This window comes from Burkholderia sp. MSh2, from assembly GCF_000731655.1.
In the GTDB taxonomy this organism is placed as follows: Bacteria; Pseudomonadota; Gammaproteobacteria; order Burkholderiales; family Burkholderiaceae; genus Burkholderia; species Burkholderia paludis.
The window spans coordinates 1-56,947 of sequence record NZ_JPGM01000062.1 but is presented as its reverse complement, the minus strand read 5'-3'; the positions used below and the strand labels follow the sequence as shown (position 1 = coordinate 56,947).

Here is a 56,947-nt window from a genome sequence, read left to right as displayed (position 1 = left end):
CGCACGCGTTTCGTCATACGCATACGGACGCGTCTCTTCCATGTAGGTGATCTGCGAGAGCTCGAGCTGCACGGCCTCCACGCCGGTGTCGGGCAAGCCGTAGTGACGCGTGATGTAGCCCCCCTTGAAGCGCCCGTTCGCGACAGCCGTATAGCCGCCATGCTCGAGCACGCGGGCGGCCAGCGCCTCCGCGAGCCCCGGCGCCGCGCTCGCGCCGCTCGACGTGCCGAAGTTGAAGTCCGGCAGGCGGCCCTCGAAAAAACGCGGCACGTGCGAGCGGATCGAATGGGCTTCCCACACGAGCACCCGGCCGTGCTCGCGCTTCAGGCGAGCGATCTCGCGTTGCAGCGCGTCGTGATACGGCAGCCAGTAGCGGTCGCGGCGACGCATGATCTCGTCGTTGCCGGGCTGCGCATTCGCCGGATACAGCGGCGCCTTGTCGAAGGTATCGACCGGCACGAGCCCCGTGGTGTCCTGCCCCGGATACAGGTTCTCGTTGTCGGGCGGACGGTTCAGGTCGACGACATAGCGCGCGTGCGACGGCACGAGGATCGACGCGCCGAGGCCGGCCGCGAACCCGTACAGCCGCTCGAGATGCCAGTCGCAATCGTCGACGAAGCGCGCGTCGGGCGTCATCGTCGCGGCGATATCGTCGGGGATGCAGGTGCCTGCATGCGGAATCGAAATCAGCAGCGGCAGCGTGCCCTGCTTCAGCGTGAATACAGCCGGTTGTTCAGTCATGTCGCATCACCGTTGGAGGTCCGCCGGCGCACGCACGTGACGTGCGCCGGTTGCGCGCGTCAGCGCAGCAGTTGCGCCAGCGCGGCGCGGTAGTCGGCATACGCGGCGGCTTCGTCGCGATGGCGGCGGCCGCTCACCACGCACTCGCCGCCCGTATAGACGTCGAGCACGGGCGTCTCGCCGTGCTCGGCGAACACGATGCCCGACAGCCACGACGCGCTGCCGTGTTCGGCGATCGCGGGATGATCGGGATCGAGCACGAGCCAGTCGGCGCGGCACCCTTCGCGCAGCGCGCCGATCCGCCGGCCGCTGGCCTGCGCACCGCCCGCGAGCGACGCGTCGAACAGGCGATCGGCGACATGCGCCTGCGTGTCGCTCGCCAGCACGTTGCGCGCGCGGTGCACGAGCCGCTGCCCGTACTCCAGCAGGCGCAGCTCGGCGCGCCAGTCGACCGACGCGTGGCTGTCGGAGCCGACGCCGATCACGCCGCCCTGCGCGAGATAGTCGACGGCCGGGAACACGCCGTCGCCGAGGTTCGCCTCGGTGGTCAGGCACAGGCCGGCAACCGCGCGACGCTTCGCGAGCGCCGCCGTTTCGGCCGCGTCGACATGCGTCGCATGCACGAGGCACCAGCGAGTATCGACGTCGAAGCGATCGAGCAGCCATTGCACCGGGCGCGCGCCGTACGCCCGCACGCAGTCGTCGACTTCGGCCGTCTGCTCGGCGATATGAATATGCACGGGCGCATCGTCGGGCAACCCGTCGAGCAGCGTGCGCAACCCGTTCTCGGACACCGCGCGCAGCGAATGCGGCGCGACCCCGTAGCGCAGCCCGCCATGCTCCGGCGCCGCGCGGCGCATCGCGTCGAGCAGTTCGAGCAGGCCGTCGGGCGTGTTGATGAAGCGGCGCTGGTCGTCGCGCGGCGGCTTGTTGCCGAAGCCGGCGAACTGGTACGACACCGGCAGCATCGTGATGCCGACGCCGGCCGAGCGCGCGGCATCGATCACACGCATGCCGAGTTCCGCGATCTGCGGATACCGCGAACCGTCCGGCGCATGATGCACGTAGTGGAATTCGCACACCGACGTATAACCGCACTTGAGCATCTCGACATACAGCCAGCGCGCGACTGCCGCGAGTGCATCGGGCGTGATCTTCAGCGCGAAGCGGTACATCAGGTCGCGCCAGCTCCAGAAGCTGTCGGCCGGATTCGCGCGGTATTCGGTGAGCCCCGCCATCGCGCGCTGGAATGCGTGCGAGTGCAGGTTCGGCATGCCGGGCAGCAGCGGTCCGGCCGCGCGTGCGACGCCTGCCGGCGCGTCGGTGTCGGGCGTGACGCCGGTCAGCGTACCGGCCGCGTCCCAGCTCAGCAGCACGTTGCGGCGCCAGCCGTCGGGCAGGTAGGCATGCTCCGCGAACAACATCGTATCGGTCATAAGGCTATCCATTCATGCGGCGAAACACGGTGGTGCCGCTGCGTACGACCTGCTCGCACAGCGGCCGGCCGATCCAGTAGGCGAGCTCCGACAGCGAGCCGACCGACCAGACGGCGAAATCGGCCTGGCGCCCCACTTCGAGCGCGCCGTGGCGATCCGCGCGGCCGAGCGCCGCGGCCGCATGGCGCGTGACGCCCTGCAGCACTTCAGGCACCGTCATGCGGAACAGCGTGCAGCCGAGGTTCAGCGTCAGCAACAGCGATTCGAGCGGCGACGTGCCGGGGTTGTGATCGGTCGCGAGCGCGATCGGCACGCCGTGCTTGCGCAGCAGCGCGATCGGCGGCAACTGCGTCTCGCGGATGAAGTAGTACGCGCCGGGCAGCAGCACGGCGACCGTACCGGCCGCCTTCATCGCCTCGATGCCGGCTTCGTCGAGAAATTCGAGGTGGTCGGCCGACAAGGCGCGATGGCGCGCGGCGAGCGCCGTGCCGCCCGCGTTCGACAACTGCTCCGCATGCAGTTTCACGGGCAGCCCGCGCCGCGCCGCGGCCTCGAACACGCGCTCGGTCTGCGCGAGCGAAAAGCCGATGCGTTCGCAGAACACGTCGACCGCGTCGACGAGGCCCTCGTCGGCCAGCGCCGGCAGCATCCGCTCGCACACTTCGTCGATATAGGCGTCGGCCCGGCCCGCATATTCGGGCGGCAGCGCGTGCGCGCCGAGGAAGGTCGTGTAGACGGTAACGGGGAAGCGCTCGCCGAGCTGGCGCGCGACGCGCAGCATCTTGCGCTCGCTCGCGAGGTCGAGCCCGTAGCCCGACTTGATCTCGATCGCGGTCACGCCTTCCGCGAGCAGCGGTTGCAGGCGCGCGGCGGCCTGCACGAACAATGTCGTCTCGTCGGCCGCGCGCGTCGCGCGCACCGTCGACACGATCCCGCCGCCCTGCCGCGCGATTTCCTCGTAGCTGACGCCCGCGAGACGCTGCGCGAATTCGTCGGCGCGCGTGCCGCCGTACACGAGATGCGTATGGCAGTCGACGAGGCCCGGCGTCACCCACGCGCCATGCAGATCCTCGCGTTGCCAGTGGGCATAGCCGTGCGGCAGCGCGGAGAACGCGCCGAGCCAGACGATCGTGCCGGTTTCGTCGACGACGATCGCCGCGTCGTCGATCGTCTCGTCGGGATGGCCGTGCGGACACAGCCTCAGGTGATGCCAGACAGTCGGTTTCATGCGTTCAGTCTCGTGCGCCGATGGCGAGCGATACGGCGAGCAGCGCGCCGCTCCCGCTCACGACGACGTCAAACGCACGCTGCGGCCCGTCGAGCCGCAGCGTGTCCATTTCCTTCAGTGCGTAGTGCGTGCCGTCGACGTCGACGCCGACCGCACCGGTCGCGCAATACAGCAGCACGGTATCGGCGCGCTCGATGCGGTGCGCGCCCGCGCGCCACACGTCGAGCGTGCCGCGCGCGGCCGAGCGGCGCGTCATCAGGTTGAAGTCGCGCGTCGCGCCTTCGTGCAGCGTCGCGTCGATCGCCGTCTCGCCCGCGAAATCCGCGCGGGACAGCGGCGCGTCGAGCACGTGGCGCGTGCCGTCCTCCGCGGCGAGCGTCATGCCCGCGCCGGACAGCAGCACGAGCGTGCGGTCGACTCCGTCGAAGCGCGAGAACGGCCCGGCCGTCCCGACGTCCGCGACGCTCACGCGCCACGCGAACGCGTCGAGCGCGGCGCCCGGCGGAAACGCGCCGATCTCGCGCGTCACGCCGCCGCCGTTTTTCCACGGCGACGCGACGAGATCCGCTGCGCGGATCAGCGCGGCGGCCGGCGTCGCGTTCGCCGGCGCCTGATCGAGCGCCGTCATGCTCAGCGGCCGAGCATCGGCAGCTTCAGGCCGGCCTCGCGGGCCGTCTGCTGCGCGAGTTCGTAGCCGGCATCCGCATGGCGCATCACGCCCGTCGCCGGATCGTTCAGCAGCACGCGACCGAGACGCTCGTGCGCTTCAGCCGTGCCGTCGGCGACGATCACGACGCCCGAGTGCTGCGAGAAGCCCATGCCGACGCCGCCGCCATGGTGGAGCGACACCCACGATGCGCCGCCTGCCGTGTTCAGCAGTGCGTTCAGCAGCGGCCAGTCGCTCACGGCATCCGAACCGTCCTTCATCGATTCCGTCTCGCGGTTCGGGCTCGCGACCGAACCCGTGTCGAGGTGGTCGCGGCCGATCACGATCGGCGCCTTCAGTTCGCCATTCTTCACCATCTCGTTGAACGCCTGGCCGAGGCGATAGCGATCCTTCACGCCCACCCAGCAGATCCGTGCCGGCAGGCCCTGGAACGCGATGCGCTCGCGTGCCATGTCGAGCCAGTTGTGCAGGTGCGGATCGTCGGGGATCAGCTCCTTCACCTTCTGGTCGGTCTTGTAGATGTCTTCCGGATCGCCCGACAGCGCGACCCAGCGGAACGGGCCCTTGCCTTCGCAGAACAGCGGGCGGATGTACGCCGGCACGAAGCCCGGGAAGTCGAATGCGTTCTCGACGCCCATTTCCAGCGCCATCTGGCGGATGTTGTTGCCGTAGTCGAGCGTGGCCGCGCCGCGCGCCTGCAGCGCCAGCATCGCGCGCACCTGGACGGCCATCGACTGCTTCGCGGCCTTCACGATGCCTTGCGGATCGACCTTTTGCGCCTCGCGCCATTGCGCGACGGTCCAGCCCTGCGGCAGGTAGCCGTTGATCGGGTCGTGCGCGCTCGTCTGGTCGGTCACGCAGTCCGGCGTGATGCCGCGCTCGACGAGTTCCGCGAACACGTCGGCCGCGTTGCCGAGCAGGCCGACCGACACCGGCTTGCCGGCGCGCTTCGCTTCCTCGATCATGGCGAGCGCCTCGTCGAGCGTCGTCGCCTTCTTGTCGACGTAGCGCGTCTTCAGGCGGAAGTCGATGCGCGTCTCGTCACATTCGACCGCGATCATCGAGAAGCCTGCCATCGTCGCGGCGAGCGGCTGCGCGCCGCCCATCCCGCCGAGGCCGCCCGTCAGGATCCAGCGGCCCGACGGATCGCCGTTGAAGTGCTGGTTCGCGACGGAGAAGAAGGTTTCATAGGTGCCCTGGACAATGCCCTGGCTGCCGATGTAGATCCAGCTGCCGGCCGTCATCTGGCCGTACATCATCAGGCCCTTGCGGTCGAGTTCGTGGAAGTGGTCCCAGTTCGCCCAGTGCGGCACGAGGTTCGAGTTCGCCAGCAGCACGCGCGGCGCGTCCTTGTGCGTGCGAAACACACCGACCGGCTTGCCCGACTGGATCAGCAGCGTCTCGTTCTCCTCGAGATCCTTCAGCGATGCGAGGATCTGGTCGTAGCATTCCCAGTTGCGCGCGGCGCGGCCGATGCCGCCGTACACGACGAGCGCATGCGGATGCTCGGCGACTTCCGGGTCGAGGTTGTTCTGGAGCATCCGGTAGGCCGCTTCGGCCAGCCAGGTCTTGCAGACTTTCTCGCTGCCGCGCGGCGCGCGGATCGTGCGTGTCGGATCGAGGCGGGGATCGATGTGTTTCGGATGGTTCATGACGACTGCTCCCGAAGGAAATTGATGATCAAATAGGAATCAGAAATGCCCGGTGAAGCGATAACGGCTGCCGGGATGCCACAGATTCGCCACCGAGGCGACGACGCCCTGCGACCAGGTGCGCCGATGTAAAACCAGACACGGTTCGACGTCGTCCATCCGCAGCTGCTCGCGCCGCTCCGGCGCCGGGGCCGCCGCTTCGATCCGGTACTCGACGCGCTGCAGCGGAGCCGCGCGCATCAGGTACTGGTTCGGCGTCGTATTCGTGAAATCCTGCTCGGCGTAATCCGGCGCGACCGCCGGATTCACCCATCGTTCTTCGAGCTGCACCGGCTCGTCGTTCTCGAAGTGCAGCACCTGCGAATGAAACAGCCTTGCGCGCACGGCCACCTGCATCTCGTCGGCTAGCGCCTCGTCGGCGCGGATCGTGTCGAGGCCGAGCACGCTGGCGTGATACGCATGCCCGCGCGCGCCGACCTCCTCCGAGATGCTGCGGATCGCCACCAGCGTCGATTCGTACTTCGGCCGCGCAACGTAGGTGCCCGCGCCTTTCATGCGCGTGAGCACCTGCTCGGCCGTCAACTCGCGCAATGCGCGGTTGACGGTCATGCGCGCGACCTTGAACTCGCGCGCCAGCTCGTTCTCGGACGGCACCTGGTCGCCCTCCTCCCACTCGCCGGCGTGGATGCGGGCCAGGATGAAATCCTTGATCTCCTGGTAGACCGGCGCGCTCATCGGCTTACTGTTCCGATGCGAACGAGAACGGCGCCACCTTCGCGAACGCACGCTCGCCGACCAGCTTCGCGATCACTGCGATGTCCGGCGCGAAGTAGTGGTCGAGTTCGTAGTGCGCGACCTTGCCGCGGATCGTTTCCATCACGGGCGCCAGCTTCGGGCTCGTGTGGTGCGGCGCGCGCAGGTCGACGCCCTGCGCGGCGGCCAGGAGTTCGATCGCGAGGATGTGCTTCGTGTTGTCCGCGATGTCGGCGAGCTTGCGCGCGGCGAACGTCGCCATCGACACGTGATCTTCCTGGTTCGCCGAGGTCGGCAGCGAGTCGACCGACGCCGGGTGCGCGAGCGTCTTGTTTTCCGACGCCAGCGCGGCGGCCGTCACGTGCGCGATCATGAAACCCGAGTTCACGCCGCCGTCCTTCACGAGGAACGGGGGCAGGCCCGACAGCGTCGCGTCGATCAGCAGTGCGATGCGGCGCTCGGCCAGCGCGCCGATTTCCGACGCGGCGAGCGCAAGGTTGTCGGCCGCGAACGCGACGGGCTCGGCGTGGAAGTTGCCGCCCGACAGCACTTCGCCGGTGTCCGGGAAGATCAGCGGGTTGTCCGACACGGCGTTCGCTTCCACCAGCAGCACGTCGGCCGCATGGCGCATCTGGTCCAGGCACGCACCCATCACCTGCGGCTGGCAGCGCAGGCTGTACGGGTCCTGCACCTTGTCGCAGTCGCGGTGCGACTGGTTGATCGGCGAACCTTCGAGCAGGTCGCGATACGACGCGGCCGCGTCGATCTGGCCCTGGTGGCCGCGCAGTTCGTGGATGCGTGCGTCGAACGGCTTCACCGAGCCGGCCGCCGCGTCGACCGACAGCGCACCGGCGACGAGCGCGGTACGGTACAGGTCTTCGATCGCGAACATGTTGTCGAGGGCCAGCGCGGTCGATGCCTGCGTGCCGTTCAGCAGCGCGAGGCCTTCCTTCGCCTGCAGCGTGAGCGGCGCGAGGCCGGCGACGCGCAGGCCGTCGAGCGCGCTCGCGCGTTCGCCGCGGATGAACACTTCACCGACGCCGAGCAGCACGGCCGACATGTGCGCGAGCGGCGCGAGGTCGCCCGAAGCGCCGACCGAGCCCTTCACCGGAATCAGCGGCAGCACGTCCGCGTTGAACAGCGTGATCAGCGCGTCCATCACCTCGCGGCGGATGCCCGAGTGGCCGCGGCCGAGGCTCGACAGCTTCAGCGCCATCAGCAGACGCACCGACGAACGCGCCATCGGCTCGCCGACGCCGACCGCGTGCGACAGCACCAGGTTCTTCTGCAGCAGTTCGAGCTGGTCGTGCGGGATGTGCGTGCTGGCCAGGCGGCCGAAGCCCGTGTTGATGCCGTAGGCCGGCTCGCCCTTCGCGGCGATGTCGGCGACGGCCTTCGCGCCGGCGTCGATCTTCGCGAAGCTGGCCGGATCGAGCGTCAGTTGCACGGATTCGCGTGCGATCCGGCGCAGTTGCGGGAGGGTCAGGTGGCCGGGGGTCAACGTAATCATGTGAGCAATCCTGTCTAGACAAGTTCGGGATGGATTGCAGTGTAGCCACCGAAACTTGTCTAGACAACCCGTTTTCGCCGATTTCGACTCGGGAGTTTCCCTGATGCCCGGAACAGCCCGCCGGGCCCGCGCGCCGGCCTCTTTCATTAACATACGTTGCAATAATTTTGTTTACGGCAACATATGAATCATCATTCGCCACGGAGACCCGCGATGCCCTTCCCGCCACGATCCGCCGCCCGGTTCGGCCGCCCCCTGCTCGTCGCCGCATGCGCACTCGCGTGCGGCGCCGCGCTCGCCGTCGAGCCGCTCTCGGGCACGCTCGAGACAATCCGGCAGCACAACCTGATCTCGATCGGCCATCGCGAAACGTCGGTGCCGTTCTCCTATGTCGATGCAAACGGCAAGGTGATCGGCTTCTCGCAGGATCTGTGCGACCGCGTGATCGCCGCGGTGAAGGCACGCACCGGCAAGCCCGACCTGCAGGTGCGCTTCATCCCCGTCACGTCGCAGAACCGCATCCCGCTCGTGCAGAACGGCACAGTCGATCTCGAATGCGGCGTGACCACCAACCTCGCCGCGCGCCACGCGCAGGTCGCGTTCTCGACCACCTTCTTCGTCGCGACGACGCGCCTGCTCGCACGCACGTCGTCGGGCATCCGCGACTTCCCGGACCTCGCCGGCAAGACGGTCGTGACGAACCAGGGCACGACGTCGGAACGCCTGCTGCGCAAGATGAACGAGGAGAGGAAGATGAACATGCAGATCATCAGCGCGAAGGACTACGGCGAAGGGCGCCTCACGCTCGAATCGGGCCGCGCGGCCGCGTACATGATGGACGACGTGCTGCTCGCGGGCGTGCGCCAGCTCGCCGCGAAGCCGGCCGACTGGCGGATCGTCGGCACGCCGCAGTCGTCGGAGGCCTACGGGTTCATGCTGCGCAAGGACGATCCGCAGTTCAAGGCGCTCGTCGACGGCGTGCTCGCACAGTTGATGAAGAGCGGCGACATCGACGTTCTGTACGACAAGTGGTTCATGAAGCCGGTGCCGCCGAAAGGGCTGTCGTTCGACTTCCCGATGAGCGACGTGATCCGCGCACGCTATGCGGCGCCGAACGATGCGCCGCTCGAGTGAGCGCCGCGCACTGAAGTCTGCTTACGCACGCGACCACGCGACGCACGCGGCGTAGCCGGGCGCCGCGTCGAGCCACGACGCGTCGAACGCCGCGACGCCGGCGGCGGGCTCGGCCGGCTCGACGATCGTCGTCGCCGGCGTCGCCGCATCGCGCGGCGGCACGACCGCGAAGGCGCGCAGTCCGCCGACGATGCCCGTGCCGAGCGCCTTGAGCAGCGCCTCCTTCGCGGTCCACACCCGGATGAATTCGCTCGCGCGCATCGCGAGCGGCAGACTGTCGAGATACGCGACTTCGGCGGCCCCGCAGACTTCACGCGTCAGCGCATGCCAGTCGGCCGCCCGGTTGCAGCCCTCGATATCGACGCCGACGCGGCCCGCCGGCGCCCACGCGAGCAGCGCATGATCGCCTGCGTGCGACACGTTGAAGTCGAGCGATGAACGATGCGCGCGATCCAGCGACGGCCGCCCCGATGCGTCGATCGCGATCGCAACCGCATTCGGCGCGACACCCAGGGCCGTACCGAGCACGTCGCGCAGCGCGGCGCGCGTCGTGGCGCTGCGCACCGCATCCTCGTGCCGAATGAAGCGCGCGGCCCGTGCGCGTTCGCCGTCGCTGAGCGCCGCATAGGCGGGCGACGCAAGCGGCACGCGCCAGTCGAAGTCGACCCGCGCGATCCGCACGCCGGCGCGGGACGCCGCGGGCGGCACGTCGAGCGTCTGCATGCGCCACGCGCGAGGGGCGGTGGGCGGGATGGCGGAATCGGACGGAATGGACATCGGCACGCGGCAGCCTGGGCTGTGAAAGGAAACGTCCGATGTTAATCGATCGCAGCGGTCCGCAGCCGGTACGATCCGTGCCGGCAAGCGAATCGGCGCGGCGCGCCCGCGCGACGGATCATCCGTTCGCCGCCACGCCCGGCACGCCACCGCCCGTCGTACGTCCGCGCGACGACGGGTGAAGTGCATGCACGACACCCGGCGCATCGCCGGGCAGCACGCCGTGCTGCAGCCAATACAGCGCGACAGGCCACAAAGCGTCGGTAAAGCGGCTGTGAAAAAAAGCGAAATGCCCGATCGCGTCGACGCCGATGTCGGCCGGCGCGATCCGCAGATGCGTGACGTGGCTGCCCGTGTAATAGCCGACCAGCCGCTCGATCGCGTCGACCGTGCCGAACGCGTCGTCGTCGAGGCCGATCGCGAGCATCGGCGCCGACAGTCCCGCGAAGCGCGCAGGCAACGCCGAGCGGCCCACGGCCCCGGCGTCGAGCACGCGGCCGAGATAGCCGTCCTCGAAACGCGCCTGCGAGCGCGCCCACGACAGCGCGATGCCACGCGGCGTGTCCTCCATCCAGCCGAGCCGCTTCGCGGGAACGTAGCCGAACACGGCCGCGAGCACGGGCATCAAGACATGCCACTTCCACCACATGCGCCGCCGCTCGGCCGGCAGGTAGTCGCGCCAGTACGCATACTGCGCACCGACGGTCACCGCATGCCGCACGTGCACGTTCGACGCCGCGAGCCCGAGCACGCAGCCGCCGATACTGTGCGCGACGACGTCGAGCGGCTGGCCCGGAAACGTATCGCGTGCGTATTGCAGCGCGGCTTCGCAATCGAGTTGCCCCCAGTCGAGCCAGTTCGCGCGCAGCTTCGCGAGATGCGGCGGGCGCGACCCGCCGATGCCGCGATAGTCGTAGACGAGCACGTCGCGCCCCTGCGCGAACAGCCAGGCCGCGAAGCGAAAGTAGTAGTCGCACCGCACCGACGTCGCGCAATTGATGACCGTCACGGGTCGCGCGGTAGTGCCGCCGCGATGGCGCCACACGTGGCCGCGCAATGCGTAGCCGTCGGCCGCGTGCAGCGTCACGGGTTCGGGCGGCAACGCGTCCGCCGTGCGACTGCCCTGCGCCGCCCCGTTTCGTTCGCTCGAAATCGTCATCCTGTCTCCTGTCGACCCGAGTTGGCACTTCAGTGCTTGCTCCGGTCCCATGCTTCGCGGTCCACTCGAGTTGGCACTTCAGCGCTTGCTCCGGTCCCATGCTGCGCGGTCTACCCGAGCTGACGCCTTAGCGCTTGCTCGAGTCCCATGGTGCGCGGTCAACCAGATTTGGCGCTTCAGTGCTTGCCCCGATCCCACGCTTCGCGGTCACCCAGAGTTGGCGCTTGAGCGCCGCCCCGGGCCCCATGCTCCCCGGTCGTGCCGAACGAATGCATCAGCCTCGGCTCCGGCCCCGCACATCGCCACCCGCCCCCGCACGCATCGCGCCCGCCTCCATTGAACTTGACGCATGCCATGTTCTCAACCAATCTTGCTGCTCCATTCGCATGAGTCACGCGCATGTCAACGCCGCTCGTCCGTCTCCCTTCGCTCGATCTGGTCCGCGGTTTCGTCGCCGTCGGCCGCCGCATGAGCATCACGCTGGCCGCGCAGGACCTGTGCGTCACGCAATCGGCGGTCAGCCGGCAGGTGCACGCACTCGAGGCGCATCTCGGCGTCGCGTTGCTGCAGCGCGGCTACCGGAAGATCGCGTTCACGCCGGAAGGCGAGCGGCTGTTCCGCGTCGCGGATGCGGCGCTGCATGGCCTGCAGGACACGGTCGCCTCGCTCGCCGCCGCGCGCGAGCGCCAGCCCGTCACGATCACCGCCAGCATCGGCGTCACCGCGCTGTGGCTGCTGCCGCGGCTCGGGCGGCTGCAGGCGCGCCTGCCGGAGATCGACCTGCGCGTCGCCGCGAACGACAAGGTACTCGATTTGCGCGCCGAAGGCATCGATCTCGGCATCCGCTATTGCCCGCGCGAGCGCGCGCCGGCCGGCGCGCTGCGCCTGTTCGACGAGATCGTCGTACCGGTCGCGCATCCGGCGCTCGCCGCGCGGCCGGTCACGAGCGAGGCCACCATCGCCGACCACGTGCTGCTCGAGTTCGACGGGCCGCCGCAACCGCAATTGCAGTGGCGCGCGCACCTGCATGCGGCCGGGCTCGGCGACACGCGCCCGAAGGGCGTATTGCGCTTCAACCAGTACGACCAGGTGATCCAGGCCGCGATCGCGGGTCAGGGCGTCGCGCTCGGCCGGCTTGCGCTCGTCGCGCCGATGCTCGCGGACGGACGCCTCGCGGTGCTCGGGCCGCACACGCAGGCGCTGTCGGATGCGTACGGCTACTGGCTGTTCCAGCACGATCCGGCCCCGCGCCGCGAAGTCGCCGACGTCCGCGACTGGATCCTCGCCGAAGCGACCGAATGCGATACCGCGATGCGCGCGCACGACAGGGCGCCGGCGTAATCGGGCACCGGTGCCCCGCCTCGCCGCGACCGCGGCCGGACGGATGCCGCCGGCAACGCCGTGCGCCCCTCGTCGCATTCCCTGCACGCATGCCAACCTGACCGAATGATCGCTTGAGCGGCAACGGGCCCGATCGTCTAATCGGATCGAGCGCGGCCGTTTCGCCGCGCGCCTTCATCCGGAGACATGCATGACCCCGATCGAGCAGGAAGTCCGTCGCCGCTGGCTGCCGGTGCTGGCCGGCGGCCTGATCATGGGTGCCGCGCTCGGCATCCGTCACGTGCAGGGCCTGTTCCTCGCGCCCGTGTCGCTCGACCACGGCTGGTCGCGTGAAGCATTCGGGCTCGCGCTGGCGCTGCAGAACCTGATCTGGGGCGTCGCGCAGCCGTTCACGGGGATGGTCGCCGACCGCTTCGGCTCACTGCGCGTGATCGCCACGGGCATGCTGCTGTATGCGGCCGGGCTCGTCACGATGGCGCATGCGGCCTCGACCGGCATGTTCACGGTCGGCGCCGGGCTCGTGATCGGCATCGCGCTGTCGGGCTCGGCGTTTGCGTCGATCTACGGTGCGCTGAGCCGCCTGTTTCCGCCCGACCGGCGCGGCTGGGCACTCGGCGTCGCAGGCGCGATCGGCGGGCTTGGCCAGTTCTGCATGGTGCCCGTCGCGCAGGAACTGATCGGCGGCATCGGCTGGCAACAGGCGTTCATCGCGCTGGCGCTCGTCGCGGCGCTGCTCGCGCCGCTCGCCGTGCTGCTGCGCGACCGGCCCGCGCAGGCGGCGACGGCCGCCGGTCCCGACCAGTCGATCCGCGAAGCGGTGCGCGAGGCGTTCGCGCATCGCGGCTTCTGGCTGCTGAACGCCGGCTTCTTCGCGTGCGGCTTCCAGCTCGCGTTCATCGCGACCCACCTGCCGGCCTACCTGCTCGACCACGGATTGCCGGCGCGCCACGCGAGCGTCGCGCTCGCGCTGATCGCACTGACCAATGTGGCCGGCACCTATGCGTGCGGCCATCTCGGCGGGCTGCTGCGCCGCAAGTACGTGCTGTCCGGGCTATACCTCGTGCGCGCGCTCGCGATGGCCGCGTTCGTCGCGGCGCCGCTGTCGCCCGCGAGCGTCTACGTATTCGCGGCCGTGATCGGATTCACCTGGCTCGGCACCGTGCCGTTGACGAACGGCGTGATCTCGCAGGTGTTCGGCGTGCGCTACATCGCCACGCTGTTCGGCTTCGTGTTCTTCGGGCACCAGCTCGGCAGCTTCTTCGGCGTCTGGCTCGGGGCGGTCGTGTATGACGCGATGCACTCCTACATGCCGCTGTGGCTCGGCTCGATCGCGCTCGGCGTGATCGCGGCGCTGCTGCACCTGCCGATCGACGACGCGCGTATCGCGCGGCCCGCGGCGGGCAACGCGGCATGGGCATGATCCGCGCGGCGCTGGCCGCCGGCACGCTCGCGTTCGTCGCGTGGTGCGGTGCGGCCTACTTCGATTCGGGCGTGGCGTACGCGCTGCTCGAACACGTCGCGCTCTGCAACTGACGCGCGCCCCGCCTCGCGTTCAGCGACGCTTCGGCAACGCGGCCAGCGCGTCGAGCGCACGGGCGCGCGCGGCCGCATGCTCGACGAGCGGTTCCGGGTAGTCGACGCCGAGCCTGATGCCGGCCGCGTCGAGCGTCAGCGGCGCCGCTTCCCACGGCGCGTGGATCGACGCGGCGTCGAGCGCCGCGAGTTCAGGCACCCAGCGCCGCACGTATGCGCCGTCCGGGTCGAACTTCCGGCCCTGCGCGACCGGATTGAAGATGCGGAAATACGGCGCGGCATCGGCGCCGCAACCGGCCACCCATTGCCAGCTCGCCGCGTTGTTCGCGGGGTCGGCATCGACCAGCGTGTCCCAGAACCATGCTTCGCCCGCGCGCCAGTCGATCAGCAGATGCTTGATCAGGAACGACGCGACGACCATCCGCACCCGGTTGTGCATCCAGCCGGTCGTCCACAGCTCGCGCAGGCCCGCGTCGACGAGCGGATAGCCGGTCAGCCCGCGCTGCCAGGCCCGCAGCGCGGCGGGATCGTCGCGCCACGGCATCGTATCGAACTGCGCGCGGAAATTGTCGGTCGCGAGCGCCGGGAAGTGATACAGCAACGCGTAGCTGAATTCGCGCCAGCCGAGCTCGCTCAGGAACTTGTCGGCGCCCGCCGCGCACGCGGCCCCGCCCGCCTGCGCGGCGCCCTGGGCCGCGTGCCACACCTGTCGCGGCGACAGGTTGCCGAAGCGCAGGAACGGCGACAGCCCGCTCGTCGCGGGCAGGTCGGGACGGTCGCGCGCATCCGCGTAGCCGGCGAGCGACGTCGTCAGGAACGCGTCGAGCCGCGCATGCGCGCCGGCTTCGTCGGGCGCGGGCCATGCGTCGCGCAGGCCGCCTGCCCAGTCCGGCACGGGCGGACGCAACGACAGCGCATCGAGCGCCAGCGCGCGGTCGCGCACGGCTTGCGGCCACGGATGAAACCCGATCCGCTCGGGTTCCGGCAGCGGCGCGGCGACCGTGCGATCGCGACGCGCCGCGCGCCAGTAGGCGGTGAACACCTGGTACGGCGCGCCGCTGCCCGTCAGCACTTCCCACGGCTCGTTCAGCAGGCTGCCGTTGCTGCTTTCGACAGTCACGCCGCCGGCCTTGAGCGACGCCTTCAGCGCCGCATCCGCGTCGCGCTGCGGCTGCGCATAGCGGCGGTTCCAGTACACGGCCGCCGCGCCCGTATCGTGCACGACGCGCTCGATTTCTTGCCGCGCGTCGCCGCGCAACAGCAGCAGGCGCCCGCCATGACGGCCGAGCGCGGCGTCGAGCCCGGCCAGCGACCCGTGCAGCCACCAGCGCGCCGCGCCGCCGGGCGCCCGCCCCGCGCCGTCGCCCGTGTCGTCGACGAACACGCACACGAGCGGCCGGCCCGACGCCACCGCGCGCGTCAGCGCGGGCTGATCGGTCACGCGCAGATCGTCGCGGAACCAGACGATCGCGGGAGCAACGGACGGCTTGACGGGCACGGGCACCTCGATGATGAAAGCGGGACGGGATGCGTATTGTCGCGGCTGTGCCGCGCCGTGTCGACGTTCGATGCGACAGCGCCGACGACGGCCGGCCACGGCGCACATTCCGCGCCGCGCCGCACGGTGAAGCGCCTTGCTGCATTTCGGCGATTCCTCGCCCTGTGCACGGGCCTACGCTCGATCCCGTGTGCGCAACACGGCCCGGGCCGGCCGATGTCGATGTCGATGCCGATGACGGCACTCGCCGCGTGACGACGGCGCGGCGCGCGTGTGCGCCGCCGTCGCGTCAATCGAGCCGGAACGCCGCTTCGAAACGCTCGGCAAACGCGTCGAATTCGGCTTCCGGCAGATGGTTGATGCCGCCCGCGCGCTTGCGCCCGCCGCCGGTCGGAAATCCGCGGCAGAATTCGTCGGCGCCGAGCGGCCGGCCGTCCGGCACACGCACGCTGACGACAAGTCCACCGTCCGCGCGCGGCGACAGCACCGCGAGCGCCGCATGCGGCGCGTTGCGCATCCGCTCGTTCGCGAGCATCCCCGTCGCGCGTCGCGCCCACGGATGATCGGGCATCCGGACCAGCGTCGCCCCCGGCACCTCGCGCAGCGGCGCGAGCGCGCACGCGCGCGCCATGTCGTCGCGGTAGCCGTCGCGCAGCGCGGCGAACACGTCGGTCCCGCGCACGAAATCGAGCGGATCGACGCACGGCAGCATCGCGTCGGCCAGCGCGGCCGGATCGAAATGCAGATCGCCGACGCACTCGCCGTACGCGTTGTAGTTCAGGTAGAGGCCGAGTTCGGCGAGCGTGCAACGCTCAACCTCGTCGATTCCATGCGCGCGCGCAAGCGCGTCGCCGAGCGCCGGCAGTTCGTCGCCGAAAGCCGCGACGATGGCCCAGCGCACATGCCGGCCGCCGAGATAACGGTTCACGAGCGCGCTCGTGCAGACGTCGGCCGCCGTGTCGATATGCGCGTCGAAACGCGGATCGTCGGGCAGTTCGCCCGCGAAGTGATGGTCGAAATAGCGGATCGTCGCGCCGTCGCGCAGCAGCCGCGCACACGCAGCGCGATTCTGGTCGTGCGACACGTCGAGCACCGTGACGAGGTCGCCCGCGCACGCATCGATGCGCTCGAGCAGCTTGATGTCGCGCTTCACGCCGGTGACGAGCGTGCCGTGCCCGCCCTCCGCGAGCCGCAGTTGTTGTAGCGCACACAGGCCGTCCGCGTCGCCGTTGAACGCGTAGAAACGCCGCACCTGTCGTTTGTCCTGCATGATCCGTTGCTCCGTCTTCAAGCCATGAAATCGCCGTCGTGCGCGTCACCGCGTTCGCGTCGTCCGATGCGGTGCACGGCGCGACCCGCGTGCGATCGTCGCCGGTCGGCGGCTTCGCGACGCCGATGGTCGACGCGACCGGCGCGACGGCCGGCGCGTCCTGCGCCCCGTACTCCGCGGCCGCCGCCGGAAAGCACCCGCGTCGGCACGCCCCGCATCCGGCACATGCAGATACTGTTCGCAAGGATGCCGTTCACGTCGGGTCCGCGCGCCAGGTATTTTGCCGCAACCGCGAGCGCCCTTCGATACTGCATCGCCGCCGGTCAACGTCGATCGCGCGCACCTCGCCGTCGGCTGGCCACCGGCAGGAGTCGCCAGAACGGATGTTCGGGTCGCCGCCTGCCGACAGGCATGGCGCCCCATCACCGGCCGACAACACGTTCACGTGCGGCCGGTAGCCCGCGGCCCGGTTCGCGAATAGCGTCGACGCCTGCTCGACACATTGCGCGGCGCGCGTGAGGTCGCCCTGCGACACGAGCGGCACCGATGCGCGCTACCGTCAGTCATGCCGGCGTTTCTGCGTACCTGCCAACGAGCATCAAGCACCCCGGGCTTGGCATGCGTCCATCTCATGTCATATGTCATCTGATATCAATATCCGATCACCGAACCACCAGGCATTTATCATTTTCGCCGAAGCATTCTGGTAAACCCGCGACGTTTCCGTTGTCATTCAGGCGTACCATGTTATACGACGACGTACTACATGAACGTGCCCCGGCGCCGACACGAGCTACCGCCTCGTCCGCCGCCGCCCGACCGGAGACACCGTTGAACCCGCCCTCGCCCGCCCTGCCCGGACGCGACCCGCTCGCATCCGCGGTCTCGAAAGTGAAATGGCACGTGCTGCCGCTCGTGCTGGTCATGTTCATCGCCAACTACATCGACCGTGTGAACGTCGGCTTCGTGGATCGCCACCTCGAGGCGTCGATCGGCATCGGCGCGGCCGCATACGGGCTCGGCGCCGGGCTGTTTTTCGTCGGCTACGCACTGTTCGAGGTGCCGTCGAACCTGCTGATGCAGCGCTATGGCGCCCGCGTGTGGCTCGCGCGGATCATGGCGACGTGGGGCATCGTCGCGGCCGCGATGGCGTTCGTGTGGAACGACACGTCGTTCTACGCACTGCGATTCCTGCTCGGCGCGGCCGAGGCCGGCTTCTTTCCCGGCGTCGTGCTGTACCTGTCGCAATGGCTGCCGCCACAGGAACGCGGCAAGGCGATGGCGATCTTCCTCGGCGGCTCCGCGTTCGCGTCGGTCCTGTCCGGGCCCGTCACCGGCGCGCTGCTGTCGATCCGCGGCTTCGGCCTCGAAGGCTGGCAATGGATGTTCCTGATCGAGGGGCTGTTCTCGGTCGCGCTGTGCGGCGCAAGCTGGCTGCTGCTGAAATCGCACATCCGCGAAGCGACCTGGCTCACGGCCGACGAGCGCGCGGCGCTCGAAGCCGCGCTCGATGCCGAACGCACGGCGCGCGACATGCGCTCGCACGTGCCGGTGCGCACCACCGCGCTGCTGCGCGATCCGCAAATCGGGCTGTTCTGCTTCCTGTACTTCTCGATCCAGCTGACGATCTACGCGGCCACGTTCTGGCTGCCGACGATCATCCGCAAGATGGGCGGCCTCACCGATTTCCAGGTCGGCCTCTACAACACGATTCCATGGATGATCGCGATCGGCGCGATGTACGGCTTCGCCGTGCTGTCGTCGAAGTGGAAGCACCCGCAGCGCTGGCTCGCGTTCGCGCTCGTACTCGCCGCGTGCGGGCTGTTCGCGTCGACGTCGCACGATCCGGTCTGGTCGTTCGCGTCGATCTGCTTCGCCGCGCTCGGCTTCAAGGCCGCGTCGTCGCTGTTCTGGCCGATTCCGCAAGGCTATCTCGACACCCGCGTGGCCGCGGGCGTGATCGCGCTGATCAACTCGGTCGGCAACCTGGGCGGCTTCGTCGCGCCGACGGCCTTCGGCTATCTGAAGCAACATACGGGTTCGATCACGGGCGGGCTGTATGCGCTCGCGATCGCTTCGCTCGTGGCCGCGGTCGCCGCGCTGTTCGCGCGCACGCACCGGCGCGGCGATCCCCCGCGCGGCCGGCCGGCCGATCCCTCCTTAACGAACGCTTCGATGCTCCGCCATGCCGAACACTGACCGCCTGACCGTCGTCGTCTCGAATGCCGCCGACGGCGATCTCGCCACGTTCTCCCTCACCGGCGACGGCGCGCTCGCGCCGCTCGCCCGCTACCCGGCCGCCGACGTCGCGATGCCGATCGCCGTACAGGCCGACCGCACGCGGCTCTACGTCGCGACGCGCGGCGAACAGCCGACGATCGTCGCGTTCCGCGTCGCGCCGGCCACCGGCGCGCTCGTGCGCATCGGCGCAACCGCGATCGACGCGAGCCACGCATACCTGTCGCTCGATCGCAGCAGCCGCTGGCTGCTCGGCGCATCGTACGGCGGCAATACGCTGAGCCTCTACGACGCCGCGCGCGTGCGCGACGGCGACGGCGAGCCGCTGCAGGTCATCGCCGGCATCGCGAATGCGCACTCGGTGATCGTGTCGCCGGACAACCGGTTCGCCTACGTCAGCTCGCTCGGCTCGGACCGCGTGTTCAGCTTCGCGCTCGTCGAGGACGCCGCCGGCCTGCGCGCGCGCGAACACGGCGAAACCCGCGTGCCGGCCGGTTTCGGTCCCCGCCACCTGCAGTTCGCACGCGACGGCCGCGAGCTCGTCGTCGTCAGCGAATTCCAGGCCACGCTCGCGACGTTCGCGCGCGACCGCGAGACCGGCCGGCTCGGCGACGCTCACGTGAGCGCGCGCCACCCGGCCGTCGCCGAACTCGCGCAGGGCCATGCGCGGCCGCCCGCCCCCGCCGAACCGTCCGTCTGGGCGGCCGACCTGCACCTGACGCCCGACGAGCGCTTCGGCTACGTCAGCGAACGTACGTCGAGCCAGCTCCTCTGCTACCGCCGCACCGCCGACGGCGCGTTCGAACCCGCGCACACGACGCCCACCGAAACCCAGCCGCGCGGGTTCGCGATCGACCCGTCGGGGCGCTGGCTCGTCGCGTGCGGCGAACAGTCGGCGTACGTATCGGTGTATGCGATCGCGCCGGACGACGGCACGCTGTCGCTGCATGCGCGCGCGCCGGGCGGGCGCGGTGCGAACTGGATCTCGATCGTCTGACGACGCGACGCGTGCGCCCCTTCCGGCAGGCCCGCAACGCGGGCCGGCACCCGTTCGCGCTCAGCGTCGCTCGCTCGGCGCGGCGCCGGTCCAGCGCTTGAACGCGCGCGTGAAATTGGCGCGGTCCGTATAGCCGACACGCGCCGCGATCTCGTCGACCGGCAGGCGCGTCCCCTCGAGCAGCCGCAGCGCGTCGCGCAGCCGGATCTCGTCGAGCAGCGCCGAATAGGTCGCGCCGTACTCGGCGAGCTTGCGCTTGAGGGTGCGCGCCGAAACATGCAGTTCGCGCGCAACGTCGTCGACCGACGGATAGCCGCCCTCGCCGCAGATCAGCAGGTTGCGCACGCGCTCGACGACGCTTTCCGCGTAGCCGAGCCGCGCGAGCTCGGCTTCGCACTGCTGCACGATCATCTGCGCGGTGTGCGCGTTCGCGGTACCGATCGGTTCGTCGAGCAACGCGGCGTCGCAGCGGATACGGTTCGCGCTCGCGTCGAAATGGCAGCGCGGCAGCCGCGCGCGATATTGCTCGAACCAAGGCGGCTCGGGCCACGCGAAGTGGAGTTCCGCGCGCGACTGCAGCGTGCGGCCGGGCACCGGATACAGCAGCGAATTGAACAGGATCGCGGTCTCGACCAGGAAATTCTCGACCGCGAACTGGCGCAGCCGGCCGAGCGGAAACGCTTCGAGCACGTCGATGTCGACGATCCCGTCGAGCTGCGCAAGGCGCACCGAGAAAAACGGCACGCGCGTCGGCAGGTAGCGGATGCCGAGCGCGATCGCCTCGCCGAGCGTCGCGCAGCTCATCAGCCCGAAACCGATCAGTCCCGCTTTCGTCAGGCTGCTGCGCAGCCCGATCTCGATCGCGATCGACGGGTCGCGCGTCGCGTCGATCAGGTTGAACACGATCGCCGCCTGCTGCAGCGGCGTGATGCGCGCGTCGGGCTGCGCGAGGCGATCGCGCTCGACGCCCGAGCCGGCAAGAATGCGGCCGCCGTCGATGCCGCGCTCCTCGGCCAGCATCAGCATGAACAGCGCATACGCGGACGACACCGTCGCCTTGTTCAACTGGCGCGCGGCATCCGGAACGGACAGGACCATGCGGCGGACTCCGGGGCGGTTTCGGCGGATTGTAGCGTCGCCGGCACGCCATGACACCGGGACAGGACTCTAGCCGCGCCGGCGGGCCAGCATGGCCCGAAATGACACCATCATTGACACCGGCGGCCCTCGCATGCGGTCCGGCGCGCGCCTATGCTTGTCACATCGGCATTGCGCCCCACCCTTTCCGCAGGAATTACGGTCGATGAGCCAACCCGCCCGCACCGCCTTTCGCCACGACGCGGACAAGGTCGCGTATGTCCGCCGCGAGGTCAACGCCGCGAGCGACGCGATCCGCGCGCGCTTCCCGCTGCTCGACAACCAGAACCTCGTCGGCGCGACCGTGATGGCCGTCTCGGTGAGTGCGATGGTCGCGATCGCCTGGCTGTATGCGCGCGGCGCGATCGCGTGGTACGTCGCGCTGCCGCTCGCCGCCTTCGTCACGTCGCTGATCCACGAGCTGGAGCACGACCTGATTCACCTGATGTACTTCAAGAAGACGCCGTGGGCCTATCACCTGATGATGGCGCTGTGCTGGCTCACACGGCCCGGCACGATCAACCCGTGGACGCGGCGGCGCATGCATCTGCACCATCACAAGGTGTCGGGCGGCGAATCGGATCTCGAGGAATTCGGCATCACCAACGGCGAACGCTGGGGCGTGAAACGGCTGCTGATGATCGCGGACGGGATGCTCGCCGTCGCGCTGCGGCCGGTCGCGATGCGCCGCAAGGTGAAGCAGTACGTAGCCGCACAGCCGGTGCAGGATCCGGCCGAGCGGCTGCAATTGCGGGTCGAGCAGGTGTCGTCGTACATGCCGGTCGGTCACGTGTACTACGTGCTGTGGCATGCGTTCATCGTCTATCACGCCGCGCTGTTCGCACTGCATGCGTTCGGCTACGCGGTAGCGGTGCCCGCCGGGCTCGGGCGCGTCATGAACGTCGTCGATTTTCTCGCGGTGGTCTGGCTCGGGCCGAACTTCGTGCGCAGCTTCTGCATCAACTTCGTCAGCTCGAACATGCACTATTTCGGCGACATCGATTCGCGCAACGTGATCCAGCAGACGCAGGTGCTGAACGTGTGGTGGATGCTGCCGTTCCAGCTGTTCTGCTTCAATTTCGGCAGCACGCACGCGATCCATCACTTCGTGGTCCGCGACCCGTTCTACATCCGGCAACTGACCGCTCGCACCGCACATGCGGCGCTGCGCGAAGTCGGCGTGCGCTTCAACGACGTCGGTACGTTCGCCCGCGCGAATCGCTGGGGCGGCTACCGTCCGCCGCGCGCGGCGCGCCACGCGCCGGCCGACGCGTAACCCGCGCCGTCAATCGCCGATCGGCGGCATCGGCCCCTGCCCGCGGATCCACGACCAGTTCGCCAGTTCGGCCATTTCCTTGTCGCCGCGGCTGTCGCCGTACGCGAACAGTTGCCGCGGCGGCCGGTCGCCCCACCACCCGCGCAACCGCACGACCTTCTGCGGCCCCCAGCAGTTCTCGCCGTCGAGCCGCCCCGCGAAGGTGCCGCGCTCGAACGCGAGCCGGGTCGCCAGCACCGCATCGAAGCCGGCCGTCTTCGCCCACTTTTCCAGATACAGCGACGGCGACGCGCTGACCAGCACGACTTCGTGCCCGCGCGCCTGATGCTCGCGAATGCGTTCGAGCATGTCCGCGCGCACGAAACGCGGCAGGCAGGTGTCGACGAACGCGCGCGCCTGCGCATCGAGCGCATCCTCGCGAATCGGCCCGAACGCGAACGACGCGAACCGCGCTTTCGCGTCGCCGCGCGACAGCAGCCCGGCCTTCATCGCGACGATCCACGGCAGGGCGCGCAGCCCGGCCCATGCGAAGCGCGGCGTGCCGACCGCAAAGCGGACGAAATGGCGAAAGCTGTCGGTAGTCGTGATGGTGCCGTCGAAATCGAATGCGGCGACGATGCGGTCAGTCATGGAGAATCGGCGGGAAAGCGATGAGATGCCCGGGAAGATAACAGACTCGCGCCGGCGTACGTGAAATGCCGCGACGCCGCACGGCCCGCGCAGCGCATGCGCGCGCCGGGGCGTGCGCATGCGTGCCGTTCGTTCAGCGCTGCGGGCGGGCGGCCAGCATCGCCGGCAACACGACGTTCATCAGGTGATCGGCGCGCGACATCAGGTCGGTCACGCGTTCGTCGAGCCCGCGCAGTTGCGCCGGCTGCATCCGGATCTGCTGAAGCGCCTGCCCGACGATGTTGCGCCGGTCGAACAGCGTGCGCTCGACGCCCGCATCGTCCGGCGCGCGCACGACGTCCGCCACCGCACTCAACGCCGCGAGCACGACCACGAGGTTTTCCTCCGCGTGGCGAACCTGCGCGGCGAGTTCCTCGGTGCGGCGCGGAAAGAAGCCGAGCGACTGCTTCAGCGCGCCAAGTGCCGCACGGTAGTCGACATGCCCCGACGCCGCGCCGCCGAACCAGCGCTCGAACATGCCGGCCTTGCGCGTCGCCTGCGCGAGCATGCCGGCCATCAGGTCGGCCGCGCCGAGCTCGTTGAATTCGCGCGTCGTCGTCGCGACCGCTTCGACGAGATTGCCGGCTGTCTCCAGCGCGCCGTCGCCGATCGTCGCGACCGTCGCGAGCTTGAGCGGCACCAGTTGCCGGATGTGCCGCTCGATGCGCGGCGCGTAGTCGGGATAGAGCGTCGGAAAGCCCGCCTGCGCGGCACGGAAGCACGCGTCGAGCTGCGGATGGTTCGATTCACCGAACAGCGCGCGGCCGACCGCATCGGCCGGCGCCGCGCGCACGGCCGGGCCGGGCGCCGGCCCGAGGTCGAGCGCCTGCGGCGCCGGCCGGCCCGGCGCGCGCGCAGCCGGCGTCGCGGCCGCGGGCGGCGCGCCGAACGCAAGACGCCCGGGCGTGCGCTCGGGCGTCGTATCGAACTCGAGCCGCTTGGGCTCGTCGGACGGATTCGTCATCGCTGCTTCCGGCCCGGCGCGGCGGTACCCCGCCGGCCGGGCTGCCGCCAGTCAGACCGCGCCGCCGTACGCGCGCACGAAGTCGCCCAGGCCGCGGTTGTAGCCGGCGCCGACCGCCTTGAACATGAAGTGACCGTCGCGGCGATAGAAGCTGCCGACCTGCACCGACGTCTCCATCGAGAAGTCTTCCTCGAGCGCGTACTTCGCGATCACCGTCCCCGACACCTCGTCGGCGATCTGGATGTAGCTGTGGCGAACCTGCCCGAAATTCTGGCGGCGCGCTTCGGCCTGGTCGATCGTCACGACCACCGAGATCTCCTCGACGTCGGCCGCGAGCTTCGTCATGTCGATGAAGATCACCTCGTCGTCGCCGTCGCCGCTGCCGGTGCGGTTGTCGCCGCTGTGCACGACACCCATGCACTTCGATGCGGGCATCCCGCGCTTCGGAAAATCGTCGCCCGGCTGGATGAAGGTGTCGTTCCGGTCCATCGTGCGCACTTCGCTGTTGTAGAACACGAAGTGCTGATCCGAGATCAGCTTCGGATTGCTCTGCGCGTCGTATTTGCACAGGAACACCGACACGTCCAGATCGAAATCCGTACCCGTGTCCGTCGAGTTCGCGTCCCAACCGAGACCGATGCGGAACTTCTGCGTGCCGGGCGCTTCCTTCGACAGGTTGACGCGACCGCCCTTCGACAAATTGATCATCTGAACCTCTCCTGCTGGAACCGCCGTTGCGCCGGCGGCAATGCCGGGCCGCCGTGTGCGGCCCGCGTTGATGGTCGCCGCGCCGCGCGCGGCGCGCGTCACTTGCTCGCCACCGCGCCCCGGTCTTCCTTGCGCTGCACGACGATCGACGACCACACGGCCGCCGCGATCGTCGCCGCGCCGATCAGGCCCGTGACGACCTCGGGCACCTCGAACTTCACGCCGAGGAACATGATCGTCGCGAGCGCGCCGATCGCCCAGAACGCCCCGTGTTCGAGATAGCGGTATTGCGCGAGCGTGCCCTTCTTCAGCAGCACGAGCGTCATCTCCCGGATGTAGGCCGCGCCGACGCCGAGGCCCAGCGCGATCAGGAAGATGTTGTTCGACAACGCGAATGCGCCGATCACGCCGTCGAAGCTGAACGACGAATCGAGCACCTCGAGATACATGAAACCCGCGACGCCTTCGCGCACCACGCGCGTGCCCGTCTCTTCCCCGCCGATCAGGTCGCCGATGCCGTGCGCGATCACGAAGCTGATCACGCCGAACGCGCCCGCGAGCAGGAAGCCGACCTGTTCCGCCGACGGCACGTAGAACGACGCGATGATGACGATCGCGAGCGTCAGCGCCACTTCAAGCGCGGTGATCCGGCCGAGATGCCGCATCGGGCCTTCGAGAAAGCCGATCCAGTGCTCGTCCTTGCCGGTGTCGAGCATGAACTTGAAGAACACCATCAGCAGGAACGCGCCGCCGAACGCCGACACCTGGTGATGCGCGGAGGTCAGGATCGCCGCGTACTTGTCCGGCGACTCGATCGCGAGCGTCAGCGCATCCCACATGCCGATGTGGCCGATCACCGCGACGATCAGCAGCGGGAACACGAGCCGCATGCCGAACACCGCGACCGGCAGGCCGAACACCATGAAGCGGTTGCGCCACTTTTCCGACCAGTTCTTGAGCACCGATGCGTTGACGACCGCGTTGTCGAGCGACAGCGAGATTTCGAGTACGCACAGGACCGCGACGATCAGCATGTCCTTCACGCCGCCGAGTAGATAGGCCGCGACCAGCGCGAGCACCGTGAGCGACAGCGGGATCTTGAAATCTTTCAACATGATGGGGGTAATCGAGTTCCGGAGAGAAGGCTTGCGGGCTGCGCTTACTTCGCGCGCACCCAGTTGCAGAATTCCTGCGTGATCAGCTGTTCATAGATTTGCTCGTCGCTGACGTCGAGCGATTCGAGATGCAGGAAGCCGACGTTCGGCATCTCTTCGGCGACTTCCGCGAGAAAGTCGAATTCGCTCGGATCGCCGACGCCGACGAGCGACCAGTACAGCGGGAAATGCTGCGACTCGGCCAGCAACTGGCGTACGCGCTTGCGGTCGTTCTTCGGGTTCTGGCCGTCGGTGACGAACAACACCCAGGCGGGCAGATGGCCGTTCACGGGCGCGGCGGGGGCCGGCGCGGGCGTTTCGTCCGCGCCGCCGAACAGCCGGCTCAGGAAGCCGCGCTTCTCTTCGCGCTGCGGCGCCGGCTCCGGCGCGCGGAAGAAGAAGTCGACGATGTCGTTCATCACCGGCGCGTACTGCGTGCCGCCCCACTTGTCGATCCGCGCGTTGAGCACGTGGTCGGAGATGTACGAGCCGTAGTTGTCCGGCGTCGCGGTCGGCAGGCGATCGTAGCCTTCGGTGAAGGTCCACGTGTCGACTTCGCCGTTGTCGTCGAACTTCAGCGCGATGCCGAGGATCCGGTCGTGCGTGTCCTGGATCACGCCGGACTGGTAGAGCGGCTTCGCGGAGCCCGAAATGTCGAGCGCCGCGCCGACGCGCACGACGGGCGGCTTCAGGATCTGGCGTTTTTCGAGGACGATCGCGACCTTCGCCGCGCGTTTCTCAAGCGTAATCATGCGGTGTTCTCTCAGTTGTGCTTCGGAGCGAATCGGGTGATCAGGTCCTGTTCGAGCTGGCGCAGGCGCGGCGCGTCCTGCTCGCGCTGGCGCTTGCCGTCGGCAATGATCTGCGTGACGTCGTCGAATGCGCCGAACAGCTGCTGCTGCGCGTATTCGAACGTGTCGGTGGAAATCACCGGACGCTGGCCGAGCTTCGCGACTTCCTGCGCGTTCTGGCGGTTCAGGTCGGCCTGCGCGCGGATCGCCTCGTCGGCCGCGTCGTAGGTCGCGTTCGCGAGCGCCGCTGCGCGCTTCGTGCCGAGCTGCTCGAGGTAGAGCGCGAACGCGTTGGTCCACGCGGGAATCAGCACGGTCTTGATCGTCATGAACTTCGACGTGAGCGTGCGTTTCTGGTCCTGCTCCATCCGGATCTGCGGCGCGAGCTGCTTCGACATCAGCATCGCGCGGTCGAGGTCGTCGAGCTTGCTTTCGAGCGCGTCGACCGTGCGCTTGACGTCGAGCAGGCGTTGCGCGGCGAACGCGTCCTCCACCGGCTGCCGGCCGGCCTCGAGATGCGCGCGCAGCGTCGCGAGCGCCGCTTCGCCTTGCGCTTTCGACTTCACCAGCTCCTGGTGCAGCGCGTAGTTGTCGTTGTACATCCGCTCGAGTTCGTCGATGCCGGCTTTCTGGCGCTGCGCATGGCTCTCGAGCTCGACGACGAGCGTGTCCATCCGCTTGCTCACCGACTCGTATTGCGACAGCAGCTTCTCCTTGGTCGAACGGAACATCCGGGTGACCTGCGTGAGCAGCCCGCCCTTGTCGGCGCCGCGCGGGTCGAGCCCTTTCGCGGTCGCGATCAGCGCGTTGAGCTTGTCGCCGAACTGGTCGGCGTCCGATGCGCGCACGCTCGCGAGAATCTGCTGGGAGAAAGCGGCGATCCGTGTGCCCTGCGTCGCGCCGAGCTGATCGATCTCGTCGACGGTGATCAGGCGCGCGTGCTCGGTCGGCGGTGCCGCCGGCACGACGACGCGAGCGGCAGCGGCAGGCACGGCGACGGGTGATGAAGACGGGGTGGAAGGACGATCGCTGACCGCATCGGAATTCTTGTCGTCGAATAGCGGCTTCATGTGGCTACCACGTTTCCTTTTCTGCTTCTTGCTGCGTGTTGTCGTGCGCGCGAGACGCGCATCCGAGATTGCCCCCGTGCTCTCTCACGGACGGCAGACGGACAATAAATGGCCCGGACGCATCGCGTCAAGAGAATGAATTCTTTCACTTTCCATTCATTTTGTAATGTGCGGTGCGAACGCGATGTCCAGCCGACGCCGCTCGCGCCGCTTCCGGCGTGGCGCGAGCCGGCTCCGGACACGCCGAAACTTACACACCGACCGATGCGAAAGAAAATTGAAACCGTGCGATTTTGCGCCTTCCGGATGACACTCAAGCGCTGGCAGGACGCCTGCGATCGCCGCTCGCGCGCTATCGGTTCGGCACGCGGCGCACCCGGAGCCCGGGCAGGATGAACGGCACGGCACGGTCGCGAATCTCGAACGCCCAGCGCCCTTCGATATCGACGAAAGTCGCGCTGAAATGCCGTTCGTCGACCCACGTGAGATCGTCGAGATGGCATGACGCGTACATCGCGCCGACCGTGTGTTGCGCGCGCACTTTCAGCGGCGCCTTCGACACGAGCGTGAACGTAACGGCTTCCTCGAACGGGCAGTCGTAGTCGGTCACGAGCAGATACCCCGCCGGCGTCTCGAACTGGCGCAGCAGCACATAGCCGGAAACGGCGAACCCGCACCGCATGCCGTCGACGAGCACATGCGTGCGCGGCGGCCATGACGCGTAGGGGCCGTCATGTGTCTCGAGCACGAACCGATCGATCGGCTTCATCGCCGCGCCGCCGCCGTGCCGCTATTGTCTTGTCCGCTGCATCGCCGCGTCAGTGCGAGGCCTTCCGGTACAGCGCGACGTACCCCGCGAGCATCAGCAGCAGCGACCCGCTGACGCGGTTCAGCCACTTCTCCCCCGCCGCTTTCCACACGCGCACCGAATGCACGCCGAGCAGCGCGTAGCCGGTCATCCCGATCACGTCGACCACGACGATCGTCGCCGCGAGGATCGCGTATTGCGGCGCGATCGCGTGCGACCGGTCGACGAACTGCGGCAGCAGTGCGGACATGAACAGGTAGTACTTCGGGTTGCTCATCGCGACGAAAAAGCTCTTCAGGAAGGCCGTCCGGCGATCGGGCGTCGCGGGCACGCACGCCGCCTGCCCGACCGGGGCGCCCCCGCTCGACATCAGCATCCGGACGCCGACGTACGCGAGCCACGCCGCCCCGAGCAGCTTCAGCGTCACGAACGCCGTTTCCGACGCTTCGAGCAGCACGCCGAGGCCGAATCCGACCAGCGCGACGAGCAAGACGTCGGCGGTCACGGCGCCGAGCATGCCGACCAGCGCGTGACGCAATCCGTACCGCGAGCCGTTGCTCATCGCGAGCAGCACCGTCGGGCCGGGGGTCGCGACACCGACGGACAGGATCAGGGCAAAGGCGAGCAAGGCGGAGAGCGACATGACGTAGGCGTTCCTTCTGGCGAGGGCGTGCGGACGAATGGCATCGTCGCGACCGGCCGCGCGGGCCTCGGGCCGGCGCGCCTGTTTGATGCGACGAATGCGGACAGCCCATGATCGCACGCTCGCCCCGATGTCCGCTCGACCTTCTTGCGACGCCAGTCGCGACCGGCGATCCTGGCGCGGCTTCGTTGCACCCGCTCGGCCACGCGAGCGGCTCCGGCGCGCCGCCCTGCCCGGCATCGCGCCGGAACGATGCGGCAACTCCCGCTCGCCGCCACCTTATGTCCAATTTATCGAACGAAATCCCAAATAGTGGGAAATAACAGTCTTTAAACGACAATGATTCTCGTTTACGCTAGACTCCGCCGCTCGATAAAAACATGCCCGCGACAGAGCGGGCGCGTCACCCCGCCCGGATTCCAATTTGCCGCCCTGGGACGGATCACCGATCACATCCGATTTGCGTCCCATGTCGACACTTTCGTTACCCGTCCGGCGTCTCACGCCGATTGCATTCGGCATTGCGCTCGTCTGCGCACTTCCCGCCGCCGCGCTTGCCCAGCAGGCTGCCTCCACCGCCGCCGGCGCATCGCCGGATGCGACCGTGCTGCCGTCGATCAACGTGACCGGCGCCGCCGAGCCGCTGCCCGGCGATCTCGCGCCGACCTATGCGGGCGGCCAGGTCGCGCGCGGCGCCGATTACGGCGTGCTCGGCCAGCAGAAGGCGAGCGACGTGCCGTTCAGCATGACCACCTACACCTCGAAACTGATCGAGGATCAGCAGGCGCGCACGCTCGCCGACGTGCTCGACAACGATCCGGCCGTGCGCAGCGGGTCCGGGTACGGCAACTTCTCGCAGGTGTTCATCATCCGCGGCTTCCAGCTCGCCGGCGACGACGTGTCGCTGAACGGCCTGTACGGCGTCACGCCGCGACAGCTCGTCCAAACCGACGCGATCGAGCGCGTCGACGTGCTCAAGGGTGCGAATGCGTTCCTGAGCGGCGCATCGCCGAACGGCTCGGCGGTCGGCGGCGGCGTGAACCTGCAGTTGAAGCGTGCGGACGACAAGCCGCTCACGCGCGTCACCGTCGACGGCGCCACGTCCGGTTCGATCGGCACGCACGTCGACATCGGCCGCCGCTTCGGCAGCGAAGGCCAGTTCGGCGTGCGCGTGAACCAGTCGATCAGCGGCGGCGACACGGCCATCGACGGCGAGCGCCGCCGCAGCAGCGTGACCGCCGTATCGCTCGACTGGCGCGGCGACAAGCTGCGCCTGTACGGCGACTTCCTGTATCAGCGGCAGCGGATCGACGACGGGCGCCCTGTCGTGCTGATCAGCGGCAACCAGTTGCCGTCCGTGCCGTCCGCGACGCACAACTACGCGCAGCCGTGGAGCTTCAGCGAGCTCGAGGACACGGTCGGGATCGTGCGCGCCGAATACGATTTCCTGCCCGCGTGGACGGCCTACGTGTCGGCCGGCGCCCGGCACACGAACGAGCACGGCGACTACTACACGCCGACCTACTCGTCGTCCGGCACGACCGGCTCGCGCCTGAGCGTGCCGCACAAGGAAGATGCGCAATCGGCCGAAGCCGGCGTGCGCGGCCGCTTCACGACCGGCCCCGTGTCGCACTTCGTCACGGCCGGCGCGTCGTTCATCCGCATCGACAGCCAGTCGGCCTACACGATGTCGAGCGCGTTCCCGACCACGCTCTACGATCCGGCGCCGGTCGCCTACCCGCCGACCGCCGACACCGGCGGCGACATGAGCGACCCGGGCACGGTCACCAAGACCTGGCTGCGCAGCGTCGCGGTGTCCGACACGCTCGGCTTCCTCGACGATCGCGTGCTGTTCACGATCGGCGCGCGCCGCCAGTCGATCTCGGTCGACAACTTCGACTACACGGGCGCGGTCACGACGACCTATAGCGACGCGATCACGACGCCGGTATTCGGCCTCGTCGTGAAGCCGTGGCGCAACGTGTCGATCTTCGCGAACCGCAGCGAGGCGCTCGCCCAGGGCGAGATTGCGCCGAACACGGCGCGCAACGCGGGCCAGGCGCTGTCCCCGTTCCGGTCGAAACAATACGAAGCAGGGATCCGCTACGACACCGACAAGTACGGTGCGTCGCTCGCGGTGTTCCAGATCGAGAAGCCGATGGCGTACACCGATCCGACGTCGCAACTGTTCGGCGCCGACGGCACGCAGCGGCACCGCGGCGTCGAGACGGCGGTGTACGGCGAACCGTGGAAAGGCGTGCGGCTGATCGCGGGCGCGACGTACATCAACGCGACGCTGCAGAACACGGAAGGCGGCGCGAATGACGGCAACCGGCCGATCGGCGTGCCGTCGTTCATGCTCAACGCAGGCGCCGAATACGACGTGCCGATGCTGCGCGGCGTCACGCTGACCGCGCGCTGGATCCACACGGGGCCGCAGTACCTCGACGTCGCGAACACGATGTCGATCCAGGCATGGGACCGCTTCGATCTCGGTGCGCGCTATGCGACGGAAGTGTTCGGCAAGAAGACGACGTTCCGCGCGACCGTGCGCAACGTCACGAACAAGTCGTACTGGTCGTCGACGACCGGCGGCTACCTGACGCAGGGCGATCCGCGGTCGGTGTGGCTGTCGATGACGACGGATTTCTGACGGGCTCCAAAGAGAGTGGCGGGTTGCCGCCAGAGTTTGCTATACTCTCGGTCTTCCGGAGAGATGGATGAGTGGTTTAAGTCGCACGCCTGGAAAGCGTGTATAGGTTAATCGCCTATCGGGGGTTCGAATCCCCCTCTCTCCGCCAGAATTGATGAGAAAGCCCCGCAAGGTCGATGATCTGCGGGGCTTTTTGTTTTTCAGCCCATCATGCGGAAATGCTCCACCGGCGCCGAATCTTGTTGCCGCTCTCGCTCGCCATGAAATTCCAGCATGACCGACCGCGGTTGGCTGCCGCACTCGTCTGCGGCGGCTCGCGGCCGCAGGCAATCGCTCGACACACCTATCCGGATCGCCGACAATTCGCCCATCGCTCACTGAACGAACAGCCGCCTAAGCGCTCGCAGGCGCCTTGACGCGACAGGATCCGACCGACCATGGTGCGCCCCCCGGATTTCATGCTCCGCCTTCGTGAGGCGCTGATCGCCTCCTGGGACAGACGAACCGCGTATCGGGAGATCGAACAGGCGGGAAATCCTGCGTTGGGCCAGTGCTACCCCACCTCCCGCACGGTGCAGCACTACTACCCCGATACCGAAATCGTCAAAGGGAGTGTCTGGACCGGAACAGCGGTGGAAGTCCATTTCTGGAACGGGCTTCGTATCGGCGACGACTGGTACCACATCGATCTCAGCTGGCAGCAGTTCCCGACCGGTTCGATCGTTCGGGAGTTCTCGATCCTCGAACGTCACGAACTGAACGATAGCGAAGCGACCACGCAACGCTGCGCGTTGTTGTTGAAACGGGTCGACGACTATCTGCACGCGCACGGCCATGATTCCCCATTCCAGCCAGCCTGACGGAATATGCGACGCTGGCGGTTCCATGCGCTATTGAGGACGACAGCCATGCCGCAGGCGTGGCTTCCAGTTAGGCGAGCCCATACATCGCCATGTACCAGATGCGCTCGGCGATGGTGGACAAGGATGCCGATTCGTTCGCTTCGCACATCGACTTTCCGTCGCTTCGTGAAAACCTGCGCGCCCAGCTCATGACCATGATGCATGCGAAGCTGGCGAATTCGCCCGACGTGAGCAGGAATCCATTCGCCGGGCTAGGCATGATGATGGCGATGGGTTTCGTGAATCAGTTCATCGACACGATGGTTACGCCGGCAGGCGTCATGACCATGATGGCTCAAGGAACAGCCAAACCCGCACGCGCCGGGGCCCCCCGCAGTGCCGGCTGCCACATCGTCAGTCGAACCGCCGGCAGCAGTTCATGCGGATACCGGCAACGACGCGGCGCCATCCGTATCAAACGGGACGCCCAAGGCCGACTATTCGGTACGCTACAAGAACTGGTCGACTGTCCACGCAACCGCACGAGAAGGAACGGACGACTCGGTGACGTTCGTGTTCAAGCGCGACGGGCTCTGGTCCTGGAAGCTGACCGGCGTCAATCTGCCGATCGACAAATTCGCCACGGACTGATTGCCGGGCGTGTGGAATCCCGAACGCCGCACGCTAAAGATATGCATTGATCTGACGATATACGAGGTTTCGGCTCCGCGAGTCAGATCCATGCGATTCAGTCCACGCTTCGTCATGATGGCTGGCGCCGTGACAATGCTGTCGGCATGCGCGACGACGCCTTCAGTCCCGACGATCAGCACCACCGTCGCCGTCACATCGCCTCCGCCGTCGCAGCAAGCACTGCGCGACGGCGGGTCCGCAACCGGCCTGTCCGTCATCGGTCAGCCGGCACTGCCGTTCCGCACGCTCCTGTCCGTTCGCGAATGCACTGCCGGCCGATGCGCGGCGGGCATTGCCAGGCCGACGCTCGCGATCACCGTTCAACGCGTGTCCGACGGACAGGCGTCGATACGCTTCACGGTTACGGGGGAGATCGGCAGCAGCCAGACGCTGAAATCGCATATCGACCGCTCGACGTCGGAAGTGACCATGTCGATCGCGCCGGGCGTGACGCCGATCACCGATCAATTTGCCGTTGACCGCGTAGCGACAATCAAGGTCGGCGAATTTCGACACGTGGCACTGCCGCATGGCATGCGTGCCTATGTCTGCGTCGCCATCCCCATCGCAAACGGCGTGACGGATGGAAGCTGCGACTTCAGCCGCGTGCAAACGACCAAGGGCGCCGAACTCGGGATCGCCGCGCTCTGACCCGCCCCTCGGTGCCGTGCCCCGCTCTTCTGCCCGGCGCTCCCGAACGGCGCCCGTCTCGCGTCACGGGTGCCGAATGTAATCCACCAGCGCCCGCGTATACTCATCCGGCTGCCGATCGAGCAAGCTCACCGCGATCGCCACCGCGAACCCCGCCGGCACGCCGAACACGCCCGAGCTGATCGGCTCGATCCCGAACCACGTGCGCCCCGAGAATCCCGTCAGCTGCGTGAAGTACGGATAAGTCGACACGATGTAGTACACGCACACCGCCAGCCCCGCCACCATCCCGGCGATCGCGCCGCGCGTCGTCGTGCGCTTCCAGAACACGCCGAGCACCAGCACCGGAAAGAAACTCGATGCTGCCAGCGAAAACGCGGCGCCGACGAGAAACAGGATCTTCCCCGTATTGAGCGACGCGACATACGACGCGAACAGCGCGACGCCGAGCAGCAGCACCTTCGAGATCGTCACGCGCCGCTGGCTCGATGCGTCGGGCGCAACCATGCAGTAATAGACGTCGTGCGACAGCGCATTCGCGATCGTCAGCAGCAGTCCGTCCGCCGTAGACAGCGCGGCCGCAAGGGCGCCGGCCGCGATCAATCCTGAAACCACATAGGGCAACCCCGCGATCTCCGGTGCGGCCAGCACGACCATGTCCGGCTGCATCTGGATTTCCGACCAGTGCACGATGCCGTCGCGAATCACCTCGACGACGCTGATCAGGTCGGGTTCGAAGTGATGCCATTGCGTGACCCATGCCGGCAATTCGGCAAACGGCCGCCCGACGAGGTTCGCGAGGATCTCGTACTTGATCAGCACCGCGAGCACCGGCACGCTCAGATAGAACAGCGCGATGAAGAACAGCGTCCAGCCCACCGAGCGCCGCGCCGATGCGACCGACGTGGTCGTGTTGTAGCGCGTCAGGATGTGCGGCAGGCTCGCGGTGCCGAGCGACAGGCATAGCAGCAGTGCGAGGAAATTCCGCTCGCGCGGCTTCCGCTCGTCGTCGTTCGCCGCAGGAAACGGCTCGTGCATCGGCACGGGCGGCTCGGCACGCGCCAGCAGGTCGTCGCGCGCCTGCATCCATGCGACGCGCGCCGCCGCCGGATCGCGCGGGAAGTCGGCCAGCTCGCGTTCGCGCTGGCTGATCTCGCGCAGCGGCCCGTTGTGGCGGCGCAAATCGGCAAGCTGCTCGGCGAGATGGCGGCGCGCGTCCGCATACGACGACGGCAGCCGGTCGAGCCGCGTCTGGATATCCGCGGCCTGCCGGCGGTACGCGTCGCGCACCTGCTGCTCGCCGGCCGCGTCGCGCACCTGCGCCTCGCGCGCCGCGACGCGCTCCATCAGCTTGCCGTATCCGAACTGCGGCACGGGGCCGAGCCCGTTCTTCATCGCGATCAGCGACACCGGAATCAGGATCGCGCTGATCAGGATGATGTACTGCGCGACCTGCGTCCACGTCACCGCACGCATCCCGCCGAGAAACGAGCACACGAGTATGCCCGCGAGCCCGCAGAAGATCCCAATCGCGAAATCGACGCCAATGAAGCGCGTCGCGATCAGGCCGATCCCCTGGATCTGCGCGACCAGATACACGAACGAACACAGGATCGCCGCGCCGGCCGCGAGCGCACGCACGGCCGTGCTCGAAAAACGCGTCCCGAGAAAATCGGGAATCGTGTAGCGCGCGAGCTTGCGGACATACGGTGCGAGCAGGAACGCGACGAGACAGAATCCGCCCGTCCAGCCCATCAGGTACGCCAGCGCGTCGTAGCCGGTCGCGTAGAGCGACCCGGCCAGCCCGATGAACGACGCGGCCGACAACCAGTCGGCCGCCGTCGCCATCCCGTTGAACGCGGACGGCACGCGCCGCCCGGCCACGTAGTACTCGACGAGATCGGACGTACGCGACAGCAGCCCGATCACCGCGTACACGGCGATCGGCACGAACAGGAACACGTATCCGATCCATACGCCGGAGCCGGTTGCGCGCTCGATCCGCCACATCAGCAGCACGAACCCGAGAAACCCCAGCGTGTAGAGCGCGTATGCGCGAATCAGTCGATGCGTGAGCATGACTCAGCGCCCGCCGCGTGCGTTGCCGGCCAGCGCCGCATGATCGTCGTACGCGCGGCGCAACGCACGGTCCGCGCGCTGCATCAGCCCGATGTAGACGACGATCAGCACGAGGTACACGAGAATCGCGCCCTGCGCGCCGACATAGAACGGCAGACTGAATCCGGCAAAGCGGATCCCCGCGAGCGCGGGCGCGAAGAACGGCACGACGAACGACACCGCGAAGCCGATCGCCATCAGCACCGCGATCAGCGCGACGTTGAAACGCCAGTAGCGCGCATGGGCGCGCGCGAGCGGTTCGGGAACGGGTGGCGGCGCGGCACGCGCGGAACGGGTCGGAGCGGTCATGCCGTTATGTAGCAAAAAGCCCCTGCGCGGGCAATCGGGATTGCCGCGCAGGGGCGCATGCGCATGACGCGCAACCGGTGCGATCAGCGTACTTCGGCGAGCTGGTCGAGGATGGCCGGATTCTCGAGCGTGGACGTGTCCTGCGTGATCGCCTCGCCCTTCGCGAGCGAGCGCAGCAGGCGCCGCATGATCTTGCCCGAACGCGTCTTCGGCAGGTTGTCGCCGAAACGGATGTCCTTCGGCTTCGCGATCGGCCCGATCTGCTTGCCGACCCAGTCGCGCAGTTCCTTCGCGAGCGTAGCCGCCTCCTCGCCCTCCGGACGCGAACGCTTCAGCACGACGAACGCGACGACCGCTTCGCCGGTCGTATCGTCGGGACGGCCGACCACGGCCGCCTCGGCCACGAGTTCGTGCGCGACCAGCGCCGATTCGATCTCCATCGTGCCGAGCCGGTGGCCCGACACGTTCAGCACGTCGTCGATCCGGCCCATGATCGTGAAGTAGCCGGTGTCCTTGTCGCGCACCGTGCCGTCGCCGGCAAGATACAGCCGGCCGCCGAGTTCCTCGGGGTAGTAGCTCTTCTTGAAGCGTTCCGGGTCGCCCCAGATCGTACGGATCATCGCGGGCCACGGGCGCTTGACGACGAGGATGCCGCCCTGCCCGTTCGGGACGTCCTGGCCGGTCTCGTCGACCACCGCGGCCATGATGCCCGGCAGCGGCAGCGTGCACGAACCGGGTACGGTCGGCGTCGCGCCCGGCAGCGGCGTGATCATGTGGCCGCCGGTTTCGGTCTGCCACCACGTATCGACGATCGGGCAGCGCTCCTGGCCGACGTGCTTGTGGTACCACATCCACGCTTCCGGATTGATCGGCTCGCCGACGGTGCCGATGATGCGCAGGCTCGACAGGTCATGGCTCTTCGGGTGCACCTTGTCGTCGGCCTCCGCCGCCTTGATCAGCGAACGGATCGCGGTGGGCGCGGTATAGAACACGGTGACCTTGTGATCGCCGATCATCTTCCAGAAACGGCCGGCGTCCGGGTAGGTCGGCACGCCTTCGAACACGACCTGCGTGCCGCCGCATGCGAGCGGCCCATAGGTGATGTACGTGTGGCCCGTGACCCAGCCGATGTCGGCCGTGCACCAGAACACGTCGTCGGGTTTCCAGTCGAAGGTCCACTTCATCGTCTGCGCGGCCCACAGCAGGTAGCCGCCCGTGCTGTGCTGCACGCCCTTCGGCTTGCCGGTCGAACCCGACGTATAGAGGATGAACAGCGGATGCTCGGCGCCGACCCATTCCGGTTCGCAGTGCTCGGACTCGCCGTCGACGAGCTCGTGCATCCACAGGTCGCGCTCCGCATGCCAGTCGACCTTGCCGCCGGTGCGGCGATACACGATCACGCTCTTCACCGCGTCGCAGCCGCCCAGCGCGAGCGCCTCGTCGGCGATGCTCTTGAGCGGCAGCGTCTTGCCGCCGCGGGCCTGCTCGTCGGCCGTGATCAGCGCGACCGCGCCGACGTCGACCAGCCGCTCGTTCAGCGACTTCGCGGAGAAGCCGCCGAACACGACCGAGTGCGTCGCGCCGATGCGCGCGCAGGCCTGCATCGCGACGATCCCTTCGATCGACATCGGGATGTAGATGACGACACGGTCGCCCTTGCCGATCCCGCGCTTCTTCAGCGCGTTCGCGAAGCGCGACACGCGCGCCAGCAGATCCGCATAGGTGACGCGCGTGACGGAGCCGTCGTCGGCCTCGAAGATCACCGCGACGCGCTCGCCGTTGCCGGCTTCGACGTGACGGTCGAGACAGTTGTACGACGCGTTCAGCTCGCCGTCGTCGAACCACTTGTAGAACGGCGCGTTGCTCTCGTCGAGCACCGTCGAGAACGGCTTGTGCCACGTCAGGCCTTCGCGCGCGAGACGCGCCCAGAAGCCTTCGTAGTCGCGCTCGGCCTCGGCGACGAGCGCACGATAGGCCGGCATGCCGGAAATGGTCGCCGCCTTCTCGAGCGCCGCGGGCGGCGCAAACTGACGGGTTTCGTGAAGAACCGATTCAATCGCAGACATCGACTACCCCTTGGTGAACATGAATCCTCTGCATGGCGGCGCGATCGTGCACGCCGCGCGTCTTGGCCGGCGCATGCGCGCCGCTGTCTCCCACCACCCGCGCGCGGCCAGTCAGGCTGCGCGCGATGCTGCACCGCACCACGTCGCGCGACCATCAGCGCGCGATCCGGCGGTTTCCACGATAAGCGCTCGAACTTACCCGTCACTTACGCGGCATTGTCGTCCGGTTCGCCGTTCGCCGGTTGGCACGCGAGGCGGCGGCGCCTGACGGTCGGCTTTACGCTGTTACGACCGCGACCCTACAATCCTAACTGAACTCGCCTTCCGGATTCCAGCTTGAATCGCTACGCCCTCTTCCTCATCCTGTCGATGCTGTTCGTCGGCAGCAACGTCGGTATCGGCAAATCCATCGTTGCATTCGTCCCCGTCGCGATCCTCGCCACGCTGCGCTTCGTGATCGCGATCGCCGTGCTGTGGCCGCTGTTCCGCCCCGTGAAGATGCGGGCGGTCAAGCGCGGGGAATGGCTGAACCTGTTCCTGCAGGCGTTCTTCGGCACCTTCATGTTCACGCTGCTGATGCTCAACGGCGTGCAGCGCACGAGCGCGGTCGCGGCCGGCGTCATCACGAGCACGATCCCGGCGATCGTCGCGCTGTTCGCGTGGCTGATCCTGCGTGAAAAACCGAACGGCCGTGCGCTCGTGTCGATCGCGCTCGCGATCGCCGGGGTCGTGACGATCAACCTCGCCAACGGCAATGCGGCCGCGCACGGCGATGCGTCGGGTTCGCTGGCCGGCAACCTGCTGATCCTCGGCGCGGTGTGCTGCGAATCGATCTACGTGATCCTGTCGCGCCGGCTCACGCAGACGCTCGCACCGATCGACATTTGCGCATACACCCACCTGTTCGGCCTGTTCCTGATGCTGCCGCTCGGCGCGACGGCGCTGTGGCGCTTCGATTACGCGAGCGTGCCGGCCGGCACCTGGGCGCTCGTCGTCTGGTACGGGCTGTCGGCCAGCATCTTCTCGTTCTGGCTGTGGATGAAAGGCATCCGGCACGTGCCTGGCAGCCTCGCCGGCGTGTTCAGCGCCGTGCTGCCGATCGCGGCCGCCGCGTACGGCATCGTGTTCCTCGGCGAGCGCCCGACGCTCGCGCACGGCATCGCGCTCGCCTGCGTCGTCACCGGCATCGTTCTCGCGAGCCTGCGCGTGAAACGCGTGCCGGCCGCCACCTCCTGATCCGTCCCCGGCAGTCCCGGCGCGTCGCTGCAGTCGCGCCGGTCGACGCGTTACAATAGCGCGCCTTTTCAAGATTACCCCCGATACCTGCGCACAGCGCCCGTACCTCCAACATGTCCGCCCCGCATCTGCCCGGCCGTCCCGTCCGTCGTCCGCTTCGCCCGCTTCCCGCGCTGATTTTCATGAGCCGCTGGCTCCAGGTTCCGCTGTACCTCGGCCTGATCGTCGCGCAGGCCGTCTACGTGTTCCTGTTCCTGAAGGAAGTCTGGCACCTGCTGTCGCATGCGACGGATCTCGACGAAATCAGCGTGATGCTCGCGGTGCTCGGCCTGATCGACGTGGTGATGATCTCGAACCTGCTGATCATGGTGATCATCGGCGGCTACGAAACATTCGTGTCGCGCCTCGGCATCGAGGGCCACCCCGACGAGCCCGAATGGCTCGACCACGTGAACGCGGGCGTGCTGAAGGTCAAGCTGTCGATGGCGCTGATCAGCATTTCGTCGATCCACCTGCTGAAGACGTTCATCAATCCGGACCAGCACACGATGCACGCGATCATGTGGCAGGTGATCATCCACGTGTCGTTCCTCGTGTCGGCGCTCGTGATGGCGTGGGTCGACCGCCTGACGACCCACACGCACCCGGCCCATTTCCACGAGACGCACGCGCCCGCGCCGGCCGCGTCCCGCCAGCCGGCCGAAACAGCCGTCAACGCATAAAAGCATTCCCCACAGTCCCCACAGAGTCTCAGCCATGACCGTCATCAAACAGGAAGACCTGATCCAGAGCATCGCGGATTCGCTGCAGTACATCAGCTACTACCATCCGCTCGACTACATCCAGGCCCTCGGCCGCGCGTACGAGCTGGAAGAAAGCCCGGCCGCGAAGGATGCGATCGCGCAGATCCTCACGAACAGCCGCATGTGCGCGGAAGGCCGTCGCCCGATCTGCCAGGACACCGGCATCGTCACGATCTTCGTGAAGGTCGGCATGGACGTGCGCTGGGACGGCGCGACGATGGGCCTCACCGACATGATCAACGAAGGCGTGCGCCGCGGTTACACGCACCCGGACAACGTGCTGCGCGCATCGATCGTCAACCCGCCGGAAGGCGCCCGCAAGAACACGAAGGACAACACGCCGGCCGTGATCCACTACGAGATCGTGCCGGGCGACAAGGTCGACGTGCAGGTCGCGGCGAAGGGCGGCGGCTCGGAGAACAAGTCGAAGTTCGTGATGCTGAACCCGTCCGATTCGATCGTCGACTGGGTGCTGAAGACGGTCCCGACGATGGGCGCCGGCTGGTGCCCGCCCGGCATGCTCGGAATCGGCATCGGCGGCACCGCCGAGAAGGCGATGCTGATGGCGAAGGAATCGCTGATGGAGCCGATCGACATCCAGGAAATCATCGCGCGCGGCCCGAAGGACTGGGTCGAGGAACTGCGCGTCGAGCTGCACGAGAAGGTCAACGCGCTGGGCATCGGCGCACAGGGCCTCGGCGGCCTGGCCACCGTGCTCGACGTGAAGATCATGGCCGCGCCGACGCACGCCGCGTCGAAGCCGGTCGCGCTGATCCCGAACTGCGCGGCCACCCGCCACGCGCACTTCGTGCTCGACGGCTCGGGCCCGGCGAAGCTTGAAGCGCCGTCGCTCGACGCCTGGCCGAAGGTCCAGTGGGAACCGAACACGGAAACCAGCAAGCGTGTCGACCTGAACACGCTGACGCCGGAAGAAGTCGCAAGCTGGGCGCCGGGCCAGACGCTGCTGCTGTCCGGCAAGATGCTCACCGGCCGCGACGCCGCGCACAAGCGCATCGCCGACATGCTCGCGAAGGGCGAGAAGCTGCCGGTCGACTTCACGAACCGCGTGATCTACTACGTCGGCCCGGTCGATCCGGTGCGTGACGAAGTCGTCGGCCCGGCAGGCCCGACGACGGCCACGCGCATGGACAAGTTCACCGAGACGATGCTCGCGCAAACGGGCCTGATCTCGATGGTCGGCAAGGCCGAGCGCGGCCCGGTCGCGATCGAGGCAATCAAGAAGCACAAGGCGGCCTACCTGATGGCGGTCGGCGGCGCGGCGTACCTCGTGTCGAAGGCGATCCGCGGCGCGAAGGTGCTCGCGTTCGAAGACCTCGGCATGGAAGCGATCTACGAGTTCGACGTGCAGGACATGCCGGTGACGGTTGCCGTCGATTCGTCGGGCACGTCGGTACACCAGACCGGTCCGAAGGAGTGGCAGGCGAAGATCGGCAAGATCCCGGTCGCGGCCGCTTAAGCGCGATCGAACGAAAGGCCGGACGGGAGTCCGGCCTTTTTACTTCTCATTCTCATTATTAAGTACGGCCGGTTATTCGAGGCTGATTCTCATTACACGCAAAAGTCAGGCCCGACAAGGCTTTGACGCTTGGCAATTCGCGCTCGAGCGATTATCTTTCGGGTTCTGATGCCCCACTGAACAAGGAAAAGCCATGCAAGGCGACAAGAAAGTCATCGAATATCTGAACGCCCAACTCAAGAATGAACTCACGGCGATCAACCAGTACTTCCTGCATGCCCGCATGTACAAACACTGGGGTCTCGAGAAGCTCGGCAAGCACGAGTACGACGAGTCGATCGGCGAAATGAAGCACGCCGACTGGCTGATCGAGCGCGTGTTCATGCTCGACGGCCTGCCGAACCTGCAGGATCTCCACAAGCTGCTCGTCGGCGAGGAAACCGAAGAGATCCTGAAGTGCGACCTGAAGCTCGAGCAGATCTCGCAGTCCACCTGCAAGGAAGCGATCGCTTACTGCGAATCGGTGCGCGACTACGTCTCGCGCGAGATCTTCGAAAAGATCCTCGACGACACCGAGGAACACATCGACTGGCTGGAAACGCAGATCGACCTGATCGGCAAGGTCGGCCTGCAGAACTACCAGCAGACGATGATGGGCTCGCCGGAGTAAGTCCGCCCTTTCCTGCCATCACCCGCCGCCCGCTCATGTCGACGTCTTCCGCTATCGCAGCGACGGCCACGGCCGCCGCGCCCATCGGCATCTTCGATTCCGGGCTGGGCGGCCTGTCGGTGCTGCGCGCCGCGCGCGCGCAACTGCCCGACGAATCGTTCGTCTACGTGGCCGATTCGCATCACGCGCCGTATGGTCCGCGCGACGAGGCGTTCATTACGGAGCGCACGCTGGCCATCGGCGAGTGGCTCGCCCGCGAAGGGGCGAAGGCGCTCGTCATTGCTTGCAATACCGCCACCGCGCGGGCGATCGCAGCGATCCGCGAACGCCTGCCGATGCCGCTCGTCGGCGTCGAGCCGGGCATCAAGCCGGCCGCCGCCGTTTCCGCGAGCGGCATCGCGGGGGTCCTCGCCACGCAGTCCACGCTGAACAGCCCGCGCTTCCAGGCGCTGCTCGAGCGCTACGGCGCCGGCCGCCGCTTCATCTGCCAGCCCGGTCACGGGCTCGTCGAAGCGATCGAGCGCGGCGACACGAATTCTCCCGCGTTGCGCGCGCTGCTCGACAGCTACCTGCAGCCGATGCTCGACGACGGCGCCGATACGCTGGTACTCGGCTGCACCCACTACCCGTTCTTCACGGACACGATTCGTGATCTGGTGGGCGACCGTCTGACGATCGTCGACACCAGCGACGCCATTGCCCGCCAGCTCATGCGGGTGCTCGACGAGCACCGCCTGCGCGCACCGGCCAGCACGCACGCGGCGCCGCCGCGCTTCTGCTCGACCGGCGACGGCCTGCCATTGCAGGCGCTTGCCTCGACGCTGCTCGGCCTCGATGCCCCGGTCGAATCCGTCACCATTTCCTCGCCGAACGCGCACGCCCGCGCAGCCGCCTGACACGGGCCGTCACGCCCTGGCCCGCGTGCCGCCCCCCTTCCCCGTCGTTTCAAGGGTCTGATGACCTAAAAAAAAGCCGGACGCCGGCTTGTCAACACCAGCAAAATTAATGATAATAATTCGCATTAACGTTAGCTATCGCAACTCATCATGATCGTCTGCGTGTGCAAGTCTGTTTCCGATCGCAAGATTCGTGCGTCCCTCGCAGAGGGCGTCGGCTCTTTCGATGAACTCCAGTTCGAGCTTGGCGTGGCCACGTGCTGCGGCAAGTGCGAGGAGTCCGTACGCGACCTCATGGCCGAGCAAGGCGTCTGCGCGAGCCGCTGCGGTGTCGAGCATCATGCTCACCCGATTCCGGTCACGTTCTACGAACGCAAGGCTGCCTGACCGGCACCGAGTGTGCGCGTGCGGCCCAGGCCGCATTTTTTGTTTCGACCGTCAGCAAGCCACCATCTACGCGAGCCAGCGGCTTACCTGCCAAGGAGCCTGTCATGGAATTGCTGATCGGTTTTGTCACCACTATTTGCATCTCGCTGCTGATCTTCCGCAAGTGATGCCGATTCACCCGCCGCGCCTCGGGTGCGACATCGTTCTTTCAAGCTAACATGCAGGCTTCGCATTCCGCTCCTGCCGGCATCATGCCGGCTGCACCACGTATGAATCCCCGTGTGATCGTCGTCGCGGTCGGTGTGCTCGCCGCACACGCGATCATGCTGACTGCCGCCTGGCTCCATCGCAACGCACCGCCGCCGAAGGAGATCGAGGTTCAGTCGATCACCGCGCAACTCATTCCGCCCGCGCCTGCCGCGCAGCCGGTCGCGGTCCAGTCGGCGGCACGGCAGCCCGCGCCGCCCAAGCCGGCGCCGCACGTGAAGCCGAAGGTCGAGCCGAAGCCGGTGCGGCAAGCGGTCAAGCCGACACCTCAGCCGGTCGCGCAAGCGCCCTCGCCGACGCCTGCGCCGGCCCCCGCCGATCCCACGCCGGCGCCCGCCGCGCCCGCGCCGGCTGCGCCCGCGGCTCCCGGCCCGGCGCGCGAGACGATGCAGGTCAGCGCACCGAAGAACGTGGCGGCGCTCACCTGCAATTTCGTGAAGCCCACCTATCCGCCGATGTCCCGTCGTCGCGGTGAAACGGGCACCGCGTATGTTCACTTCATCATCGGCGTGACCGGCAAGATCGAAAGCGTCCAGCTCCAGAAGAGCAGCGGTTACCCGCGTCTCGACGAAGCCGCGCTCGAGGCGACGCGCACCAGCACCTGCCCGCCGTACATCGAGAACGGCCAGGCGATCCGCGCTGCCCATACGCTACCCTTCAACTTCACGCTTGACGATTAACCCGTCACATTCGGTAGATTCAAAGGAAATAAGAAAATGCAAAGCTACGGTATCGCGCACGTCTGGGCGCAAGGTGATTTCGTCACACGCGCCATCGCGATCGCGCTGCTCGTGATGTCGGTCCTGTCGTGGATCGTGATCGTCGTCAAGGGCTGGAACGTGATTCGCCTGAACCGCCTCACGAAGAATGCCGAGCGGGCGTTCTGGCATTCGGACGATTTCGACGACGGCATCAAGAAGCTCGGGCTCGCCGCCTCGACGCCGAACGACAACCCGTTCCTCGCGCTCGCGCTGTCGGGCAAGGAGGCCGCCGATCACCACCACCAGACGCAACCGCATCTGCACGACCGCATGGACGTGTCGGACTGGGTCACGCGCTGCCTGAAGGACACGATGGACGAAGGCATCTCGCGCATGCAGAGCGGCCTCGCGATCCTCGCATCGATCGGCAGCACGGCGCCGTTCGTCGGCCTGTTCGGTACGGTCTGGGGGATCTACCACGCACTGCTCGTGATCGGCGCAACCGGCCAGACGTCGATCGACCAGGTCGCGGGCCCGGTCGGCGAATCGCTGATCATGACGGCCTTCGGCCTGTTCGTCGCAATCCCGGCCGTGCTCGGCTACAACGCACTGACGCGCGCGAACAAGGGCATCGTCAGCAAGCTGCGTCGCTTCGCACACGGCCTGCACGCGTACTTCGTGACGGGCGCGAGCCTCGCATCGTCGTCGACGCGCGATGGCCTGCGTCTCGCGACGCGCGCCAGCTGAGGCGGGGTGAACCATGGCAATGAACACCGGTTTCAGCGACGATGACGACGATGCAGTGATGAGCGAGATCAACATGACGCCGCTCGTCGACGTCATGCTCGTACTCCTGATCATTTTCCTCGTGACGATCCCGGCAATGCAGCATGCGGTGAAGATCGACCTGCCGCATGCAAGCAGCCAGCCCGTCGAGGAGAAGCCGCAGACGGTCGACGTCGCCATCGAGGGCGACGGCACGATCCTGTGGAACGACCAGAAGGTCACGCGCGAACAGATGCAGACGCGCATCGCGGAAGCGGCGCAACGCACGCCGCAGCCGGAACTCCATCTGCGCGCGGATCGCAAGGTCGCCTACGAGCACGTTGCCGAAGTGATGTCGGATGCGCAGGCCGGCGGCCTGACGAAGCTCGGCTTCGTGACGGAGCCCGCGGCGAAAGCGAAGTAACGCACACGCAAGCAGTGCGGGGCCGGCAGCGCCTCGCCGGCCGCACCTCGCCGGCCGCACCCAAAGTAAAAGGCCTTCATCGCCAGATGAAGGCCTTTTTTCATGCGCACGCGGGCGCCTTCGGGCGGCGGGCTCTTTGGCGGTATCGGTTGCGCCTCGAGCAACGCAAATGCGACTCTGCCGTGGTCTGCACGGACTGCGCGTTCTGCCCTATCTGGCTCACAATATATGCGGCCACCTGATTTCGCTCAGAACTTCCTTCACGAAATGGGATTTCAATATAGGCCCGTGCGCCCGCGCATTCAAGGGTCCAGCGATTGAAACTTGCGATTGCAGACGACGCTTCAATGACAAAACAAATTTGCCTCGTCGCGCGCGCCGTGTTCAGGTCGCCGAAGCATCGGCCGCCGCTTCCTTCTTCGCACGCTCAGGGCACCCCGGCTCCTTGTAGGCGCCGTGATCGAGCTTCTCGACCAGATAGTCGACGAATGCACGCACCGCGGGCGGCATCCCCTGCCGCGACACGAACACCGCATACAGCTGCGGCACCGGCAGCGTCCAGCCCGGCATCACGGGCGACAGTTGCCCCGCGCGCAATGCGTTGCCGTACATCATCTCCGGAAGCGCCGCGATGCCCAGGCCGTCGAGCACCGCTTCGCGGATCGTCATCAGGTCGGCCGTCACGAGCCGCGGGTCGTGCTCGTGCACATGACGCGTACCGTCCGGCGCGATCAGGTTGAACACATGCCGCCCGTCGACGCTCGGCGTATCGAGCGTCTCGAATCCGGTCAGGTCGTCCGGCAACAGCGGCGGCGCATTCTGGCTCAGCAGGCTCGGTGCGCCGACCAGCATCTGCTCGGTGCGCCACAGCGGCCGCACGACGATGTTGGCATTCTGCGGCGGCTCCGAACGCACGCGCAGTGCAACATCGACCGAATCCTCGAACAGGTCGATCACGCGATTCGTGACGCGAACGTGCACCTTCACCTCGGGATAGCGGCGCAGGAATTCGGGCAGGATGCGCGACAGCATCGTCTGCGACAGCGTCACCGGCACGCTGACGCGCACCGAGCCGCGCGGCGATGCGCGCAACTGCTGCACCGCATTCATCGCGGCCTGTGCCTCGGCGAGCATCGCCTGGCAATGCTGGTAGAACAGCTCCCCCGCCTCCGTCAGCGCGAGCTTGCGCGTCGAGCGCTGCAGCAGCCGCACGCCGAGCGCCGCCTCGAGCTCGGTCAGGCGCCGCGACAGACGCGATTTCGAGATGCCCAGCACGCGCTCCGCGGCCGAGAAACCGCCATGTTCGACGACCTGCGAGAAGTACATGAGGTCGTTCAGGTTGTGTGCATCGATATTCATCTCATCGTTCCAATTTCAGAACAATCCATTGCGAACCGCCGCAAATCGGCCGGTAAAACGCCCAATATAATAGCGCCATGTTTCAAAAATAACGCTATTCCGCTCATTTCGAGGGCTTCCGCATGACGACCGCTCGCTCGCTTGACCGCACCTACCCCGCGCTTCGCACGACCGAAGGCGGCGGCTTCGTGGTTCACCGTCCGTTCCCGACCCGCCTGCTGATGGATTTCGATCCGTTCCTGCTGCTCGACGAGATGGGTCCCGTCGACTACGCACCCGGCGAAGCCAAGGGCGCCCCCGACCATCCGCATCGCGGCTTCGAAACCGTCACCTACGCACTCGACGGGCGCTTCCGTCATCGCGACTCGTCCGGCCATGCCGGCACGCTCGGCCCGGGTGACGTGCAATGGATGACGGCGGGCGCCGGCGTCGTACACAGCGAGATGCCGGATCCGGAATTCGCGCGGACGGGCGGCCGCTCGCACGGCTTCCAGCTGTGGGTCAACCTGCCGCGCCGCGACAAACTGATCGCTCCCCGCTACCAGGAGATCCCGGCCAGCGGCATCCCGACCGCAACGTCGCCGGACGGCCGCGCACGCGTGCGCGTCATCGCCGGCGAAGCGTTCGGCGTCCGGTCCGCGATCGAGACGCGCACACCGATCCTCTACCAGCATTTCACGCTGGAGCCGGGTGCAACGGTCGCTCAGCCCGTGCCGGCCGGGTATCGCGTGTTTGCCTATCCGATCGACGGAACGGGCCTCTACGGGCCCGGCAGGCAGGCTGTCGACGCACGGCACATGATCGTCTACGGCGACGACGGCGACACGGTCACGTTCGCCGCAGGCGATATGCCGCTCGATGTGCTGCTGATCGGCGGCGTGCCGCTCAACGAGCCGATCGTCCGCTACGGCCCGTTCGTGATGAACACCGAGGAGGAGATCCGGCAGGCTGTCGTCGACTACCAGACGGGCCGCATGGGCCGGATCGAAGCATGATGCCCGGCGGGGGCGGCAGGATCCGCGAAACGGATGGTTTTGCGTCACAATGACTTCTTGAACCATGCGGCTCCGCGCCGCCAGAAGGAACCCGTCCCCTTGAACTTCGAACATCTGATCCAGATCAACTCCGACGATCCGGCCGTGCCGAACCTCACTCGCGACCAGCTCTGGGAAGGCCTCGTGCTGCGTGCCGAACAGCCGCAACTGTTCGTGATCGGCCTCGACAGCTGTGTCGTCCATGAGCGCACGGACACGACGCTCGAACGAGAACTGCACTACGGCCACGCGACCGTGCGCGACCACGTCACGTTCACGCCGAACCAGCAGGTCCGCTACGACATCCGCGCGGCGGACGGCGAGATCGGCGGCTCGCTGACGATGACGATCGAGGAGCGCGACGATCACCAGCTGTTCCTGCGGTTCGAATACCGCACGACGCTGACCGTCTCGGACGACAGCGAAGAAGCGCGGCAGACGCACGGGATCGTCAAGGAAGCGTACCGCACGTCGGATATCGATACGGTCCGCCTGATTCGCGAATACACGCAGGGCCGCAAGGACCCCGATCCGCTGCACTGACCCCGGTGGCGGCCCCCCCCGGCCGCCCATTCGAATCAAGCTATCAATATTGCAAAACCGATTGATAAAGAGTTTTTGTAAATGGGAATAATTATCATTTAGAATTCATTCCATCGTATCGACAGTCACCGATCAAACGAATGACCGACACCATGCGCCCGACCACGCTGACCTTGCGCCGCCCGACCGGCACCGCAGCCAGCAGCCGTCAGAAGACGGCAGCGGTCACCACGCCGGCGAAGCCCGCCGGCAACCGCGATGCAGGCACGCGAGTCGTCAGCAGCGATGCGCTGCTGCAAGGCCAAAGCCATGTGAGCATCGCGCATAACGGAGAAACGTATCAGTTGCGCGCCACCCGGCTCGGCAAACTGATCCTGACGAAGTAACGACAGAGTATTGTGGGGACCACCTCCCTGAGAGGTGTTGGGCAGTAGCCAGCGTAACGGCTTGCACGCGAGATCTAGACCCCTTCGTGCAAACACACTCAAGCAGCCGTTGCAGCAAGCCAAGCCATTTTTTTGGTTCTCGCACAAGGAAGAAAAAGAGCGGCACGTCGAAAGACGTGCCGCTCTTTTGTTTGGTCGGCCAACGCACGACGAGGCATGCCGCATGCGCTTGTTCGTTACGGCATCGATGCCTGACCGCCGAAGCGGCATGCAGGCGGCTTCAGAAACCCCAGAACATCAACCACCAGGCGCTGTCGACGACGGCAAGCCCGACGGCGAACCACGCGAACGCCACGAACCGGCGCGACAAGGCTGCGTAGCGCCCTGTCACTTTCCACGCGAGCCACGCACTCCATGCGTTGGCGCCGACCAGAATCGCGATGCGCACGTCGGCCGCCCAGCCGAGCGGCACATGCTCGGCACGCAGCAGCGACAGCGTCGTGGCCGACAGGCCGAGGAACACACCCGCGCCTGCGATCGGGATCAGCGCCTGCGCGAGATGATGCAGCCGCGTGCGGTCGAACCGGCCGAGCATCAGCGTGGCGCCCGCCAGCAGCACCAGCAGCGCCGTGCCGTACACGAGCCCCGTGCCGACGATGTAGCTGACGATCAGCCCGCCGTCGAGCCAGGAGAACACGTCGTTGCGATCCGGATAGTGCGTGAGCAGGAACCACGGCGCGTTGGTTTCGAGCGGCCACGTGATGTCTCGATCGATCAGCCAGCCTGCGAGCCATTGCTTGATCTGAACGAACCACGGGCTGACGGTCCAGTGAAACGCACCGATCGCGACGCCGAGCAGGCCGTACAGGATCAACGCGGTGTCCCACGGGTTCGTCTGCTGCGCGCCGAGGTTCACGACCTCGTCGGATGGCGAGCGCAACGACAGCGAGATCGCATCGCGATGCCCGCTGCAGCGGCCGCACATATGGCACGCCGCCGCGCCCTTCATGCTGCGCAACGGGACGAGCGGCGCGCAGTTGATCGGAATCACGCGATGGCCGTGCTCACCGTTCTTGTACGAGCGGCGCCACGCATCCTCGTCGACCTTGTAGCGCATCGGCGCAAGCCGCGCGAGGAGTCCGAATACGCCGTTGACCGGACACAGGTACTTGCACCACACGCGCTTCTCGCGGCCGTACAGCACGCCGATCACGATGGCGCCGACGGTCGACCCGCCGAGCACGAACAGCACCGCGAGCGGATACTGGTACACGCTCACCATTTGCCCGTAGATCGTCGTGAGCCCGAACGCGACGAACGGCCAGCCGCCCCACCGCATCCAGCGCGGGATCGGACCGCCGCGGCCGAACTTGCTCGCGAATTCGGTAAGCGCGCCTTCCGGGCACAGCACGCCGCACCAGACGCGGCCGAGCATCACCATCGACAGCAGTACGAACGGCCACCAGATGCCCCAGAACGTGAATTGCGCGATCAGCGTGAGGTTGCTCCACAGGTGTGCGGAGTCGTCCGGCAGCGGCAACACCGCCGGCACGATGATCAGGAACGCATAGACGGCGACGACGGCCCACTGGATGCCGCGGATCAGCGCGCCGTGGCGCTGCATCCACTGGCCGGCCTGCGCAAGCCAGCCCGGCTTGGCCGCGGCGGCGACGCTCATGCCGCGCGACCTGCGGCAACGGCCGGACCACGGCTCGCGCGCTTCAGCAACACCCAGACGACGGCCCAGTACACCGCGTAAGCGACCAGGTTGGTCAGTGCCGGGTGCGCGCGATAGCCGGTCAGCGTGGCGACGAGCGAGCCGAACGTGCCCGAATCGTCGAGGATCGCGGACGTGTCCCACACCTGCGAAATGCCGAGCGGCAGGATTTCCTTGTCGATCAGCTTGTCGACGCCGGTCTGGAACAGTCCCGCGCCGAGAAACAGCAGCATCACTTCGGTGACGCGGAAGAAATGCCGCCACGAGAAGAACTTGCCGCCGAGCTGCAGCAGATAGAACGTGAAGAACGCGAGGCCGAGACCGATCAGGACCGCGAGCATCTGCTGGCCGTCGACATGGCCCGACTGGCCGAACCCGAGGCCATACAGGAAGATCACCGTCTCGCTGCCTTCGCGCGCGATCGCGAGCGCGACCAGCACCGCGACGCCCCACCAGTTCGAATCGCGCGTGCTCTGCTGCAGCGATTGCTCCATGTCACGCTTCAGCGTGCGGCCATGCCGGCGCATCCACAGCACCATCTGCACGATCAGCACGCATGCGATCAGCACCATGGCCGTCTGGAAGTAGTCCTGCGCATCGCCGGACAACACTTCGGTGAAGCCGACCAGCGCGGCGCCGAGGCCGACGGCCATCAGCAGGCCGGCGCCGACACCGGCCCAGAGAAAGGGCAGGCCGCGGCGCGCATCGTCGTCGCCGTTTTTCAGCCATGCATAGAGAATGCCGACGACGAGCAGCGCTTCGACGCTCTCCCGCCAGACGATGAACAAGATCTGACCCATCGATACCTCCTGACGCGCGTTGCACGGGACAGGTGTGCCCGCGCGCAGATAAAACGCACTACTTCGCGACGATCACGCCCTGCGCCTGCTGGTGGAAATCGTCGAAAAACTTGTATTCGCCCGGCGACAGCGGCGCGACGACCACGAACGAATCGGCGCCCGGCGCGAGCACCTTCTCCTTGCGCAACTGCACGCTCTCGAATTCGGCGGCACCCTTGCCGGTATTCTTGATCTCGATCTTGAAGCGCTGGCCGGCCGGCACTTCGATGCGGGCGGGATTCAGCTTGCCGTCCGTCATCTCGAGCTTGAACGTCGGCAGATCGGCGGCGTACGCCGCGCCCGCGAGCCACATCGCAGCGGCTGCGGCAACGATTTTCTGGGGAATATTCATTCTGGGTTCTCTACGCCGACGGCGCGCCGAAGCGCGCCGTCCGTCATGCCACCGATCAGTAACCGCCCTTCTTGCCGATCCCGGCGAACGGGAAGTCGTACTCGAGGGTAACGGGCTTGAACCACGGGCCTACGCCCGTTTCCTTGTCGATGTGGCGGCCGAACGCCATATGGCCCGTCTGCATCGGCGGCTTGACGACCATCGTCAGGTGGTACTTGCCCGGGCCGTTCAGCTTCACGTTGTCGCCGTAATGCGGACCGTCGCTTGCCACCATGGCCATCAGGTCGCCTTCCGCCTTCCATTTCGCGTCACCCTGCTTCGTCAGCTTGTAGGTGACCTGCAGGTACGGCATCCAGTCGCCTTCCGCGAAACCCGTCGGGTTGTTCTTGACCGCGTGGATGTCGGCCTCGAGGTGGACGTCGGAATCCGACGCCTTGCGCATCATCCCTTCCGGATCCATCGTGATCGGCTGCAGGTACACCGCGCCGATCTCCATGCCACCCTGGATCTGCTGCTTGCCGATCGGATATTCGGCGGCCGTGGCCGACATCGCGGCCAGCGCCGCCGCTACCGCAACCGTCGTGCGGATGAACGAAGAACCCAACATGGACACTCCTTGTTATTTGATCTGGAACCATGCGAACGGCCCGTCGGGCCGATCCGCCGAATACACTAACGCGATGAAGAACGCTAATGCGAATAATTCTCAATAATTGCGGAGTTTAGCACCGATCCTGTTCCGGAACAAACCGGAACGGCCGTAAACCCCTGATACGACAAGGCTTACCGCCGGGACGCCGACAGGTTTCGGTGACGTTCGGAAAGGATTTACCGGCCGCCGTTGACGTGGTCGCCGACGTTCGCGCCGAATACACGCTCACGCAGCAGCGCAAGCTGGTCGCGCGTCGCGGCAGCCTTCTCGAACTCGAGGTTCTTCGCGTAGTCGGCCATCTGCTTCTCGAGCCGCTTGATTTCCTTGGCGAGTTGCTTCTCCGACATGTCCTCGAATTTCGCGCGCTGCTGCGCCTCCTTCAGCTCCGCGCGCGCCTCGTCGGCGCTGTAGACCCCGTCGATGATGTCCTTGATGCGCTTCACGACGCCGCGCGGCGTGATGCCCATCTGCTCGTTGTGGGCCACCTGCTTCGCGCGGCGCCGCTCGGTCTCGCCGATCGCGCGCTTCATCGACTCGGTCATGTTGTCCGCATAGAGGATCGCCTTGCCGTTCACGTTGCGCGCAGCCCGGCCGATCGTCTGGATCAGCGAGCGCTCGGCGCGCAGGAAGCCTTCCTTGTCCGCATCGAGGATCGCGACCAGCGACACCTCGGGAATGTCCAGGCCCTCGCGCAGCAGGTTGATCCCGACCAGCACGTCGAACGTGCCGAGCCGCAGGTCGCGGATGATCTCGACGCGCTCGACCGTGTCGATGTCGCTGTGCAGGTAACGCACCTTGACGCCGTGATCGGCGAGGAATTCGGTGAGCTGCTCGGCCATGCGCTTCGTCAGCACGGTGATCAGCACGCGCTCCTCGGCCTTCACGCGCTCGTTGATCTCGGCCAGCACGTCGTCGACCTGCGTGCTCGCCGGCCGCACTTCGATTTCCGGATCGACGAGCCCGGTCGGCCGCACGACCTGCTCGGCGATCTGCCCGGTCACGCGCTGCTCGTAGTCGGCCGGCGTGGCCGACACGAACACGACCTGGCGCATCTTGCGCTCGAACTCGGGAAACTTCAGCGGCCGGTTGTCGAGCGCCGACGGCAGGCGGAATCCGTAATTGACGAGGTTTTCCTTGCGCGCGCGGTCGCCGTTGTACATGCCGTTCAGCTGGCCGATCAGCACGTGCGATTCGTCCAGCAGCATCAGCGCATCGGGCGGCAGGTAGTCGACGAGCGTCGGCGGCGGGTCGCCGGGCTCCGCCCCCGAAAAATGCCGCGAGTAGTTCTCGATGCCCTTGCAGAAGCCGAGCTCCTGCAGCATCTCGAGATCGAAACGCGTGCGCTGCTCGAGGCGCTGCGCCTCGACGAGCTTGCCGTCGCGGTGGAAGAACTCGAGGCGTTCGCGCAATTCGTCCTTGATCGTCTCGACCGCGCGCATCACGGTGTCGCGCGGCGTCACGTAGTGCGACGACGGATAGACGGTGAAGCGCGGGATCTTCTGCCGCACGCGCCCCGTCAGCGGATCGAACAACTGCAATGTCTCGACCTCGTCGTCGAACAGTTCGACACGCACGGCCATTTCCGCGTGCTCGGCCGGAAAGATGTCGATCGTGTCGCCGCGCACGCGGAACGTGCCCCGCTGGAAATCCTGCTCGTTGCGCGTGTACTGCATCGCGATCAGCCGCGCGATCACGTCGCGCTGGCCGAGCTTGTCGCCGGTGCGCAGCGTCAGGATCATCTGATGGTATTCGGACGGATTGCCGATACCGTAGATCGCCGACACCGTCGCGACGATCACCACGTCGCGACGCTCCATCAGGCTCTTGGTCGCCGACAGGCGCATCTGTTCGATGTGCTCGTTGATCGACGAGTCCTTCTCGATGAACAGGTCGCGCTGCGGCACGTACGCTTCAGGCTGGTAATAATCGTAGTACGAGACGAAATACTCGACCGCGTTGCGCGGGAAGAACTCGCGAAACTCGGCATAGAGCTGCGCGGCGAGCGTCTTGTTCGGCGCGAACACGATTGCCGGGCGGCCGAGCCGCGCGATCGTGTTCGCCATCGTGAAGGTCTTGCCCGAGCCCGTCACGCCGAGCAGCGTCTGGAACGAGAGGCCGTCCTCGACCCCTTCGACGAGCGTCTCGATGGCGGTCGGCTGGTCACCGGCGGGCGGATACGGCTGGTACAGCTGGAACGGCGACCCTTCGAAGGTGACGAATTTGGATTCGTCGAGCGCGTCGCCGGTTTCGGCATGATGTTCGGACATGGAATGCGGCCGGAGCAAGGGCAAAGAAAGCATTCTAGCGCTTCGCGGCCCCGTGAACTGCTGTCGGCTCCTGACGCGCGGCGGCCGTCCGGAATCGCGATTCGCCGCCGATTCGCCCGCCCCCGCCAGCGTGAATTCGCTACAATGTCAGGCTGCTGCGCTTTCCGGCGTCGCGCCATCGGCGCGCGGTCCGCTGCCTCCGTCCCGCCGGCTGAAAGCCTGACCCTCTTTTCACTACTGCCGAATCATCATGTCGCTCTTCTCCGATGTCCAGCTTGCCCCCCGCGACCCGATCCTGGGCCTGAACGAAGCCTTCAACGCCGATGCGCGTCCGACCAAGGTCAACCTCGGCGTCGGCGTGTACACGAACGAAGAAGGCAAGATCCCGCTGCTGCGCGCGGTTCGCGATGCGGAGAAGGCGCGCGTCGAGGCCGGCCTGCCGCGCGGCTACCTGCCGATCGACGGGATCGCCGCCTACGATGCATCCGTGCAAAAGCTGCTGCTCGGCAACGACTCGCCGCTGATCGCTGCGGGCCGCGTGGTCACGGCCCAGGCACTGGGCGGCACGGGCGCACTGAAGATCGGCGCCGATTTCCTGCGCACCGTGAACCCGAACGTGAAGGTCGCGATCAGCGATCCGAGCTGGGAAAACCACCGCGCGCTGTTCGAGGCGGCCGGCTTCGAGGTCGTCTCGTACCCGTACTACGACGCTGCCACCAACGGCGTGAACTTCGACGGCATGCTGTCGGCGCTGAACGGCTACGAGGCGGGCACGATCGTCGTGCTGCACGCCTGCTGCCACAACCCGACCGGCGTGGACCTGACCGAAGCGCAATGGCAACAGGTCGTGGAAGTCGTGAAGGCCCGCAACCTCGTGCCGTTCCTCGACATCGCCTACCAGGGCTTCGGCGAGGACATCGAGGCCGATGCCGCCGCCGTACGCCTGTTCGCCGCGGCCGACCTGAACGCATTCGTGTCGTCGTCGTTCTCGAAGTCGTTCTCGCTGTATGGCGAGCGCGTCGGTGCGCTGTCGATCATCACGTCGAGCAAGGACGAGGCCACGCGCGTGCTGTCGCAACTGAAGCGCGTGATCCGCACGAACTACTCGAACCCGCCGACGCATGGCGGCGCCGTGGTCGCGGCCGTGCTCGCATCGCCGGAACTCCACGCTTCGTGGGTGCAGGAACTCGGTGAAATGCGTGACCGCATCCGCGCCATGCGCAACGGCCTCGTCGAGCGCCTGAAGGCAAGCGGCGTCGATCGCGATTTCAGCTTCATCAACGCGCAGCGCGGGATGTTCTCGTATTCGGGCCTGACCTCGGCGCAAGTCGATCGCCTGCGCGACGAATTCGGCATCTATGCGGTCGGCACGGGCCGGATCTGCGTCGCAGCGCTGAACACGCGCAACCTCGACGCAGTCGCCAATGCAGTCGCGGCCGTCCTGAAGTAAGACAGCGCCAGCGGGCGGCGGCCGTCATCGGCCCCGCCCTGCCGAAATGAAAAACGCGCTCCACGGAGCGCGTTTTTCATGGCGATTTGCCGGCGGGCGTCCAGGCCGCCCGCCTCCGCATCGCTCACTGCATGAACCAGCCGTGGCTGACGACGAACGACTGGCCCGTGAGCGCGGCGCTCGGGAATGCCGACAGGAACAGCACCGTCTGCGCGACGTCCTGCACCGTCGTGAAC

Annotated in this window: 54 protein-coding genes, 1 tRNA gene and 1 pseudogene (1 of these 56 cut by a window edge); 25 read left to right on the top strand and 31 right to left on the bottom strand. The window is 67.2% G+C overall.

Going from position 1 to position 56,947, the window contains the following annotated elements:
- The 7 genes in view from hutG to hutH are tightly spaced (at most 59 nt apart) and all read right to left on the bottom strand, a layout consistent with a single transcriptional unit that may run on beyond the window.
- Positions 1-741, bottom strand: partial view of an N-formylglutamate deformylase gene (gene hutG / locus GQ57_RS30690; protein WP_034199825.1) — the 5' portion only. 57 nt of this gene lie to the left of the window's left edge; the window shows 741 of its 798 coding nt (coding positions 1-741); the start codon lies at positions 739-741; the stop codon falls past the left edge of the window.
- A gap of 59 nt (positions 742-800) precedes the next feature.
- Positions 801-2,177, bottom strand: a complete 1,377-nt coding sequence (locus GQ57_RS30685; protein WP_034199824.1) for a formimidoylglutamate deiminase — start codon at positions 2,175-2,177, stop codon at positions 801-803.
- Positions 2,178-2,181: 4 nt separating this feature from the next.
- The gene (hutI, locus tag GQ57_RS30680; protein WP_034199823.1) at positions 2,182-3,405 is read right to left on the bottom strand and encodes an imidazolonepropionase; all 1,224 of its coding nucleotides are present in this window, start codon (positions 3,403-3,405) and stop codon (positions 2,182-2,184) included.
- Between the two features lie 4 nt (positions 3,406-3,409).
- Positions 3,410-4,033 (bottom strand): HutD/Ves family protein, encoded by a 624-nt coding sequence (locus tag GQ57_RS30675; protein ID WP_034199822.1) that lies wholly within the window; start codon positions 4,031-4,033, stop codon positions 3,410-3,412.
- 2 nt (positions 4,034-4,035) lie between these two features.
- Positions 4,036-5,724, bottom strand: a complete 1,689-nt coding sequence (gene hutU / locus GQ57_RS30670) for a urocanate hydratase (protein WP_031401997.1) — start codon at positions 5,722-5,724, stop codon at positions 4,036-4,038.
- Positions 5,725-5,763: 39 nt separating this feature from the next.
- Positions 5,764-6,459, bottom strand: coding sequence for a histidine utilization repressor (gene hutC / locus GQ57_RS30665; RefSeq protein ID WP_031401996.1), 696 nt, complete (start codon positions 6,457-6,459; stop codon positions 5,764-5,766).
- 4 nt (positions 6,460-6,463) lie between these two features.
- Positions 6,464-7,987 (bottom strand): histidine ammonia-lyase, encoded by a 1,524-nt coding sequence (gene hutH, locus GQ57_RS30660; RefSeq protein WP_031401995.1) that lies wholly within the window; start codon positions 7,985-7,987, stop codon positions 6,464-6,466.
- A gap of 213 nt (positions 7,988-8,200) precedes the next feature.
- On the opposite strand from hutH, the gene GQ57_RS30655 reads away from it, so the two are divergent.
- Complete coding sequence (locus GQ57_RS30655; protein WP_034199821.1) at positions 8,201-9,121, top strand: glutamate/aspartate ABC transporter substrate-binding protein; 921 nt, start codon at positions 8,201-8,203, stop codon at positions 9,119-9,121.
- A 21-nt stretch (positions 9,122-9,142) separates the two neighbouring features.
- Here GQ57_RS30655 and GQ57_RS30650 read toward each other — a convergent pair whose 3' ends face one another.
- A complete protein-coding gene (locus GQ57_RS30650) occupies positions 9,143-9,898 on the bottom strand; it encodes a 4'-phosphopantetheinyl transferase family protein (protein ID WP_034199820.1) in 756 nt (251 codons plus the stop codon).
- Between the two features lie 118 nt (positions 9,899-10,016).
- Positions 10,017-11,057: an alpha/beta hydrolase family protein gene (locus GQ57_RS30645; RefSeq protein WP_034199819.1), complete on the bottom strand. Its 1,041-nt coding sequence runs from the start codon at positions 11,055-11,057 to the stop codon at positions 10,017-10,019.
- Between the two features lie 399 nt (positions 11,058-11,456).
- Here GQ57_RS30645 and GQ57_RS30640 point away from each other — a divergent pair, with 399 nt between their 5' ends.
- The 3 genes from GQ57_RS30640 to GQ57_RS44180 all read left to right on the top strand — a co-directional run bounded on the left by GQ57_RS30640 (position 11,457) and on the right by GQ57_RS44180 (position 13,931).
- Positions 11,457-12,398: a LysR substrate-binding domain-containing protein gene (locus GQ57_RS30640; protein ID WP_034199818.1), complete on the top strand. Its 942-nt coding sequence runs from the start codon at positions 11,457-11,459 to the stop codon at positions 12,396-12,398.
- A 190-nt stretch (positions 12,399-12,588) separates the two neighbouring features.
- The gene (locus GQ57_RS30635; RefSeq protein ID WP_034199817.1) at positions 12,589-13,818 is read left to right on the top strand and encodes an MFS transporter; all 1,230 of its coding nucleotides are present in this window, start codon (positions 12,589-12,591) and stop codon (positions 13,816-13,818) included.
- Positions 13,809-13,931, top strand: coding sequence for a hypothetical protein (locus GQ57_RS44180; RefSeq protein ID WP_031401989.1), 123 nt, complete (start codon positions 13,809-13,811; stop codon positions 13,929-13,931). Before GQ57_RS30635 ends, GQ57_RS44180 begins: the two co-directional genes overlap by 10 nt.
- Before the next feature lie 19 nt (positions 13,932-13,950).
- Here GQ57_RS44180 and GQ57_RS30625 read toward each other — a convergent pair whose 3' ends face one another.
- From GQ57_RS30625 to GQ57_RS42340, 3 genes are all read right to left on the bottom strand, one after another.
- Complete coding sequence (locus GQ57_RS30625; protein WP_034199828.1) at positions 13,951-15,429, bottom strand: cryptochrome/photolyase family protein; 1,479 nt, start codon at positions 15,427-15,429, stop codon at positions 13,951-13,953.
- A gap of 289 nt (positions 15,430-15,718) precedes the next feature.
- Positions 15,719-16,699, bottom strand: a complete 981-nt coding sequence (locus tag GQ57_RS30615) for a hypothetical protein (protein WP_034199827.1) — start codon at positions 16,697-16,699, stop codon at positions 15,719-15,721.
- 253 nt (positions 16,700-16,952) lie between these two features.
- Positions 16,953-17,234, bottom strand: coding sequence for a hypothetical protein (locus GQ57_RS42340; protein ID WP_152603393.1), 282 nt, complete (start codon positions 17,232-17,234; stop codon positions 16,953-16,955).
- Positions 17,235-17,530: 296 nt separating this feature from the next.
- Between GQ57_RS42340 and GQ57_RS30605 the strand changes: the two genes are divergently transcribed.
- Both GQ57_RS30605 and GQ57_RS30600 read left to right on the top strand, forming a co-directional pair.
- Positions 17,531-18,898, top strand: coding sequence for an MFS transporter (locus tag GQ57_RS30605; RefSeq protein ID WP_031401985.1), 1,368 nt, complete (start codon positions 17,531-17,533; stop codon positions 18,896-18,898).
- Positions 18,885-19,934, top strand: coding sequence for a lactonase family protein (locus GQ57_RS30600; protein WP_034199814.1), 1,050 nt, complete (start codon positions 18,885-18,887; stop codon positions 19,932-19,934). Before GQ57_RS30605 ends, GQ57_RS30600 begins: the two co-directional genes overlap by 14 nt.
- Positions 19,935-19,994: 60 nt before the next feature.
- Here GQ57_RS30600 and GQ57_RS30595 read toward each other — a convergent pair whose 3' ends face one another.
- On the bottom strand, positions 19,995-21,032 hold the full coding sequence (locus GQ57_RS30595) for an AraC family transcriptional regulator (protein ID WP_031401983.1): 1,038 nt from the start codon (positions 21,030-21,032) through the stop codon (positions 19,995-19,997).
- 205 nt (positions 21,033-21,237) lie between these two features.
- On the opposite strand from GQ57_RS30595, the gene GQ57_RS30590 reads away from it, so the two are divergent.
- A complete protein-coding gene (locus tag GQ57_RS30590) occupies positions 21,238-22,347 on the top strand; it encodes a fatty acid desaturase (RefSeq protein WP_034199813.1) in 1,110 nt (369 codons plus the stop codon).
- A 9-nt stretch (positions 22,348-22,356) separates the two neighbouring features.
- Here GQ57_RS30590 and GQ57_RS30585 read toward each other — a convergent pair whose 3' ends face one another.
- The 8 genes from GQ57_RS30585 to GQ57_RS30550 form a co-directional block, all read right to left on the bottom strand.
- Entirely contained in the window at positions 22,357-22,977 is a 621-nt protein-coding gene (locus tag GQ57_RS30585; RefSeq protein ID WP_034199812.1) for an HAD family hydrolase, read from the bottom strand.
- Positions 22,978-23,110: 133 nt separating this feature from the next.
- Complete coding sequence (locus GQ57_RS30580) at positions 23,111-23,980, bottom strand: hypothetical protein (protein ID WP_031401980.1); 870 nt, start codon at positions 23,978-23,980, stop codon at positions 23,111-23,113.
- A gap of 51 nt (positions 23,981-24,031) precedes the next feature.
- Positions 24,032-24,688, bottom strand: coding sequence for a TerD family protein (locus tag GQ57_RS30575; RefSeq protein WP_031401979.1), 657 nt, complete (start codon positions 24,686-24,688; stop codon positions 24,032-24,034).
- 98 nt (positions 24,689-24,786) lie between these two features.
- Positions 24,787-25,803 carry a DUF475 domain-containing protein gene (locus GQ57_RS30570; protein ID WP_031401978.1) on the bottom strand — a complete coding sequence of 339 codons (1,017 nt, stop codon included), beginning with the start codon at positions 25,801-25,803 and terminating at the stop codon, positions 24,787-24,789.
- A gap of 44 nt (positions 25,804-25,847) precedes the next feature.
- The gene (locus GQ57_RS30565; RefSeq protein ID WP_034199811.1) at positions 25,848-26,594 is read right to left on the bottom strand and encodes a VWA domain-containing protein; all 747 of its coding nucleotides are present in this window, start codon (positions 26,592-26,594) and stop codon (positions 25,848-25,850) included.
- An 11-nt stretch (positions 26,595-26,605) separates the two neighbouring features.
- Entirely contained in the window at positions 26,606-27,703 is a 1,098-nt protein-coding gene (locus tag GQ57_RS30560; protein WP_034199810.1) for a toxic anion resistance protein, read from the bottom strand.
- Positions 27,704-28,055: 352 nt separating this feature from the next.
- A complete protein-coding gene (locus GQ57_RS30555) occupies positions 28,056-28,472 on the bottom strand; it encodes a hypothetical protein (RefSeq protein ID WP_034199809.1) in 417 nt (138 codons plus the stop codon).
- A 49-nt stretch (positions 28,473-28,521) separates the two neighbouring features.
- Complete coding sequence (locus GQ57_RS30550; RefSeq protein WP_031401974.1) at positions 28,522-29,154, bottom strand: LysE family translocator; 633 nt, start codon at positions 29,152-29,154, stop codon at positions 28,522-28,524.
- 469 nt (positions 29,155-29,623) lie between these two features.
- Between GQ57_RS30550 and GQ57_RS30545 the strand changes: the two genes are divergently transcribed.
- The 5 genes from GQ57_RS30545 to GQ57_RS30525 all read left to right on the top strand — a co-directional run bounded on the left by GQ57_RS30545 (position 29,624) and on the right by GQ57_RS30525 (position 33,993).
- Entirely contained in the window at positions 29,624-31,807 is a 2,184-nt protein-coding gene (locus GQ57_RS30545; protein WP_034199808.1) for a TonB-dependent receptor, read from the top strand.
- Between the two features lie 57 nt (positions 31,808-31,864).
- Positions 31,865-31,955 (top strand) — tRNA-Ser (locus GQ57_RS30540).
- A gap of 289 nt (positions 31,956-32,244) precedes the next feature.
- Entirely contained in the window at positions 32,245-32,667 is a 423-nt protein-coding gene (locus tag GQ57_RS30535) for a YunG family protein (protein WP_034199807.1), read from the top strand.
- Positions 32,668-32,759: 92 nt separating this feature from the next.
- The gene (locus GQ57_RS30530) at positions 32,760-33,350 is read left to right on the top strand and encodes a DUF2939 domain-containing protein (protein WP_235215155.1); all 591 of its coding nucleotides are present in this window, start codon (positions 32,760-32,762) and stop codon (positions 33,348-33,350) included.
- A 40-nt stretch (positions 33,351-33,390) separates the two neighbouring features.
- Positions 33,391-33,993 carry a hypothetical protein gene (locus tag GQ57_RS30525; RefSeq protein ID WP_031401968.1) on the top strand — a complete coding sequence of 201 codons (603 nt, stop codon included), beginning with the start codon at positions 33,391-33,393 and terminating at the stop codon, positions 33,991-33,993.
- A 63-nt stretch (positions 33,994-34,056) separates the two neighbouring features.
- Here the strand turns inward: GQ57_RS30525 and GQ57_RS30520 are convergent, their stop codons facing one another.
- The 3 genes from GQ57_RS30520 to acs form a co-directional block, all read right to left on the bottom strand.
- Positions 34,057-36,072 (bottom strand): sodium:solute symporter family protein, encoded by a 2,016-nt coding sequence (locus GQ57_RS30520; protein WP_031401967.1) that lies wholly within the window; start codon positions 36,070-36,072, stop codon positions 34,057-34,059.
- Between the two features lie 3 nt (positions 36,073-36,075).
- Positions 36,076-36,420 carry a DUF4212 domain-containing protein gene (locus GQ57_RS30515; protein WP_034199806.1) on the bottom strand — a complete coding sequence of 115 codons (345 nt, stop codon included), beginning with the start codon at positions 36,418-36,420 and terminating at the stop codon, positions 36,076-36,078.
- 83 nt (positions 36,421-36,503) lie between these two features.
- Positions 36,504-38,486: an acetate--CoA ligase gene (gene acs, locus GQ57_RS30510; RefSeq protein ID WP_034199805.1), complete on the bottom strand. Its 1,983-nt coding sequence runs from the start codon at positions 38,484-38,486 to the stop codon at positions 36,504-36,506.
- Positions 38,487-38,822: 336 nt separating this feature from the next.
- Between acs and GQ57_RS30505 the strand changes: the two genes are divergently transcribed.
- The 9 genes from GQ57_RS30505 to GQ57_RS30465 all read left to right on the top strand — a co-directional run bounded on the left by GQ57_RS30505 (position 38,823) and on the right by GQ57_RS30465 (position 46,112).
- Positions 38,823-39,722 (top strand): DMT family transporter, encoded by a 900-nt coding sequence (locus GQ57_RS30505; protein WP_031401964.1) that lies wholly within the window; start codon positions 38,823-38,825, stop codon positions 39,720-39,722.
- Positions 39,723-39,835: 113 nt separating this feature from the next.
- Positions 39,836-40,444, top strand: coding sequence for a TIGR00645 family protein (locus GQ57_RS30500; protein ID WP_031401963.1), 609 nt, complete (start codon positions 39,836-39,838; stop codon positions 40,442-40,444).
- Positions 40,445-40,478: 34 nt separating this feature from the next.
- Positions 40,479-42,002 carry a fumarate hydratase gene (locus GQ57_RS30495; protein ID WP_031401962.1) on the top strand — a complete coding sequence of 508 codons (1,524 nt, stop codon included), beginning with the start codon at positions 40,479-40,481 and terminating at the stop codon, positions 42,000-42,002.
- A gap of 193 nt (positions 42,003-42,195) precedes the next feature.
- A complete protein-coding gene (gene bfr / locus GQ57_RS30490; RefSeq protein WP_011352652.1) occupies positions 42,196-42,672 on the top strand; it encodes a bacterioferritin in 477 nt (158 codons plus the stop codon).
- A gap of 35 nt (positions 42,673-42,707) precedes the next feature.
- Complete coding sequence (murI, locus tag GQ57_RS30485; RefSeq protein ID WP_034199804.1) at positions 42,708-43,568, top strand: glutamate racemase; 861 nt, start codon at positions 42,708-42,710, stop codon at positions 43,566-43,568.
- Between the two features lie 150 nt (positions 43,569-43,718).
- Positions 43,719-43,955 (top strand): (2Fe-2S)-binding protein, encoded by a 237-nt coding sequence (locus GQ57_RS30480; protein ID WP_031401960.1) that lies wholly within the window; start codon positions 43,719-43,721, stop codon positions 43,953-43,955.
- Between the two features lie 218 nt (positions 43,956-44,173).
- A complete protein-coding gene (locus GQ57_RS30475) occupies positions 44,174-44,902 on the top strand; it encodes an energy transducer TonB (protein ID WP_034199803.1) in 729 nt (242 codons plus the stop codon).
- A gap of 36 nt (positions 44,903-44,938) precedes the next feature.
- The gene (locus tag GQ57_RS30470) at positions 44,939-45,670 is read left to right on the top strand and encodes a MotA/TolQ/ExbB proton channel family protein (RefSeq protein WP_031401958.1); all 732 of its coding nucleotides are present in this window, start codon (positions 44,939-44,941) and stop codon (positions 45,668-45,670) included.
- Positions 45,671-45,683: 13 nt separating this feature from the next.
- Positions 45,684-46,112: an ExbD/TolR family protein gene (locus tag GQ57_RS30465; protein WP_031401957.1), complete on the top strand. Its 429-nt coding sequence runs from the start codon at positions 45,684-45,686 to the stop codon at positions 46,110-46,112.
- Positions 46,113-46,496: 384 nt separating this feature from the next.
- Here the strand turns inward: GQ57_RS30465 and GQ57_RS30460 are convergent, their stop codons facing one another.
- Positions 46,497-47,471 (bottom strand): LysR family transcriptional regulator, encoded by a 975-nt coding sequence (locus GQ57_RS30460; protein ID WP_031401956.1) that lies wholly within the window; start codon positions 47,469-47,471, stop codon positions 46,497-46,499.
- A 122-nt stretch (positions 47,472-47,593) separates the two neighbouring features.
- Between GQ57_RS30460 and GQ57_RS30455 the strand changes: the two genes are divergently transcribed.
- The 3 genes from GQ57_RS30455 to hemP all read left to right on the top strand — a co-directional run bounded on the left by GQ57_RS30455 (position 47,594) and on the right by hemP (position 49,434).
- Positions 47,594-48,466 carry a pirin family protein gene (locus GQ57_RS30455; protein ID WP_031401955.1) on the top strand — a complete coding sequence of 291 codons (873 nt, stop codon included), beginning with the start codon at positions 47,594-47,596 and terminating at the stop codon, positions 48,464-48,466.
- A gap of 99 nt (positions 48,467-48,565) precedes the next feature.
- A complete protein-coding gene (locus tag GQ57_RS30450; RefSeq protein ID WP_031401954.1) occupies positions 48,566-49,048 on the top strand; it encodes an SRPBCC family protein in 483 nt (160 codons plus the stop codon).
- A gap of 140 nt (positions 49,049-49,188) precedes the next feature.
- On the top strand, positions 49,189-49,434 hold the full coding sequence (gene hemP / locus GQ57_RS30445) for a hemin uptake protein HemP (protein ID WP_031401953.1): 246 nt from the start codon (positions 49,189-49,191) through the stop codon (positions 49,432-49,434).
- Positions 49,435-49,714: 280 nt separating this feature from the next.
- On the opposite strand, the gene GQ57_RS30440 is transcribed toward hemP, so the two are convergent.
- The 5 genes from GQ57_RS30440 to uvrB form a co-directional block, all read right to left on the bottom strand.
- Entirely contained in the window at positions 49,715-51,112 is a 1,398-nt protein-coding gene (locus GQ57_RS30440) for a 4Fe-4S binding protein (protein WP_034199802.1), read from the bottom strand.
- Positions 51,109-51,951: an FTR1 family iron permease gene (locus GQ57_RS30435; protein WP_031401951.1), complete on the bottom strand. Its 843-nt coding sequence runs from the start codon at positions 51,949-51,951 to the stop codon at positions 51,109-51,111. Before GQ57_RS30435 ends, GQ57_RS30440 begins: the two co-directional genes overlap by 4 nt.
- A gap of 58 nt (positions 51,952-52,009) precedes the next feature.
- On the bottom strand, positions 52,010-52,342 hold the full coding sequence (locus tag GQ57_RS30430; protein WP_031401950.1) for a cupredoxin domain-containing protein: 333 nt from the start codon (positions 52,340-52,342) through the stop codon (positions 52,010-52,012).
- Positions 52,343-52,397: 55 nt separating this feature from the next.
- Positions 52,398-52,949 (bottom strand): iron transporter, encoded by a 552-nt coding sequence (locus GQ57_RS30425; RefSeq protein ID WP_031401949.1) that lies wholly within the window; start codon positions 52,947-52,949, stop codon positions 52,398-52,400.
- Positions 52,950-53,170: 221 nt separating this feature from the next.
- Positions 53,171-55,261, bottom strand: coding sequence for an excinuclease ABC subunit UvrB (gene uvrB / locus GQ57_RS30420; protein ID WP_031401948.1), 2,091 nt, complete (start codon positions 55,259-55,261; stop codon positions 53,171-53,173).
- Between the two features lie 250 nt (positions 55,262-55,511).
- Between uvrB and GQ57_RS30415 the strand changes: the two genes are divergently transcribed.
- Positions 55,512-56,711: an amino acid aminotransferase gene (locus GQ57_RS30415; protein WP_031401947.1), complete on the top strand. Its 1,200-nt coding sequence runs from the start codon at positions 55,512-55,514 to the stop codon at positions 56,709-56,711.
- A gap of 124 nt (positions 56,712-56,835) precedes the next feature.
- On the opposite strand, the pseudogene GQ57_RS42330 reads toward GQ57_RS30415, so the two are convergent.
- A pseudogene (locus tag GQ57_RS42330) lies at positions 56,836-56,947 on the bottom strand (3-hydroxybutyrate dehydrogenase); the annotation flags it as partial.

Coding starts and splice junctions, on each gene's coding strand:
- GQ57_RS30615 (WP_034199827.1), bottom strand. CDS start 16,699: ATGCAGGACAAACGACAGGTGCGGCGTTTCTACGCGTTCAACGGCGAC.
- hutC (WP_031401996.1), bottom strand. CDS start 6,459: ATGAGCGCGCCGGTCTACCAGGAGATCAAGGATTTCATCCTGGCCCGC.
- GQ57_RS30500 (WP_031401963.1), top strand. CDS start 39,836: ATGTCCGCCCCGCATCTGCCCGGCCGTCCCGTCCGTCGTCCGCTTCGC.
- GQ57_RS30590 (WP_034199813.1), top strand. CDS start 21,238: ATGAGCCAACCCGCCCGCACCGCCTTTCGCCACGACGCGGACAAGGTC.
- GQ57_RS30555 (WP_034199809.1), bottom strand. CDS start 28,472: ATGAAGCCGATCGATCGGTTCGTGCTCGAGACACATGACGGCCCCTAC.
- GQ57_RS30645 (WP_034199819.1), bottom strand. CDS start 11,057: ATGACGATTTCGAGCGAACGAAACGGGGCGGCGCAGGGCAGTCGCACG.
- GQ57_RS30460 (WP_031401956.1), bottom strand. CDS start 47,471: ATGAATATCGATGCACACAACCTGAACGACCTCATGTACTTCTCGCAG.
- hemP (WP_031401953.1), top strand. CDS start 49,189: ATGACCGACACCATGCGCCCGACCACGCTGACCTTGCGCCGCCCGACC.
- GQ57_RS30480 (WP_031401960.1), top strand. CDS start 43,719: ATGATCGTCTGCGTGTGCAAGTCTGTTTCCGATCGCAAGATTCGTGCG.
- GQ57_RS30650 (WP_034199820.1), bottom strand. CDS start 9,898: ATGTCCATTCCGTCCGATTCCGCCATCCCGCCCACCGCCCCTCGCGCG.
- GQ57_RS30685 (WP_034199824.1), bottom strand. CDS start 2,177: ATGACCGATACGATGTTGTTCGCGGAGCATGCCTACCTGCCCGACGGC.
- GQ57_RS30580 (WP_031401980.1), bottom strand. CDS start 23,980: ATGACGAATCCGTCCGACGAGCCCAAGCGGCTCGAGTTCGATACGACG.
- murI (WP_034199804.1), top strand. CDS start 42,708: ATGTCGACGTCTTCCGCTATCGCAGCGACGGCCACGGCCGCCGCGCCC.
- GQ57_RS30455 (WP_031401955.1), top strand. CDS start 47,594: ATGACGACCGCTCGCTCGCTTGACCGCACCTACCCCGCGCTTCGCACG.
- hutI (WP_034199823.1), bottom strand. CDS start 3,405: ATGAAACCGACTGTCTGGCATCACCTGAGGCTGTGTCCGCACGGCCAT.
- GQ57_RS30415 (WP_031401947.1), top strand. CDS start 55,512: ATGTCGCTCTTCTCCGATGTCCAGCTTGCCCCCCGCGACCCGATCCTG.
- GQ57_RS30430 (WP_031401950.1), bottom strand. CDS start 52,342: ATGAATATTCCCCAGAAAATCGTTGCCGCAGCCGCTGCGATGTGGCTC.
- GQ57_RS30495 (WP_031401962.1), top strand. CDS start 40,479: ATGACCGTCATCAAACAGGAAGACCTGATCCAGAGCATCGCGGATTCG.
- GQ57_RS30515 (WP_034199806.1), bottom strand. CDS start 36,420: ATGACCGCTCCGACCCGTTCCGCGCGTGCCGCGCCGCCACCCGTTCCC.
- GQ57_RS30575 (WP_031401979.1), bottom strand. CDS start 24,688: ATGATCAATTTGTCGAAGGGCGGTCGCGTCAACCTGTCGAAGGAAGCG.
- hutH (WP_031401995.1), bottom strand. CDS start 7,987: ATGATTACGTTGACCCCCGGCCACCTGACCCTCCCGCAACTGCGCCGG.
- GQ57_RS30435 (WP_031401951.1), bottom strand. CDS start 51,951: ATGGGTCAGATCTTGTTCATCGTCTGGCGGGAGAGCGTCGAAGCGCTG.
- GQ57_RS30470 (WP_031401958.1), top strand. CDS start 44,939: ATGCAAAGCTACGGTATCGCGCACGTCTGGGCGCAAGGTGATTTCGTC.
- GQ57_RS30675 (WP_034199822.1), bottom strand. CDS start 4,033: ATGACGGCGCTCGATCAGGCGCCGGCGAACGCGACGCCGGCCGCCGCG.
- GQ57_RS30600 (WP_034199814.1), top strand. CDS start 18,885: ATGCCGAACACTGACCGCCTGACCGTCGTCGTCTCGAATGCCGCCGAC.
- GQ57_RS30595 (WP_031401983.1), bottom strand. CDS start 21,032: ATGGTCCTGTCCGTTCCGGATGCCGCGCGCCAGTTGAACAAGGCGACG.
- GQ57_RS30655 (WP_034199821.1), top strand. CDS start 8,201: ATGCCCTTCCCGCCACGATCCGCCGCCCGGTTCGGCCGCCCCCTGCTC.
- GQ57_RS44180 (WP_031401989.1), top strand. CDS start 13,809: ATGGGCATGATCCGCGCGGCGCTGGCCGCCGGCACGCTCGCGTTCGTC.
- GQ57_RS30550 (WP_031401974.1), bottom strand. CDS start 29,154: ATGTCGCTCTCCGCCTTGCTCGCCTTTGCCCTGATCCTGTCCGTCGGT.
- GQ57_RS30465 (WP_031401957.1), top strand. CDS start 45,684: ATGGCAATGAACACCGGTTTCAGCGACGATGACGACGATGCAGTGATG.
- GQ57_RS30565 (WP_034199811.1), bottom strand. CDS start 26,594: ATGATTACGCTTGAGAAACGCGCGGCGAAGGTCGCGATCGTCCTCGAA.
- GQ57_RS30440 (WP_034199802.1), bottom strand. CDS start 51,112: ATGAGCGTCGCCGCCGCGGCCAAGCCGGGCTGGCTTGCGCAGGCCGGC.
- uvrB (WP_031401948.1), bottom strand. CDS start 55,261: ATGTCCGAACATCATGCCGAAACCGGCGACGCGCTCGACGAATCCAAA.
- GQ57_RS30530 (WP_235215155.1), top strand. CDS start 32,760: ATGTACCAGATGCGCTCGGCGATGGTGGACAAGGATGCCGATTCGTTC.
- acs (WP_034199805.1), bottom strand. CDS start 38,486: ATGTCTGCGATTGAATCGGTTCTTCACGAAACCCGTCAGTTTGCGCCG.
- GQ57_RS30425 (WP_031401949.1), bottom strand. CDS start 52,949: ATGTTGGGTTCTTCGTTCATCCGCACGACGGTTGCGGTAGCGGCGGCG.
- GQ57_RS30525 (WP_031401968.1), top strand. CDS start 33,391: ATGCGATTCAGTCCACGCTTCGTCATGATGGCTGGCGCCGTGACAATG.
- bfr (WP_011352652.1), top strand. CDS start 42,196: ATGCAAGGCGACAAGAAAGTCATCGAATATCTGAACGCCCAACTCAAG.
- GQ57_RS30640 (WP_034199818.1), top strand. CDS start 11,457: ATGTCAACGCCGCTCGTCCGTCTCCCTTCGCTCGATCTGGTCCGCGGT.
- GQ57_RS30475 (WP_034199803.1), top strand. CDS start 44,174: ATGCAGGCTTCGCATTCCGCTCCTGCCGGCATCATGCCGGCTGCACCA.
- GQ57_RS30560 (WP_034199810.1), bottom strand. CDS start 27,703: ATGAAGCCGCTATTCGACGACAAGAATTCCGATGCGGTCAGCGATCGT.
- hutU (WP_031401997.1), bottom strand. CDS start 5,724: ATGAACCATCCGAAACACATCGATCCCCGCCTCGATCCGACACGCACG.
- GQ57_RS30545 (WP_034199808.1), top strand. CDS start 29,624: ATGTCGACACTTTCGTTACCCGTCCGGCGTCTCACGCCGATTGCATTC.
- GQ57_RS30635 (WP_034199817.1), top strand. CDS start 12,589: ATGACCCCGATCGAGCAGGAAGTCCGTCGCCGCTGGCTGCCGGTGCTG.
- GQ57_RS30570 (WP_031401978.1), bottom strand. CDS start 25,803: ATGTTGAAAGATTTCAAGATCCCGCTGTCGCTCACGGTGCTCGCGCTG.
- GQ57_RS30585 (WP_034199812.1), bottom strand. CDS start 22,977: ATGACTGACCGCATCGTCGCCGCATTCGATTTCGACGGCACCATCACG.
- GQ57_RS30535 (WP_034199807.1), top strand. CDS start 32,245: ATGGTGCGCCCCCCGGATTTCATGCTCCGCCTTCGTGAGGCGCTGATC.
- GQ57_RS30520 (WP_031401967.1), bottom strand. CDS start 36,072: ATGCTCACGCATCGACTGATTCGCGCATACGCGCTCTACACGCTGGGG.